45 protein-coding genes and 1 pseudogene (1 of these 46 cut by a window edge) are annotated in these 57,406 nt (G+C 73.9%); 23 read left to right on the forward strand and 23 right to left on the reverse strand.

Annotated elements, in window-relative coordinates; genetic code table 11:
* Positions 1–279 precede the first annotated feature (279 nt).
* On the reverse strand, positions 280–1,242 hold the full coding sequence (locus ACWEPX_RS24325; protein WP_451899535.1) for an AraC-like ligand-binding domain-containing protein: 963 nt from the start codon (positions 1,240–1,242) through the stop codon (positions 280–282).
* A 207-nt stretch (positions 1,243–1,449) separates the two neighbouring features.
* On the opposite strand from ACWEPX_RS24325, the gene hpaD reads away from it, so the two are divergent.
* From hpaD to ACWEPX_RS24355, 6 genes are read left to right on the forward strand one after another with little or no spacing between them, the layout of a single operon-like run.
* On the forward strand, positions 1,450–2,301 hold the full coding sequence (gene hpaD / locus ACWEPX_RS24330; protein WP_451899536.1) for a 3,4-dihydroxyphenylacetate 2,3-dioxygenase: 852 nt from the start codon (positions 1,450–1,452) through the stop codon (positions 2,299–2,301).
* Positions 2,298–3,689, forward strand: coding sequence for a fumarylacetoacetate hydrolase family protein (locus ACWEPX_RS24335; RefSeq protein ID WP_451899537.1), 1,392 nt, complete (start codon positions 2,298–2,300; stop codon positions 3,687–3,689). The genes hpaD and ACWEPX_RS24335 overlap by 4 nt, the downstream gene beginning before the upstream one ends.
* Positions 3,686–4,615, forward strand: a complete 930-nt coding sequence (gene dapA / locus ACWEPX_RS24340) for a 4-hydroxy-tetrahydrodipicolinate synthase (RefSeq protein ID WP_451899538.1) — start codon at positions 3,686–3,688, stop codon at positions 4,613–4,615. Before ACWEPX_RS24335 ends, dapA begins: the two co-directional genes overlap by 4 nt.
* A complete protein-coding gene (gene hpaE / locus ACWEPX_RS24345; protein ID WP_451899539.1) occupies positions 4,612–6,087 on the forward strand; it encodes a 5-carboxymethyl-2-hydroxymuconate semialdehyde dehydrogenase in 1,476 nt (491 codons plus the stop codon). Before dapA ends, hpaE begins: the two co-directional genes overlap by 4 nt.
* Positions 6,084–6,668, forward strand: a complete 585-nt coding sequence (locus ACWEPX_RS24350) for an SDR family NAD(P)-dependent oxidoreductase (protein WP_451899540.1) — start codon at positions 6,084–6,086, stop codon at positions 6,666–6,668. Before hpaE ends, ACWEPX_RS24350 begins: the two co-directional genes overlap by 4 nt.
* Before the next feature lie 2 nt (positions 6,669–6,670).
* Complete coding sequence (locus ACWEPX_RS24355; RefSeq protein WP_451899541.1) at positions 6,671–7,039, forward strand: nuclear transport factor 2 family protein; 369 nt, start codon at positions 6,671–6,673, stop codon at positions 7,037–7,039.
* Positions 7,040–7,658: 619 nt separating this feature from the next.
* Here the strand turns inward: ACWEPX_RS24355 and ACWEPX_RS24360 are convergent.
* Positions 7,659–8,687, reverse strand: coding sequence for a family 2 encapsulin nanocompartment cargo protein polyprenyl transferase (locus ACWEPX_RS24360; RefSeq protein ID WP_451899542.1), 1,029 nt, complete (start codon positions 8,685–8,687; stop codon positions 7,659–7,661).
* A gap of 193 nt (positions 8,688–8,880) precedes the next feature.
* On the opposite strand from ACWEPX_RS24360, the gene ACWEPX_RS24365 reads away from it, so the two are divergent.
* Positions 8,881–9,504 carry an L-threonylcarbamoyladenylate synthase gene (locus ACWEPX_RS24365; protein WP_451899543.1) on the forward strand — a complete coding sequence of 208 codons (624 nt, stop codon included), beginning with the start codon at positions 8,881–8,883 and terminating at the stop codon, positions 9,502–9,504.
* Between the two features lie 7 nt (positions 9,505–9,511).
* On the opposite strand, the gene ACWEPX_RS24370 is transcribed toward ACWEPX_RS24365, so the two are convergent.
* From ACWEPX_RS24370 to ACWEPX_RS24380, 3 genes are read right to left on the reverse strand one after another with little or no spacing between them, the layout of a single operon-like run.
* The gene (locus tag ACWEPX_RS24370; protein ID WP_451899544.1) at positions 9,512–10,093 is read right to left on the reverse strand and encodes a TetR/AcrR family transcriptional regulator; all 582 of its coding nucleotides are present in this window, start codon (positions 10,091–10,093) and stop codon (positions 9,512–9,514) included.
* A gap of 15 nt (positions 10,094–10,108) precedes the next feature.
* Positions 10,109–10,303, reverse strand: coding sequence for a ferredoxin (locus tag ACWEPX_RS24375; protein WP_451899545.1), 195 nt, complete (start codon positions 10,301–10,303; stop codon positions 10,109–10,111).
* Positions 10,300–11,553: a cytochrome P450 gene (locus tag ACWEPX_RS24380; RefSeq protein ID WP_451899546.1), complete on the reverse strand. Its 1,254-nt coding sequence runs from the start codon at positions 11,551–11,553 to the stop codon at positions 10,300–10,302. The genes ACWEPX_RS24375 and ACWEPX_RS24380 overlap by 4 nt, the downstream gene beginning before the upstream one ends.
* A 145-nt stretch (positions 11,554–11,698) precedes the next feature.
* Between ACWEPX_RS24380 and ACWEPX_RS24385 the strand changes: the two genes are divergently transcribed.
* Positions 11,699–12,232, forward strand: a complete 534-nt coding sequence (locus tag ACWEPX_RS24385; RefSeq protein WP_451899547.1) for a hypothetical protein — start codon at positions 11,699–11,701, stop codon at positions 12,230–12,232.
* Between the two features lie 129 nt (positions 12,233–12,361).
* Here ACWEPX_RS24385 and ACWEPX_RS24390 read toward each other — a convergent pair whose 3' ends face one another.
* Positions 12,362–12,952: a TetR/AcrR family transcriptional regulator gene (locus tag ACWEPX_RS24390; protein ID WP_451899548.1), complete on the reverse strand. Its 591-nt coding sequence runs from the start codon at positions 12,950–12,952 to the stop codon at positions 12,362–12,364.
* Between the two features lie 117 nt (positions 12,953–13,069).
* On the opposite strand from ACWEPX_RS24390, the gene ACWEPX_RS24395 reads away from it, so the two are divergent.
* Complete coding sequence (locus ACWEPX_RS24395; protein ID WP_451899549.1) at positions 13,070–14,458, forward strand: MFS transporter; 1,389 nt, start codon at positions 13,070–13,072, stop codon at positions 14,456–14,458.
* Between the two features lie 22 nt (positions 14,459–14,480).
* Here the strand turns inward: ACWEPX_RS24395 and ACWEPX_RS24400 are convergent, their stop codons facing one another.
* Genes ACWEPX_RS24400 through ACWEPX_RS24410 form a run of 3 tightly spaced genes read right to left on the reverse strand, consistent with a single transcriptional unit; the run spans position 14,481 to position 17,477 of the window.
* Positions 14,481–15,449 (reverse strand): LysR family transcriptional regulator, encoded by a 969-nt coding sequence (locus ACWEPX_RS24400; protein WP_451899550.1) that lies wholly within the window; start codon positions 15,447–15,449, stop codon positions 14,481–14,483.
* A complete protein-coding gene (locus ACWEPX_RS24405) occupies positions 15,439–16,788 on the reverse strand; it encodes a purine-cytosine permease family protein (protein WP_451899551.1) in 1,350 nt (449 codons plus the stop codon). Before ACWEPX_RS24405 ends, ACWEPX_RS24400 begins: the two co-directional genes overlap by 11 nt.
* A 2-nt stretch (positions 16,789–16,790) precedes the next feature.
* Complete coding sequence (locus ACWEPX_RS24410; RefSeq protein ID WP_451899552.1) at positions 16,791–17,477, reverse strand: tRNA-dependent cyclodipeptide synthase; 687 nt, start codon at positions 17,475–17,477, stop codon at positions 16,791–16,793.
* Between the two features lie 209 nt (positions 17,478–17,686).
* On the opposite strand from ACWEPX_RS24410, the gene ACWEPX_RS24415 reads away from it, so the two are divergent.
* The 3 genes from ACWEPX_RS24415 (at position 17,687) to ACWEPX_RS24425 (ending at position 19,595) form a co-directional block, all read left to right on the forward strand.
* Positions 17,687–18,643 carry a LysR family transcriptional regulator gene (locus ACWEPX_RS24415; RefSeq protein WP_451899553.1) on the forward strand — a complete coding sequence of 319 codons (957 nt, stop codon included), beginning with the start codon at positions 17,687–17,689 and terminating at the stop codon, positions 18,641–18,643.
* Between the two features lie 108 nt (positions 18,644–18,751).
* Positions 18,752–19,102 (forward strand): rhodanese-like domain-containing protein, encoded by a 351-nt coding sequence (locus tag ACWEPX_RS24420; RefSeq protein WP_451899554.1) that lies wholly within the window; start codon positions 18,752–18,754, stop codon positions 19,100–19,102.
* 61 nt (positions 19,103–19,163) lie between these two features.
* On the forward strand, positions 19,164–19,595 hold the full coding sequence (locus ACWEPX_RS24425; RefSeq protein ID WP_451899555.1) for a thioredoxin family protein: 432 nt from the start codon (positions 19,164–19,166) through the stop codon (positions 19,593–19,595).
* A 27-nt stretch (positions 19,596–19,622) separates the two neighbouring features.
* Here the strand turns inward: ACWEPX_RS24425 and ACWEPX_RS24430 are convergent, their stop codons facing one another.
* The gene (locus tag ACWEPX_RS24430; protein ID WP_451899556.1) at positions 19,623–20,774 is read right to left on the reverse strand and encodes an MFS transporter; all 1,152 of its coding nucleotides are present in this window, start codon (positions 20,772–20,774) and stop codon (positions 19,623–19,625) included.
* A 178-nt stretch (positions 20,775–20,952) separates the two neighbouring features.
* Here ACWEPX_RS24430 and ACWEPX_RS24435 point away from each other — a divergent pair, with 178 nt between their 5' ends.
* A complete protein-coding gene (locus ACWEPX_RS24435; RefSeq protein ID WP_451899557.1) occupies positions 20,953–22,401 on the forward strand; it encodes a M1 family metallopeptidase in 1,449 nt (482 codons plus the stop codon).
* 17 nt (positions 22,402–22,418) lie between these two features.
* Here the strand turns inward: ACWEPX_RS24435 and ACWEPX_RS24440 are convergent, their stop codons facing one another.
* A complete protein-coding gene (locus ACWEPX_RS24440; protein ID WP_451899558.1) occupies positions 22,419–23,630 on the reverse strand; it encodes an ROK family protein in 1,212 nt (403 codons plus the stop codon).
* Positions 23,631–23,714: 84 nt separating this feature from the next.
* Between ACWEPX_RS24440 and xylA the strand changes: the two genes are divergently transcribed.
* Both xylA and xylB read left to right on the forward strand, forming a co-directional pair.
* Positions 23,715–24,884, forward strand: coding sequence for a xylose isomerase (xylA, locus tag ACWEPX_RS24445; RefSeq protein ID WP_451899559.1), 1,170 nt, complete (start codon positions 23,715–23,717; stop codon positions 24,882–24,884).
* The gene (xylB, locus tag ACWEPX_RS24450; RefSeq protein WP_451899560.1) at positions 24,884–26,263 is read left to right on the forward strand and encodes a xylulokinase; all 1,380 of its coding nucleotides are present in this window, start codon (positions 24,884–24,886) and stop codon (positions 26,261–26,263) included. The genes xylA and xylB overlap by 1 nt, the downstream gene beginning before the upstream one ends.
* Here xylB and ACWEPX_RS24455 read toward each other — a convergent pair.
* On the reverse strand, positions 26,260–32,331 hold the full coding sequence (locus ACWEPX_RS24455) for a hypothetical protein (RefSeq protein WP_451899561.1): 6,072 nt from the start codon (positions 32,329–32,331) through the stop codon (positions 26,260–26,262). The genes xylB and ACWEPX_RS24455 overlap by 4 nt on opposite strands.
* Before the next feature lie 185 nt (positions 32,332–32,516).
* Positions 32,517–33,596, reverse strand: coding sequence for a glycoside hydrolase family 19 protein (locus ACWEPX_RS24460; protein ID WP_451899562.1), 1,080 nt, complete (start codon positions 33,594–33,596; stop codon positions 32,517–32,519).
* 133 nt (positions 33,597–33,729) lie between these two features.
* On the opposite strand from ACWEPX_RS24460, the gene ACWEPX_RS24465 reads away from it, so the two are divergent.
* A complete protein-coding gene (locus ACWEPX_RS24465) occupies positions 33,730–34,011 on the forward strand; it encodes a metal-sensitive transcriptional regulator (RefSeq protein ID WP_451899563.1) in 282 nt (93 codons plus the stop codon).
* 87 nt (positions 34,012–34,098) lie between these two features.
* On the opposite strand, the gene pulA is transcribed toward ACWEPX_RS24465, so the two are convergent.
* Positions 34,099–39,753, reverse strand: coding sequence for a pullulanase-type alpha-1,6-glucosidase (gene pulA, locus ACWEPX_RS24470; protein WP_451899564.1), 5,655 nt, complete (start codon positions 39,751–39,753; stop codon positions 34,099–34,101).
* A gap of 169 nt (positions 39,754–39,922) precedes the next feature.
* Here pulA and ACWEPX_RS24475 point away from each other — a divergent pair, with 169 nt between their 5' ends.
* Both ACWEPX_RS24475 and ACWEPX_RS24480 read left to right on the forward strand, forming a co-directional pair.
* A complete protein-coding gene (locus ACWEPX_RS24475; protein WP_451899565.1) occupies positions 39,923–41,116 on the forward strand; it encodes an aminoglycoside phosphotransferase family protein in 1,194 nt (397 codons plus the stop codon).
* 397 nt (positions 41,117–41,513) lie between these two features.
* Positions 41,514–42,341, forward strand: a complete 828-nt coding sequence (locus ACWEPX_RS24480; protein WP_451899566.1) for a winged helix-turn-helix transcriptional regulator — start codon at positions 41,514–41,516, stop codon at positions 42,339–42,341.
* 215 nt (positions 42,342–42,556) lie between these two features.
* Here the strand turns inward: ACWEPX_RS24480 and ACWEPX_RS24485 are convergent, their stop codons facing one another.
* The 3 genes from ACWEPX_RS24485 to ACWEPX_RS24495 form a co-directional block, all read right to left on the reverse strand.
* Positions 42,557–43,327, reverse strand: a complete 771-nt coding sequence (locus tag ACWEPX_RS24485; RefSeq protein ID WP_451899567.1) for an AraC family transcriptional regulator — start codon at positions 43,325–43,327, stop codon at positions 42,557–42,559.
* A gap of 198 nt (positions 43,328–43,525) precedes the next feature.
* On the reverse strand, positions 43,526–44,110 hold the full coding sequence (locus ACWEPX_RS24490) for a hypothetical protein (protein WP_451899568.1): 585 nt from the start codon (positions 44,108–44,110) through the stop codon (positions 43,526–43,528).
* Complete coding sequence (locus ACWEPX_RS24495) at positions 44,107–44,568, reverse strand: hypothetical protein (protein ID WP_451899569.1); 462 nt, start codon at positions 44,566–44,568, stop codon at positions 44,107–44,109. Before ACWEPX_RS24495 ends, ACWEPX_RS24490 begins: the two co-directional genes overlap by 4 nt.
* A gap of 445 nt (positions 44,569–45,013) precedes the next feature.
* Between ACWEPX_RS24495 and ACWEPX_RS24500 the strand changes: the two genes are divergently transcribed.
* The 5 genes and pseudogenes from ACWEPX_RS24500 to ACWEPX_RS24520 all read left to right on the forward strand — a co-directional run.
* Positions 45,014–45,214, forward strand: a complete 201-nt coding sequence (locus ACWEPX_RS24500) for a hypothetical protein (protein WP_451899570.1) — start codon at positions 45,014–45,016, stop codon at positions 45,212–45,214.
* A complete protein-coding gene (locus ACWEPX_RS24505; protein WP_451899571.1) occupies positions 45,214–47,478 on the forward strand; it encodes a TOMM precursor leader peptide-binding protein in 2,265 nt (754 codons plus the stop codon). The genes ACWEPX_RS24500 and ACWEPX_RS24505 overlap by 1 nt, the downstream gene beginning before the upstream one ends.
* 34 nt (positions 47,479–47,512) lie before the next feature.
* Complete coding sequence (locus ACWEPX_RS24510; protein ID WP_451899572.1) at positions 47,513–49,000, forward strand: SagB family peptide dehydrogenase; 1,488 nt, start codon at positions 47,513–47,515, stop codon at positions 48,998–49,000.
* Positions 49,001–49,067: 67 nt separating this feature from the next.
* Positions 49,068–51,377, forward strand: a complete 2,310-nt coding sequence (locus ACWEPX_RS24515; protein WP_451899573.1) for a sensor histidine kinase — start codon at positions 49,068–49,070, stop codon at positions 51,375–51,377.
* 268 nt (positions 51,378–51,645) lie between these two features.
* A pseudogene (locus tag ACWEPX_RS24520) lies at positions 51,646–53,013 on the forward strand (sensor histidine kinase); the annotation flags it as partial.
* A gap of 384 nt (positions 53,014–53,397) precedes the next feature.
* On the opposite strand, the gene ACWEPX_RS24525 reads toward ACWEPX_RS24520, so the two are convergent.
* The 6 genes from ACWEPX_RS24525 to ACWEPX_RS24550 all read right to left on the reverse strand — a co-directional run.
* Positions 53,398–53,976: a response regulator transcription factor gene (locus ACWEPX_RS24525; protein WP_451899660.1), complete on the reverse strand. Its 579-nt coding sequence runs from the start codon at positions 53,974–53,976 to the stop codon at positions 53,398–53,400.
* A gap of 146 nt (positions 53,977–54,122) precedes the next feature.
* Positions 54,123–55,151, reverse strand: coding sequence for a carboxymuconolactone decarboxylase family protein (locus ACWEPX_RS24530; RefSeq protein WP_451899574.1), 1,029 nt, complete (start codon positions 55,149–55,151; stop codon positions 54,123–54,125).
* 84 nt (positions 55,152–55,235) lie between these two features.
* The gene (locus tag ACWEPX_RS24535) at positions 55,236–55,958 is read right to left on the reverse strand and encodes a DUF6239 family natural product biosynthesis protein (RefSeq protein ID WP_451899575.1); all 723 of its coding nucleotides are present in this window, start codon (positions 55,956–55,958) and stop codon (positions 55,236–55,238) included.
* A 1-nt stretch (position 55,959) separates the two neighbouring features.
* Positions 55,960–56,523 carry a hypothetical protein gene (locus tag ACWEPX_RS24540; RefSeq protein ID WP_451899576.1) on the reverse strand — a complete coding sequence of 188 codons (564 nt, stop codon included), beginning with the start codon at positions 56,521–56,523 and terminating at the stop codon, positions 55,960–55,962.
* 69 nt (positions 56,524–56,592) lie between these two features.
* A complete protein-coding gene (locus ACWEPX_RS24545; protein ID WP_451899577.1) occupies positions 56,593–56,799 on the reverse strand; it encodes a hypothetical protein in 207 nt (68 codons plus the stop codon).
* A 24-nt stretch (positions 56,800–56,823) separates the two neighbouring features.
* Positions 56,824–57,406: the 3' portion of an FAD-dependent oxidoreductase gene (locus ACWEPX_RS24550; protein ID WP_451899578.1), read on the reverse strand. The gene runs 1,079 nt beyond the window's last position; the window shows 583 of its 1,662 coding nt (coding positions 1,080–1,662); its start codon lies beyond the right edge, outside the window — the gene reads right to left on this strand; the stop codon is at positions 56,824–56,826.

Below are 57,406 nucleotides of genomic sequence, written 5' to 3' on the forward strand. Positions count from 1 at the left end.
CCGCCACGAACGCCACCCCAACAACTACTGCGGCCTCCTCACCCTCGCAGCCGCCCTCACCTGCTACAAGAAACTCCCCACGTGAGACACCCTCTTAGGGGTCCCCGCGAATGCGAGTTCACCCCATCGGACCCACCACCCAAAGTTGCGCACCCCCGACCACCACAAGCCGCACCCGCCCGCACCAGCGGCCGCATTCGCCCGCCCCAGCCACCGCAGTCCCCGCACCAGCGCCCGCAGCCCCCGCGCCAGCCACCGGAGCCACCAAGTCCCAGCACCTCACCCCCGGTGCTGGCTCCCCCTCCGCCGGTACTCACTAGGCGACATCCCGTACTCCGTCTTGAACGCCCGGCTCAGGTACGAGGCGTCCGGGAGGCCCCACCGCGCCCCGATCACCCCGATCGACAACCGCTGCTTGGCCGGGTCGGCCAGATCCTGCCCGCACCGCTCCAGCCGCCGATGCCGGATATATGCCGAAACCGTAGTCCCCGCCTCGCTGAACAGCTTGTGCAGATACCGCGTCGAGATGTGGTGCGCTGCCGCGATATCCCCTGGCGAGAGGCCCGGGTCGTCCAGATGGGCCTCCACAAAGGACCGGATCTTCACCAGCAGCGCCGCCCGCGACGACTCCGCGGGCACGTCCTGGTACTCCGCGCGGTCCGCCAGCGCCGTCCCCAGCAGGTCGACCAGGTTGCGCGCCAGGCGCAGGCTTCCGTGGACCTGAGGATCGTCCAGGTTTCGGGCCAGTTGGACGAGAGTGGTGCTCACGATTCCGCTGACGCCCTGGTCGCCGGAGAAGCGGGTCGCCGTCAGGCCTGCGACGTGGCCCTCGGGCAGGCACAGCATGTCGCGCGGGAACATCAGCACCAAAGTCGAGGCGAACTCATCGAAGGCCATCGTGTACGGGCGGGTGGTGTCGTAGATGGCGAAGTCGCCCGGGTCGAGGGTGGCCTTGCGGCCGTCCTGGCCGAGCTTGGCGGTGCCGCGCAGCTGCAGGCTGAGCTTGTAGACCTCGGGGTCGTTGCGGGAGATGGTGCGGTCGGTGCGGCGGATGCTGTGCGGGTCGGCCGTGGCCTCGTAGATGCCGACGCTGCCCAGGTCCTGGCCGCGGATGCGGCCGCGGAAGGGGCCGGGGGCGGCCGGGGAGGCGGTGAGCGGTACGAAGGTCTGGGAGACGGCGGACTCCCAGACGTCGAACTGCTGGGCGGCGGGGACGCCCGCGGTGGTCAGCGCGTAGGCCATGCGCTCCTCCCTTCGCGTGTGAGGCACCTTCGCCGCCCGCGGGCCGCCGCGTCAAGCGCCGTGGCCCGCTCGTAATGGTCCGACCACGTGTGCGCCGCCCGACAACGGCCGTGCGCGCCGAGTCAACGGTGGTGGCAGACCGTCCTGTTAGACCTGTGGCATGCGGCCCGCACGGGGCCGTCCGAGTAGTCAGCCGGAGGTTCCCACATGGGCGAGCTGGTGCTGGCGGCCAAGATCACCCACGTCCCGTCGATCTGGCTGTCCATCCACCCGGGCAAGCACCACGGCATCCGCAGGCCCGCCGAGCTGGGCCTGGCCGAGGTCGGCCGCCGCGCCCGCGAGCGCGGCGCGGACACCTTCCTGGTGGCCGACTCGCACTGGATGAACAGCATGGGCTTCCACGTCAACGCCAAGGCCCGCCACCAGGGCAGCTACGCCTCCCACGAGCTGCCGCACTTCATCCGCGACCTGGAGTACGACTACCCGGGCTGCCCCGAGCTGGCCGCCTGCATCGTGGAGGAGATCGTCGCGGGCGGGCAGCGGGCGATGGCCCACGACGTGCGCGACCTCGGCCTGGAGTACGCGACGCTGGTGCCGATGCACTTCATGAACCGCGCCGAGGAGCCCCTCGCCGTGGTCCCCGTCGGCTGCAACATCTACTCGACCATCGAGGAGAACCGGCGGGTGGGGGAGGCGCTGCTCCGCGCCGTCGAGCGCAGCGACCGCAAGGTGGCGTTCCTGGCCAGCGGCTCGCTGTCGCACCAGTTCCCGCCCAACGAGGTCTCCCACCAGTTCCTCGACCGCATCAGCGACCCGTTCAACGAGCAGGCCGACCGCCTTGTGCTCGACCAGTGGCGGGAGGGCCGGATCGCGGAGTTCCTGGCCGCGCTGCCCGCCTACAACGAGCGCTGCACGGGCGAGGCCGCGATGGCCGACACCGCGATGCTGTTCGGCATGCTCGGCTGGGACGCCTACACCGGCCGCGGCGAGCAGCTGTGCGACTACTTCCCCAGCAGCGGGACCGGCCAGGTCATCGTGGATTTCCCGGTGCGCCCATGAACCACCCGCTGGGCCTGGCCCCGTCCAAGATCATCGCGGTGCACCTCAACCACCGCTCCCGCGCCGCCGAGCGCGGGCGGTACCCGGCCGAGCCGTCGTACTTCCTCAAGCCGCCGTCGTCGCTGTCCTGGTCCGGGCGCGACCTGGTGCGCCCCCGCGGCACCGAGCTGTCGGCGTTCGAGGGGGAGATCGCGCTGGTCATCGGCAAGCGGGCGCACCAGGTGCCGCGCGCCGACGCCGCCGCCTACATCGGCGCCCTGGCCGCCGCCAACGACTTCGGCGTGCACGACCTGCGCTGGTCCGACCGCGGGTCGAACCTGCGCAGCAAGGGCGCCGACGGCTACACCCCGATCGGCCCGGTGCTCATCGATCCGACCCAGGTCGACCTGGCCGACCTGCGCCTGCGCACCTGGGTCAACGGCGTGCTCGTGCAGGATGCCTCCACCGCCGACCTGCTGTTCGACTTCGCCCACCTGGTCGCCGACCTCAGCGCCACCATCACCCTGGAGCCCGGCGACATCATCCTCACCGGCACCCCGGCCGGGGCGACCGTGGTCCACCCCGGCGACGTGGTGGAGGTGGCCGTCGGCGACACCGAGCCGCTGCGCAACACCGTCCGCGAGGACGGCGAGCCGCCCGTGCCGCCGCGGGTGGGGCCCGAGGAGCGGGCCAGCGCCTTCGGCACCGCGGTCCGCCCGCTGAAGCCGGAGACCGAGGCCGCCCTGCGCCGGGTGTCCACCGCGACCCTGTCCAGCCAGCTGCGCAAGCGCGGGCTCGACCACACCTTCCTCACCGGCCTGATCCCCTCCCGCCCGGACATGCGGATGGTCGGCACCGCGCACACGCTGCGGTTCCTGCCGCTGCGCGAGGACCAGTTCGCCGAGCGCGGCGGCGGCATGAACGCCCAGAAGCGGGCCGTGGAGACCATCGGCCCCGGCCAGGTGCTGGTCATCGACGCCCGGGAGGACCCCGGCGCTGGCACCCTCGGCGACATCCTGGCCCTGCGCGCCCTGCGCCGCGGGGCCGCCGGGGTGGTCACCGACGGCTGCCTGCGCGATAGCCCCGCCTTCGCCGAGCTCGACCTGCCCGCCTACAGCCGCGGGCGCCACGCCGCGGTCTTAGGCCGCAGGCACGTGCCCTGGTCGGTCGGCGACGCCATCGCCTGCGCAGGTGTGCTGGTGCGCCCCGGCGACGTGCTCGTCGGCGACGCCGAGGGCGTGCTGCTGATCCCCGCCCACCTCGCCGACGCCGTCGCGGTGGACGCGCTCGCCCAGGAGCGCGAGGAGCAGTACATCCTCGCCCGCGTCGGCGCGGGCGAGTCCATCGACGGCCTGTACCCGCTCAGCCCGGCGCGGCGCGCGGAATACGAAGCAGGAGCCACCGAATGAAGTTCCGATCCGACCCCGCCGCCGTGCGCGGCTCGATCGCCCCGCTGGTCACCCCGTTCACCGAGTCCGGCGAGCTGGACACCGACAGCCTGCGCGCGCTGGTGCGCTGGCAGCGGGCGGCGGGCTCGCACGGCATCTCCCTCGGCGGGTCGACCGGCGAGCCGGGCGCGCAGAGCACCGCCGAGCGCGCCGCGGCCATGCGCGTGGTCGCCGAGGAGACCGCCGACGAGCTGCCGTTCCTGCCCGGGACCGGCTCGGCCGACCTCGACCAGACGCTGGAGCTGACCGGCCTGGCCCGCGACCTCGGGGCCGACATCGCGCTGGTCATCACCCCGTACTACGCCCGGCCGACCCAGGAGGCCCTGGTCAGCTGGTACGGCACCATCGCGCGGGAGTACCCGGACCTGCCGATCGTGGTCTACAACGTGCCCTCGCGCACCGCCGTGGACATCGCCCCGGAGACGGTGTTCCGGTTGCGCAAGGCGCACGACAACATCGTCGGCATCAAGGAGACCACAAAGGACTTCGAGCACTTCTCGCACGTGCTGCACCTGTGCGGGCGGGACTTCCTCATGTGGTCGGGCATCGAGCTGCTGTGCCTGCCGCTGTTGGCTATCGGCGGCTGCGGCTTCGTCAGCGCCCTGGCCAACCTCGCGCCCGCGGCCGTCGCCCGCATGTACGAGCTCTACACCGCGGGCGAGCACGAGGCCGCCATCGACCTGCACTACCGCCTGCACCCGCTGGTCGAGCTGCTGTTCGTCGAGACCAACCCCGCCCCGGCCAAGCACGTGCTCGCCGACCTCGGCGTCATCGCCTCCGGGCACGTCCGCCCGCCGCTGATCGCCCCCACCCCGGCCGGTCTTGAGCGCATCGCCGCGCTGCGCGCCCAGGCCGCCGACCTGCTCGTCCCAGGAGCCCTGTCATGACCATCCCCCACGAGCTGCTGCACCACATCGACGGCAAGGACGTCCCCAGCGTCGGCGGCGAGACCTTCGGCGTCGGCGACCCGGTCTCCGGCGCGGAGTACGCCCGCTGCGCGGCAGGCCAGGCCGCCGACGTCGACCTGGCCGTCGCCGCCGCCCGCCGGGCCTTCGACGACGGGGCGTGGACCGGCCTGTCCGCCCGGGAGCGGGCCCGGACCCTGGTCCGCATCGCCGAGGCGATCGAGGACCGCGCCGACACCCTGGCCCGGCTGGAGAGCTTCGACACCGGCCTGCCCATCACCCAGGCCAAGGGCCAGGCGCACCGGGCGGCGGAGAACTTCCGCTACTTCGCCGACGTCATCGTCGCCCAGCACGAGGACGCCTTCCTCCAGGGCACGCGCCAGGTCAACTACGCCATCCGCCAGCCTGCGGGCGTCGCCGGGCTGATCACGCCGTGGAACACCCCGTTCATGCTGGAGACGTGGAAGCTCGCGCCCAGCCTGGCCGCCGGGTGCACGGTGGTGCTCAAGCCCGCGGAGTGGTCCCCGCTGTCGGCGAGCCTGCTGCCGTCGATCATGGCCGAGGCGGGGGTGCCCGACGGGGTGTTCAACCTCGTGCACGGCATCGGCGAGGAGGCGGGCGCGGCGCTGGTCGCGCACCCGGACGTGCCGCGGCTGTCGTTCACCGGGGAGAGCGCCACCGGCCAGATCATCATGCGCGCGGCGGCCGAGCACCTCAAGGAGGTGTCGATGGAGCTGGGCGGCAAGTCCCCGTGCCTGGTCTTCGCCGACGCCGACCTCGACCGCGCCCTCGACGCCGCGGTGTTCGGGGTGTTCTCCCTCAACGGCGAGCGCTGCACCGCCAGCTCGCGGGTGCTGGTGCAGCGGGAGGTGTACGAGGAGTTCGTGCGGCGCCTGGCCGCCCGCGCCGCCGCCGTGCGGGTCGGGCCGCCGTCGGACCCCGACACCGAGGTCGGCGCGCTGATCCACGCCGAGCACCACGCGCGGGTGATGGAGTACGTCGAGATCGGCAAGCGCGAGGCGCGCCTGGTGGCCGGCGGCGGCAGGCCCGAGGGCCTGGACAGCGGCACCTACCTGGCCCCGACGGTGTTCGCCGACGTGCCGCCGGACGCGCGGATCTTCCAGGAGGAGATCTTCGGCCCGGTGGTGTGCGTGACGCCGTTCGACACCGAGGAGGAGGCCGTCGCCCTGGCCAACGCCACCCGCTACGGCCTGGCGGGCTACGTCTGGACCGGCGACCTCGCCCGCGGCCACCGGGTGGCCAGGGCGGTGCAGGCGGGCATGGTCTGGGTGAACTCCCACAACGTCCGCGACCTGCGCACCCCGTTCGGCGGCATCAAGGCCAGCGGCGTGGGCCGCGAGGGCGGCGCCCACAGCATCGACTTCTACAGCGACCTGCGGGCCGTGCACGTCGCCGTCACCGACCTCGCCGCACCCCGGTTCGGCGCGTCGTGACCGCGGTCGCCCTGGTCACCGGGGGCGGGGTGGGGGTCGGGGCGGCGGTCGCGCACCGCCTCGACGCCCTCGGTGTCCGGGTGGCCGTCCTCGACGGCGACTCCACCTCGGTGGAGCTGACCGGCAGCGCCCTCTGCCGCGGCATGGCCGTCCACGCCGACGCCGCCGACCCCGTGCAGGTCGACGACGCCGTCGCCGCGGTGGTCGAGCACTACGGCAGGCTCGACCTGCTGGTCGTCACCGCCGACGTCGGCTGCCCCGCCGTCCTGGTCGACCCCACCCAGGTCACCGACGACGAATGGCACATCGTCCTCGCCGCCCAGCTCGACAGCGCCTTCTACGGCGTCCGCGCGGGCCTGCGCGCGATGCGCGGCCGCGGCGGCCACATCGTCGCCGTCCACACCGACTGCCCGCACCTGCCCCAACGCGCCGCCGCATCAGGCGGCGTGGCCGCGATGGTCCGCGCCGCCGCATTGGCGGGGGACGGGGTGCGGGTGGACGCTGTCCCCGTCGAATGCCCACCCGATCCCGGCGCGGTGGCCACCGCCGTCGCCCGGATCGCAGTTCCGGTGAAAGGGTAGAGATGAGCTTGCTTGAGACCGTCCGCGCGCACTACGCCGCTTCCGAGCGGGGTGATCTGGCCGGGATGCTGGCCCCGCTGAGCGAGGAGTCGCGGTGGGTGGAGGCTGCCGGGTCGGAGTATGCGGGGGTGTACGTCGGTCCGGATGCCGTGCGGGCTGGGGTGTTCGAGCGGATCGGGGCTGAGTGGGAGTCGTTCGAGGCTGTGGTGGAGTCTGTTGTGGATGGTGGGGATGTGGTGGTGGCGTTGGGGGAGTACCGGGGGGTGCGGGGCGGGCGGTCGGTGGTGGCTCGGTTTGCGCATGTGTGGCGGGTGGAGGGTGGGGTTGTGTCGTTTGAGCAGGTTGCAGATACGGCTCTGCTGAACGGTTGAGCGCGCGTTCGCCTGCGGTGGGCGATGCGGGGGCGACATGGGAGGTGGGCCATGCGGGGGTGCGCGATGTGCTTGGGGGGTCCGATGGGGTGAACCCGCATTCGCGGGGCCCCTAAGCGAAGCGCCGCTGGGCGTGAAGAGCGGTGAAGCGGGCGGAGCCCGTTCACGCCCGAGCAAGTTTAGCGGCGCTTCGCTCCCCACGAATGCGGGTTCACCCCATCGGACAGACAACGCCAGGCGCGTTGCGTTCTGGTGGTGGTGACGTTGCTTCAACGGCGGCTGGCTGCCAAAGCAACCCCCAACTCAACTGGGATCCACTGTGCTGGCACTCTGCCGGGAACGCCCCCCAAGCAGGACTTGCCTGCCATCCCGTCGACCTGGCGCAGCCTTACCACACCCAGGGCGGGGGTGCGGCCCACCACCAAACCGCAGCTTGCAGGTATGGGTCCGCCAGGACCCAGACCGCGAAAACGCACGCTCCGCGCCCCCGCCCTGGGTGTGGTAACCCTCCGGGAGGTCGACGGGATGGCAGGCAAGTCCGGCCACCATCCTGGAGACCTGCCCGCCCGGCGAGGGCGCTCTTCACCACGCGCAACGCCGCAGGCGAGCCGACCCCCACTCACCGATCCCGACAAGCAATCATCTCCGCCAACACAGCCAACTCCACAGCCCCCCGCTCATCCACCGCCCCCTCCCACAACGCCACCCCAGCCCGCCCATGCAGCTCAACAACCTCCCCCCGACACCACTCCCGCCCCCCAGCCGCCTCCACGAGCTCAGCCGCCCGAGCAGCATCCGCCGCAGACAGCACCCCGCTCGCCAGGTACAGCTCCGCCAGCCGCCCGGCAGCAGCCGTCTGCCCGGCAAGCGCCGCCACCACCGGCAGCGACTTCTTCCGGCTCATCAGGTCCGAATGCACCGGCTTCCCGGTGACCGCGGCATCGCCCCAGATCCCCAGCAGATCATCCACCAGCTGGAACACCAGCCCGATCTCCTCCCCGAAGATCCGCAGCTGGGCCACCTGCTCCGCGCTCCCGCCCCCGAACAGCGCCCCCAGCTCCGTTGCGCACCCCAGCAGGGCGGCGGTCTTCTGCTGCGCCATCCGCACGCACTCGGCCAGCGTCACATCGGTCCGCGTCTCGAAGGACAGGTCGGCGGCCTGGCCCTCCTGCACTGCGAGCACGGCCTGCGACAGCGCTACCGCGGCTGAGCGGAAGGCGGGGTGGCCGCTGTCGGCGAGGACCTCGAAGGCCAGGGTGAGCAGCGCGTCGCCTGCGAGGATGGCTTGGCCGGGGCCGAAGACGCACCAGGCGGTGGGGCGGTGCCTGCGGGAGCGGTCCTGGTCCATGACGTCGTCGTGGAGGAGGGTGAAGTTGTGGACCAGTTCGATGGCCACGGCGGCGGGCACCGCGTCGGCTTCGGCGCCGCCGACGGCGGTGGCGGCGCAGAGGGTCATCGTCGGGCGGATGGCCTTGCCGTGGTCGGCGTCGAGCGGGGTGCCGTCGGCGTCCCACCAGCCGAAGTGGTAGCCCGCGACGCGGCGCATGGTGGTGGGGAGGCTGTCGACGGCGGCGCGCAGCGCCGGGTCGAACAGCGCGCGGCCGCGGTTCAGCACATCAGGGGCGCTGGGGCGCACATCGAGGGCCATTCGCCGGTCTCCGCTTCAGTCCGATTTGGCACGTCGCCGGTTGACCTTGGCGAAGCTAGCAGCGGGCAGGTCGGGCCAGTAGTCGCCGGATAGGATGTCGCGGTCCCACCCGAACCGCCTAGTTTGATCAACTCCGGGTAGTGGTCAAGACCGGGATGCGGCACGTTCGGGTAATGCTCCGTAAGCTCCGTGCATGGCCAAGTACTTCGACGTGCATCCGGACAACCCCCAGCGGCGCGCGATCGGCCAGCTGGTCGACCTGCTGCGCGCCGACGGCCTGATCGCCTACCCGACCGACTCCTGCTACGCGCTGGGCTGCGCGCTGGACAACAAGGACGGCATCGACCGCATCCGGGAGATCCGCAGGCTCGACGACCGCCACCACTTCACCCTCATGTGCCGCGACTTCGCCCAGCTCGGCCAGTTCGCCCACGTGGGCAACACCGTCTTCCGCGCGATCAAGGCCGCCACCCCGGGCAGCTACACCTTCATCCTGCCCGCCACCAAGGAGGTGCCGCGGCGGCTGCTGCACCCGAAGAAGCGCACGGTCGGCGCCCGCATCCCGCAGCACCCGGTGGCCCAGGCGCTGCTGGCCGAGCTGGGCGAGCCGATGCTCTCCAGCACCCTGCTGCTGCCCGGCGAGGCCGAGCCGATGACCCAGGGCTGGGAGATCAAGGAGGCGCTCGACCACGTGCTCGACGCCGTGGTGGACTCCGGCGACTGCGGCACCGAGCCCACCACCGTGGTCGACTTCTCCACCGACGAGCCGGAGATCCTGCGCCGCGGCGCCGGTGACCCGAGCCGGTTCGAGTCCTAACCGGACGTCAGTCGAAAGGGCCCGCCATGCGGGCGAGCACGTCGGCGACCAGCGGGGTGAGCTGGCTGCCGTCCGGGTCGTCCTCCCACAGGTGGCTGGCCACCCGCAGCGCGGCGAGGAACGCCGCGGCCAGCAGGCGCGGGGCGCGCGGGCCCGCCTCCGGCATCCGGGCGGCCACGGCGTCGGCCAGGTCCAGCTCGACGGCGGCGAACATGGCGATCCGCTCCGCCAGCAGCGCCGGGTGCTTGCCCAGGGCGCGCATCCTGGCCAGCCGCTCGGGGTCGCCGAACTCCGCGCACAGCTCCAGCGCCGCGGCGGTGAGCGCCTGCCACGGCGAGTCGGCGGCAGGCCGGTCGCGGACCATCGCCACCAGCCGGGCCATCCGGCGGCGGTCGTCGTAGAGGAGCGCCTGCTCCTTGCCGCCGAAGTAGTTGGAGAAGGTCCGCCGGGAGACCATCGCGGCGTCGGCGATGGCCTCCACGGTGACCCGGTCGAGGCCGTGCGCGAGCGTCAGGGCGACGGCGGCCTCGTGCAGCGCCTGCCTGGTCGCCGCCTTCTTCCGCTCGCGCAGGCCTCCACCGGGTTCCACGCCGGGGATCGTAGGTCAATCCCCGGCCATTTCAATGGCCCCCGAGGGGCACTGGTCCACCGCCTCCCGCACCGCGGGAAGATCGGCCTCGGCGGGCTGGCCCAGCAGCACCACCGTGCCGTCGGCCTCGTCCTGGTCGAACACCCGCGGCGCGCGCAGGGCGCACAGCCCCGCCCCGATGCACACCGAGGTGTCGGCCCGCACGGTCACGGCGCGTCCCAGGCGACCGGCAGCGAGTGCACGCCGTAGATCGCCATGTCGGTGCGCAGCGGCACCTCCTCGGCGGGCACCGCCAGCCGCAGGCCGGGCAGCCTGGCCAGCAGCTTGGTGAAGCCGATGGTCATCTCCACCCGGGCCAGCTGCTGGCCCAGGCACTGGTGCACGCCGTGGCCGAAGGCCAGGTGCGGGCCGCGCTCGCGGTCGAGCTTGAGCGCGGTCCCCTCCGCCCAGTGCCCGGCGTCGCGGTTGGCGGTCGGGACCGAGATCATCACGCTGGCCCCCTTCGGGATCAGCACGCCGCCCACCTCGATGTCCTCGGTGGCGACCCGGGACGGTCCGGCGTGGATGATCGACAGATGCCGCAGCAGCTCCTCGACCGCGCGGTCGGCCAGGCCGGGGTCGGCCCGCAGCGCGGCCAGCTGGTCGGGGTGCTCCAGCAGCGCGAACGTGCCCAGGGCGAGCATGTTCGCCGTCGTCTCGTGCCCGGCGATGAGCAGCAGGTTGGCGATGTTGACCAGCTCGTGGTCGGTCAGGTCGCCGTCGGCGATCAGCCCGGAGAGCAGGTCGTCGGCAGGCTCGCGCCGCTTGCGCCGGACCAGGTCGCGCATGAAGTCCTGCAGCCGGTCGCGGACCCGCAGCGCCTCATCGATCGGCACGTCGAGCCGCAGCAGGTCGGCGGTGGCCTCCTGGAACTCCGCCCGGTGGCCGTAGGGCACGCCGAGCAGCTCGCAGATCACCAGCGACGGCACCGGCAGGGCGAACGCGGGCACCAGGTCGGCGCTCGTGCCCGCGGCGAGCATCGCGTCGATGCGCTCGTCGACGATTTCGGCGATGCGCGGTTCGAGCATCCGCATCCTGCGGACGGTGAACTGCCCGGTGAGCAGCTTGCGGTAGCGGGTGTGGTCGGGCGGGTCCATCGAGATGAAGGAGCCCGCCGAGGACTCCTCCGACACCAGGCTGGCGCGCTGCTCCTCGGTCAGCTCTTCCATCGTGCCGACGAGCTTGCGCATGTCGGAGCTGAACCGGGTGTCGCTGAGCACCGCGCGCGCCTCGGCGTGCCCGGTGACCAGCCAGACGGATTTGCCCTTGTCGCTGAACACCTCCGCGACCCGCGCCTTCCCCGCCTGCTCGCACAGCGCGGCAGGCGGGTCGAACGGCGTGTCGCGCTGGAAGAACCGCCGCGGCAGCGGCAGGCGGAAGCTCGGCTCGGTGTGCTCGGGAGTGGTGGTTGCCCCAGTCATTGACGTCCCCAATCGTCGTGCAGGGCGGACACCACCCACTGTAGCGAGCCGAATACGATCACGGGGCAAAATTTCGCATTGGGCAAGATCATTTCTGCGCGCCGGGTGGGCAATCCGCTGTTCGGGTGGAAGTACGATGCGCACCATGCCGATGGGTGCGGACGCGCCGCTGGACCCGGGTTCGCGCCACGCGCACCTGTTGACCCGCTACGAGCTGCAGCGACGGGAAGCCGAGTCCGTCGACCACGACCGCGTCGCCCGGATCGACCGGGCGGTGCGCGAGTTCGCCGTCGCCGCCTACGCCGCCTCGGTCCTGCCTGCCCCGCTGCCGGTCGAGCACGCCGAGAAGCTGCCCCGCGCCCAGCGCCAGTCCCTCCCCGGCGGCTACGCCGTGCGCTACGAGCTGGTGGAGCGCCCGGGCGAGCTGCGCGGCTGGCTGATCGACCCCACGCTGGCGATCTCCATCCACGGCACCGCCGTGCACCCGGTCTACGAACCGGTCGGCAAGCAGGCGGCCGCCCTGCCGCCGCCGTCGCGCCGCGGCCCGGGGTCAGCGCCGGTCACCGCGCGGATCGCGGGCTGGGAGGCGTTCCCGGCGCCGCTGGCGGTCGAGGGCGCGTCCGGCCCGGTGCCGCTGGACCGCCTCCTGGCGGAGTACCTCGACGGCCGGGGCCGCTGAGCTCCAGGCGAGGTTGCCCGGGCTGTCGCTTGCTGATCGGTTGGCGGGCCTTCCGAGCGCCCGTGGACCTTGCAGCGCTCACCGGACGCCAGGCGTGTGCGCCACATGGGTGGTCGTTCGTAGTGGCCGTCAGCTCGTGATCGCGGTCGGGATGGCGGCGCGGATGACTTCGGTGGCGAAGGCGGGGGCGGCGTGGGCGGCCCCGCGGGGGCCCTGGGACATGCCGTTGGTGTAGATGCCCTCGATGATCAGCAGGATGCGGTCGGCCAGGGTCTGCGGGTCGGCGGCTCCGGCGCGCGTGGCCAGGGTGAGGAGGCGGGCGCGCAGGTCGGCGAAGTGCTCGGCGGCGACCTGGTGGGCCGGGTGGTCCGGGTCGGGGAACTCGGCGTGGGTGTTGTGGATGGGGCAGCCGCGGTAGTCCGGCTCCATGACCGTCGCCGCGGTCTCGGCGACCAGCGCGACCAGGTGGCCGGCCGGGTCGTCGGCGCGGCCCTCGCCCGCGCGCTCGTACATACACGCCCAGCTGTCCCTGCACCGCGTGAGATAAGCCACGATCAGCTCATCCTTGCTGGCGAACTCGCGGTAGAGCAGGTTCTTCCCGCAGCCGAACTCGTCGATCACCTGCTGCATCCCCACAGCGTGCACGCCGTGCGCGGTGAACAGCCGGGTGGCGACATCCAGGATGCGCTCCCGCGCGTCGGGACTCGGCTTCCTCGGCATGCGTCCCACTCTATCGGACCGCTCGGTCCGAAAGGGTTGACACGGCTTCCGGCCATCCCGAAGGATTCGGACCGATCGGTCCCGGACCGGTCGGTCCGTAATCTGAGGGGAGTTCACATGACCGTGCTCGCGGTCGCGGGGGACAGGCTCGCCGGACGTGCTCGGGGCACGTTGCTGGTGCTGTGCGGCGCGTTGTTCCTCGACGCGCTCGACGTGTCGATGAAGGGGGTGGCGCTGCCCTCCATCGGCGCCGACCTGGGGATGGGGCCCGGCGCGCTGCAGTGGGTCGTCAGCGCCTACGTGCTGGGCTTCGGCGGGTTCCTGCTGCTCGGCGGGCGCGCGGCCGACCTGTTCGGCAGGCGGCGGGTGTTCCTGCTGTCGCTGGGCTTCTTCACCGCGGCCTCCGCGCTGGGCGGCCTGGCCGACGACGGCCCGCTGCTCATCGCCGCCCGGCTGGCCACCGGGATCAGCGCGGCGTTCACCCTGCCCGCCGGGCTGTCGATCATCACGACGAGCTTCGCCGAGGGGCCCGCCCGCAACAAGGCGCTCGCGCTCTACTCCGCCACCGGCGCGACCGGCTTCTCGATGGGCCTGGTGGTCGGCGGCGTGCTGACCGAAGTGGACTGGCGCTGGGTGTTCTTCGCCCCGGTGGCCATGGCGGCGCTGACGCTGGCGCTGGGCCTCGCACTGGTGCCCGCGACCCCGGCCCCGCCGCGCACCTCGCGCTTCGACGTCCTGGGCGCGGTCACCAGCACCGGCGCGCTGCTGGCCCTGGTCCTCGCCCTGGTGCAGGCGCCGGAGTGGGGCTGGGCCACGCTGATCGCGCTGGCGGTCTCGGCGCTGCTCGCCGTCGCGTTCGTGGTCGTGGAGAAGCGCACGGAGCACCCGCTGGTGCGGCTGTCGCTGCTGCGCTCGCCTGCGCTGCTGCGGGCCAACGTCGGCGCGATGGCGCTGCTGGGCGGGTGGGTCAGCGCGCTGTTCCTGCTCACCCTCTACCTGCAGGACCTGCGCGGCTGGTCGGCGCTGGAGACCGGGCTGGCGGTGCTGCCCGGCGGCGTGGTGACCGCGCTGCTCGCCCCGCGCGTGGCCGCGCCGCTGGTCAACCGCTACGGCACCACGCCGGTGATCGGGGCGGGCCTGCTCGCCGCGGTCGCCGCCTACGTGCTGCTGCTGCCGATCGGGCTGGACTCGGACTACTGGGCGCTGCTGCCCGCGTTCCTGCTCGCGGGCGTGGCCTTCACCCTCGCCTACGGCCCGCTCAACATGGCCGCGACGCAGGGCGTGCCCGCGCACGAGCAGGGGCTCGCGGGCGGGGTGGTGAACACCGCCTTCCAGGTCGGGCCGGCGATCGCGCTGGCCGCGGCCACCGTCGTGCTCCAGCTCAACAGCGGCGACGGCTCGCAGGCCGCGCTGCTGTCGGGGTTCCGCGCCGCGCTGCTGGTGCCGCTGGCCGTCGCCGTCATCGGCACCGCGGTCACCCTGCTGGGCCTGCGCGCGCGTCGCTAGGCCCGCGTGTGGTTAGGCCCGCCTAGGCCTGCGCGTTGCCCGGCCGTGTATCGAGGTAGCGGCGGTACGCGGGGGACTTCACCGCCTCCTGCCAGTACGCCGCCGCCACCTCGGCGTGCAGCTCGCCGCCGCGTTCGGCGACGAAGGTGCTGCGCCGCCACGCCAGCACGTGGCGGCGCAGCAGCACCTCCCCGGCCAGCGGGCGCAGGACGATGCCGGGGTGGGTGTCGGGGCAGCCGGGCTGGGTCAGCCCGACCGCCCCGGCGCGCACCATCATCAGCCCGACCGCGTGGGAATGCACCTGGTGGGCGATGACAGGCACGAACCCTTGGTCGGCGCAGGTGTCGATGAAGAGCTCCCGGAACGGAGCCGATGAGCTGCGGGCGCCCATCACCATCGGCTCGCCGTCGAGGTCGGCCAGCTGCACGGCCTCCTCGGCGGCCAGCCGGTGGTGCTCGGGCAGCATCACGAAGGTCGGCTCCACGACCACGACCGCGGTGTCCACCGACGGCGGCACCGGCAGCTCGCGGCCCGGGTAGTCCTTGACCATCGCGATCTCGACGCGGAACTCGTCGAGCAGGGCCAGCAGCCGCTCGCTGCTCTCGTCGTTGACCACGGTGACCTCGGTGATCTCCGGCCACACCGTCGTCAGCGCCGACGGCAGGCGCGGCACCACCGTGCTGCACACCGCGGCGACCCTGGTCGTGGCGGGCGGCCTGGTGGCGCACGTGCGCTGCTTGATGTCGGCGAGGAGCTGGTCCATCTGCGGCAGCACCGCGGTGATCCGGCGCAGCAGCAGCTCGCCCATCGGCGTGGCGACGACCCCGTCCTGGCGGCGCTCGAAGAGCTGGTAGCCCAGCATCTTCTCCAGCCGGTTGAGCTGGGCGTGGACCGCGGGCTGGGTGATGCCGACCCGGGCGGCGGCCCCGGACAGGCTCCCGGTGTCGGCGATCGCCCGCAGCACCCGCAGGTGGTGCACGTCAAGCTGCATGGTCCCCCCGGATCGGCCCGCGCCCCGCGCCCGCGCCGACCCTGCCCAGCAGCAGGTAGAGCGCGAACGCCGCGACGACGGAGTTGATGGTGGCGATGCCCCACGGCAGCCAGGCGCCGACCGCGGCCCCGCCCGCCCAGCACAGCAGCGCGGCGGGCACCCAGTCCGGCCCGCGCGCGGGCAGCTCGCCCAGCTCCCGGGTGGCGTCGAGGTCGGCGCGCCAGCGCCGGACCACGTAGTACTCGGCGATCACCACGCCCGCCACCGGGGGCGTGATCACCCCGACCCAGGTCAGGAACGCGGTGAAGTGGTCGAGGATGCCGATGGCCGAGAGCGCCGAGCCCAGCGCGCCGAGCAGCAGCGCGGCCCGGGTGCGGTCGACCCGCTTGCCGAGGAGCACTTCGACGGTGTTCACCAGCCCCAGCGAGGACGAGTACAGGTTCCAGTCGTTGATCTTCAGGATGGCGGCGACCAGGACCAGCGTGCCCAGCACCCCCGACGACGAGGTGATCATGCCCACCACGTCGGCGCTGCGCGCCGCGTGCGCCAGCAGCACCCCGGCCAGCCCGATCAGGTACTGGCCGAGGGTGACGCTGATCAGCGTCTGCTTGACCACGTCGCCCGCGGTGCGGTTGAAGCGGGTCATGTCCGGCGTCATCACCGCGCCCATGATGAACGCCCCGGCGACCAGCGTCGTGCCCTGGGCGAGTGACATCGCCGGGCCGGGCGGGGCGGCGGCCACCAGCTCCCCGAGCGGGTGCTCGGCGAGCGCGTCCACGATGGAGTACCCGGCGAGCAGCAGGAACGCGGGCACGGTGAGGTAGGCCGTCCACGCCATCGCGTGGAAGCCGACCACCACGATGGCCGTCACCAGCGCGCCGCCGCCCAGCGCCCACACCCACACCGGCGGCCCGCCCAGCAGCGCGTGCAGGCCCTGGGCGAACACGTCGTTCTGCACCCCGAACCAGCCTGCCAGGCTCAGCGTCATCAGCAGGCCGACCAGCGCCGAGCCGCGGCGGCCGAAGCCGGTCCACCGGGTCAGCAGCGAGGTGGACAGGCCCTCGCGGGTGCCTGCGACGCCCATCAGGATCGTGATGACCTCCAGCATCACCGAGCCGATGGTGATGGCCAGGACCGCGTCCCAGAACGTCATCCCGAAGCCCAGCACCGCGCCGAGGAGGAACTGGTGGAACGAGGACACCTGGCCGAAGCGCTGCACCGCGACGGTCACCCAGGAGCAGCGGCGCTCCTGCGGGACGCGGCGCAGCGAGTAGTCGTCGCGGGTGTCATGGCTGGTGTCGCCGCTGGTGTCGCCGCGGTCGGTCGTCTCGGTCGCCACCGTCACTCCGCGGGCTCGGGGACGGCCTGCTCGACCAGGACGAAACCCTGGCCGGGCAGCGGCTTCCAGGACAGCTCGCCGCGGTAGAGCCGCTCCAGGAACCCGACGCGCTGGTGGTAGGCGAACACCGAGCTGCGCGCGCCCACGACCTCGACCGCGCCGATGAACATCGGGAGCTCGGCGAGGAAGTAGCGCACCGCGTGGCGCAGCTGGGCGCGGGTGGGCTGCTCGCCGTCGGGCAGCCGCCGCTCCATCACCCAGCCGGAGGCGGCCAGGCAGCCCTCGGCGAAGGCCGGGTCGGTGCGGAACCGGTGGTGCGCCTCGGACAGCAGGCGCTGGTAGGACGCATTGCCCGCCAGGGCAGCCGAATCCAGCACCAGGTCGCGCCGGTCGGGCGCGGGCAGCTGCTCCAGCGCCCGGCTGATCTTGTTGCGCGTGTAGTTGCCCTGCCGCTGCGCCTTGCGGGCCGCGCGGCGCGGGTCGTAGCCCAGCGCCTGGAGGGTGTGCGCCGAGGGCTCGTCCGGGACGAAGAAGTGGAACGAGCCGAACCGCGCCATCGCCCAGCGGGCGAGGTCGGCGATGCGCTCGGCGGTGAAGTAGCTGTTGAACGGGCTGATTCCGATGCAGACGTGGTCGGCGGCCGCGAGCGGGTCCGCGCACTGCGCGGTCAGCGGGGTGGGACGTAGCACGGTGGCTCCCAGTGGTTTGCCGAAACGCCGGCCCAGGGCAGGGTGCGGGCTGGCGGTGGCTCGACTATGTCCACCTCGCACTGATCGCCGGTACTGCCGCGCAGGGGTGCCACCGGCTTATGCCTGGTTGCGCCGCCGGCAATGAACTGTGAACGAATCACCGGCGGCGAAAGGTTTTCGGTGCTCGCTGGCCCGCGTTATCTTTGGTCATGGAACTCCAGGTCCGGCACCTGCGGGTGGTGTGCGCGATCGCCGCCGCTGGCAGCCTCAACCGCGCCGCCGCCCAGCTCGGCCTCGGCCAGCCCGCGCTGAGCCACCAGCTGCGGCGGATCGAGAAGCTGGTGGGCGGCGCGCTGTTCCGGCGCGGGCAGGCGGGCGTGGAGTGCACCGCGCTCGGCGTGCTGGTCCTGCGCCGCGCCAAGGCGATCGTGTCCGCCTTCGACGAGCTGGAGCGCGACTTCCACCGCCAGGAGCCGCGCGCGGCCGAGTCCATCCGCATCGGCTGGAACAACAGCGCGCTGGCCACCCCGCTGCTCGCCGCGCTGCGCGAAGTCCTGCCCGGCAAGGGGATCCGCACCCGCGCCGACGTCTCCCGCAGCAGGCTGCTGGCCCAGGTGGCCAACCGCGGCGTGGACCTGGCCCTGGTCATGATCTGCGGGCAGCGCGAGCTGGCGGCCCCGCCGCGGGTGCGCGCGCTGACCCTGGTGCGCGAGCCGTCGTTCGTGGCGCTGCCCGCCGACCACCCGCTGGCCCGCCGCGCCGAGATCGCCCTGGGCGAGCTGGCCGGGGAGAGCTGGATCGTCACCGGCTGCGGCGACGGCTGCCGGGTCGTCTTCCGCGAGCTGTGCCTGGCCCACGGCTTCGACCCGGCCATCAGCCACGACGTCGACATCGACGCCACCCGCGAGGACCTGGTGATCGCGGGTTGCGGGGTCGCGCTGGTGCAGCCGACCCGGCCGCAGCGCCCGGGCCTGGTGATCCGGCCGCTGGCGGGCACGCCGCTGCACGTGCGGCACGTGCTCGCCTGGCGCGAGGACGCGCCGCTGCGGGCGCGCGAGCTGGGCACGCGCCTGGCCGCGGACTACTGGCGCCTGGCCGACCGCACCCCGCACTACCGGGATTGGTTGGACCACAACGACTTGGCGATGACCTCGGCGGCGGGCTGATAACGGGGCGGCATGCCCACGCGGCACTAGAGGCCCGGCAGGCCCCGCGCTGACGATGGGCAGCGCCCCCGGGCCGACCCGGGGCGCGAGTGCCCCGAAGGGATCGCCATGCTGCCGTTGATCAGCCGCGAGGAGCTGCGCGCCGCGCTGGCCGACGGGTCGGTGGTCGTCGTCGACACCATGCCCGTCGCCTACTACGAGAAGCAACACCTCCCCGGCGCGCGCAACATCCCCGGTTTCCCGTACGAGCGGGCCGCGGAGTTCACCGACGAGCACGCGCCGTCCGTCCTGCCCGACAAGTCCGCCCCGGTGGTCGTCTACTGCGCCAACACCCCGTGCCGCAACAGCGAATTCGTCGGCAGGCGGCTGCTGGAGCTGGGCTACGCCGACGTGCGCAAGTACCGCGAGGGCATCGAGGACTGGGTCGCGGGCGGACTGCCGACCGAAACCTCTGCCTGACCCCATTGGACGTCCCGGTCGCCGACCGGGGCTGCTCAACCCTGCCCAGAAGGAGTCTGCTGTGTCCCCAATCAAACGGCTGATCTGCGCGCTGGCAGGCGCGCTGGTGGTCCTCACCGGATTCGGCGCGACCGCCGCCGCCGACGTGGCCGCCGAGAACGTCGTGGTGGTGACCTCGGCCAACCACGCCGAGGTGCTGGCGGTGTCGAACGAGAAGCTGGTCATCCTCGACTTCGGCGCCACCTGGTGCCCGCCGTGCCAGCGGATGAAGCCGGTGCTGGAGCGCCTGGCTGGCGAGTACGGCGGGCGCGTGCTCGTCGGCATGGTCGACGTCGACCGCAGCCGCGACCTGGCCAGCCGCTACAGCATCCGCTACCTGCCGACGCTGGTCCCGGTGCGCAACGGGGCCGAGTACCCCTCCTCCCGGCTGATCGGCTACCCGGGTGAGGCGCAGCTGCGCGCCTGGATCGACCGCCAGCTCGCCAAGGGCTGACGCCGGGCGGACCCGGGGTGGGCGCGCTCACCCCGGGTTCCGCGCGGGCGCGACCCGGGCGAGCACCCCCAGCGGCAGCGCGACCAGCAGGGCCGCCGCCCACGGCAGGGCGGCGGCCCCCGCGGTCAGCAGCAGCCCGCCCAAGGCCGCCCCGGCGGCCACCGCGCCGTTCCACGCGGCGATGGTCAGCGACTGGGCCGCGTCGGCGGTGGGACCGGCGAGCAGCGCCGTCACCGCCTGGAACGCGGTGGGCGCGCCGCCGAAGGCCAGCCCCCACAGTGCGGCGGCCACCACCACCGGGAACGCGGCACCCGAGCTGATGGCGAACAGGACGATCCCCGCAGCCGTCAGGCCCGAGCACAGCGCCAGCACGCCGCGCGGGCGGCGGTCCAGCGCCGCGCCGACCAGCAGCAGCCCGCCGACGGCCGCGCCGCCGAAGACCAGCAGCGCGGTGCTGAGCAGCCCGGCGCTGCCGAAGCGGTCCAGCAGGGGGCCGAGGTAGGTGTAGGCGGCGTTGTGGCCCAACGAGAACACCAGCACGACCACCAGCAGCGCCCGCATCCCGGGCAGCCCCGCCGCCCGCAGCGGCCGGGTTGGCGGACCGGAGTCGCCAGGCACCGGCGGCACGGCGACGGCGATCCAGAGCAGCAGCGGGGCGGTCAGCAGCGCCATCGCCGCGAACGCCCACCGCCAGTCGGCGAGCTGCCCCAGCGCGGTGCCCGCGGGCACGCCGACGGCGAAGCCGATGGGCGTGCCGGACATGGCCAGCGCCAGGCCGCGCCCGGCCAGCTCGGGCGGGCACAGCCGCAGGGCGTACCCGGCCACCAGCGACCACATGACCCCGGTGATCGCGCCGGAGGCGATCCGGGTGAGCAGGATCAGCGGGTACCAGGGCGACACCGCGACCACCGCGTTGGTCACCAGGAAGCCGACCACCAGCGCCACCAGCAGCGCCTTGCGCGGCACCCGGAGGGTGGCGGTGGTCAGCGGGATGGCGGTCACGGCGGTGGTGATGGCGTAGACGGTCACCAACTGGCCCGCGGCGGCCGGGGACACGCCCAGGTCGGCGGACATGCCCAGCAGCAGACCTGCGGGCAGCACCTCGGTCAGGCAGCCGAGGAAGACCGTCGTGGTGAGCGCGAGCAGCGCGGGGACGGGGAGGGATCGGGTGGCAGGCACGCCCCGACGATCACGGCCGGACGGCGGCGCCCGGTACTCCCGGCCGCCGATGCCACGGGGTTAGCGGCCCCGGGCGATAACCCGGCGGCATGCCGCGGCGGCACTGCCCGGGCGGGCGGCGGCGATCCGACGATGGCCGTGTCCCGCAATCCCTGCTCGACAGAGAGGTCCCCGCCCCATGGCACCCACGGCACCCCTGGCCCTGCGCAGCGCGCGGCGCGCGGTCGCCCTGCTGGCCGCCCCGGCGCTGGCCGCCGCGCTCGGCGCCGGTCCCGCCGCGGCGGACCCGGCCGCGATCGGCGGCGACGGGTACGTGCACGTCGCCCCCAACGGGGTCGTGCTCGGCGTCGACCCGTACTACCCGAAGGACGGCAACGGCGGGTACGACGTCAGCGCCTACGACCTCGCGCTGGACTACTCGCCGTATTGGGGTTCGCTGCGCGCCAAGGCGACCATCAAAGCCGTCACCACCCAGGCGTTGAGCCGCTTCAACCTCGACCTGCGCGGGATGACCGTGCGGTCGGTCGCCGTCGACGGCGTGCCAGCCGCCTTCACCAGGGCAGGCGAGCACGAGCTGGTCATCACCCCGGCGACGGCGCTGGCCGCGGGCGCGGAGTTCACCGTGGCGGTCGGCTACGACGGCGTGCCCCGGCCGATCGCCACCGCGCGCGGCTGGTCCGGGTGGGTGGCCTCCGGCGACAGCGCGGTCGCGGCAGGCGCGCCGCGGTCGGCGATGACCTGGTTCCCCGTCAACGGAACCGAGGTCGACAAGGCGACGCTGCGGGTGTCGGCCACCGTGCCCACCGGCTACGCCGTGGTCGGCAACGGCACGCGGAGCGCGGACGTCCCGGGCGCGGGCAAGCACACCGTCACGTGGGTCGAGGACACCCCGATCGCCCCGCACGCGGCCATGCTCGGCATCGGCCGCTGGCAGCTCGACACCATCACCCTGGCCGATGGGACCACGGCCGTGAACGCCTACGCGCCGTGCGCCCTGGGCCTGCGCGCGGTCGGCGACCGGCTGCCCGAGGTGCGCGAGTTCCTCGACACCCTGCTGTGGGGCTACCCGCAGTCGGCCTCCGGCGGGCTGTTCCTCGACCGCGCCACCTACCCCCACGGCGCCCAGGGCAGGCCGGTCTACGGCGCGGGGGCGACCGTGGACGACCTGGTGTACGCGACGGCCTACCAGTGGTGGGGCGCGAGCCTGACCCACAAGATGTGGAAGGACGTGCTCATGGTCGAGGCGTTCGCCCGGTACGCGGTGTGGCTGTGGGACGAGGCCAAGCACGGAACCGACCTCGACGCCCGCTACCGCGCGCTGGTCGAGCGCGGTGACGCCCGGTTCTGGGCGCCCAAGCTCGTCGACCCGGGCGCGGGCCGCGAGTACGCCCCGACCACCAAGGCCGTGCTGATGGTGCACGCGCTGCGCAAGGCGCTGGGTGACGACGTGTTCTTCCAGGTCTACGCGGGCTTCCCGATCATCAACCAGCAGGGGAACCAGAACTGGCACGACTTCGAGCTCTACGCCGCCGCGGTGGCCGACCGCGACCTCACCGGGTTCTACCAAGCATGGCTGGAGGGCACGGCGATCCCGCCCGCCGAGCACCTGTACCCGACCGCCCCCTGAGCAGGCCGGTGGTGGGCCTAGCTCGCCGGGTCCACCACCCGCCGGATGTAGGTGTCGGGGTCGGACAAGATCTCGCCCAGGGCGGCCTGGCCCGCGCCGTGCACGGCCGCCTTGCCGCCGAGGCCGGACACCAGCACCGCCGTCGGCGACCACTGCGCGGCCACCACGCGCCGGTCCAGCTCGGCGCGCAGCGGGTCGGCCAGCCACTCGGCGAGCCGGGCGTAGCCGCCGCCGAGGACGACCGCGGGCACGTCCAGCAGGTTGACCACCCCGGCCAGCGCGGTGCCCAGCCGCGCGCCCGCCCGGCCGACCGCGGCCAGCGCCGCCGGGTCGGCCGCGGCCAGGCGCCCGACCAGCTCGGCCAGCGGGCGGTCCAGCGGCGCGGAGCGGACCGGCACGCCCGCGTCGGCCAGGATCGCGGCAGGCCCGGCCACCGCCTCCAGGCAGCCCCGCGCGCCGCACGAGCACACCGGCCCGTCGGGCTCGACGCACAGGTGCCCGATCTCCCCGCTGAACCCGTGCACGCCCCGGCGCACCGCGCCGTCGAGCACCACGCCCGCGCCGACGCCGATCTCCGCCGACACCAGCACGAAGTCGCGCGTGCCCGCCAGCCCGCCGGTCGCCAGCTCGCCCACCGCGGCCAGGTTCGCCTCGTTGTCCACCAGCACGGGCAGCTCGGCGCCCAGCGCGGCGGCGACGTCCACATCGGACCAGCCGAGGTTCGGCGCGGCGCGGACCACGCCGCTGGCCCGGTCGACCAGCCCCGGCACGGCCACGCCGAGCCCACCCACGGCGACCCCGCGCCTGCGCGCGTCGGACTTGGCCGCGGCCACCGCCCGGCGCACGGCGGCCAGCACGTCGGCGGGCGGGCGACCGCGGTTGTCGCCTGCGCGCACCCGGTGGGCGTGCTCGCCGCCGGTCGGGTCGACCAGGCAGGTCGCCACGTAGTCGACCCCGATCTCCACGCCCAGCCCGTGCGGACCGCCGCGCGCCGGGACCAGCCCGGTGCCCCGGCGGCCGCGGCCGGTGGCCGACAGCGGCCCGGACTCGTCCACCAGCCGGGCGGCGACCAGGCGGTCGACCAGGCTCGACACCGTGGCCTTGGCCAGCCCGGTCGCCGCGGCCACCCCGGCCCGGGACAGCCCGGGCCGCTGGAGGACCGCGGCCAGCACCATCGCGGTGTTGTGCCTGCGCACGTCGCTGTTGCCCGCGGGCGAGGTCGGCTGCACGCCGGGAACTGTAGTGCTTGACCGCCCCGCGGCGCGCGTGTTTAAGTTCAGTGCCCGAACCAAAAGCACCTTGAGGAGGACGCCGTGGCCGCCCAGCCCACCCCAGCCGACAAGTTCAGCTTCGGCCTGTGGACGGTCGGCTGGCGCGCCGTCGACCCCTTCGGCGAGGCCACCCGGGCCGCGCTGGACCCGGTGGAGACCGTCGGGCGGCTGGCCGAGCTGGGCGCGTGGGGCGTCACCTTCCACGACGACGACCTGATCCCCTTCGGCAGCGACGACACCGCCCGCGCCGACACCATCGCCCGCTTCCGCGCCGCGCTGGACGCCGCGGGGATGGTCGTGCCGATGGCGACGACCAACCTGTTCACCCACCCGGTGTTCAAGGACGGCGGCTTCACCAACAACGACCGCGCCATCCGCCGCTACGCCCTGCGCAAGGTGCTGCGCAACGTCGACCTCGCCGCCGAGCTGGGCGCCTCGACCTACGTGCTGTGGGGCGGGCGCGAGGGCAGCGAGTCCGACGCGGCCAAGGACGTCGCCGCCGCGCTGGACCGCTACCGCGAAGGCATCGACACCGTCGCCGCCTACATCAAGGAGCGCGGCTACGACCTGCGGCTGGCCCTGGAGCCCAAGCCGAACGAGCCGCGCGGGGACATCTTCCTGCCCACCATCGGCCACGCCATCGCCTTCATCGCCGAGCTGGAGCACGGCGACATCGTGGGCGTCAACCCCGAGGTCGGGCACGAGCAGATGGCCGGGCTCAACTTCGTGCACGGGGTTGCGCAGGCCCTGTGGGCTGGCAAGCTGTTCCACATCGACCTCAACGGCCAGAAGGGCCCGCGCTACGACCAGGACATGGTCTTCGGCCACGGCGACCTGCTCTCCGCGTTCTTCCTGGTCGACCTGCTCGAAACCGGCGGCTACACCGGCCCGCGCCACTTCGACTACAAGCCCGCCCGCACCGAGGACGCCGCCGGGGTGTGGGCGAGCGCGGCGGCCAACATGCGGACCTACCTGCTGCTCAAGGAGCGCGCCGCGGCCTTCCGCGCCGACCCGCGCGTGCAGGAGGCGCTCGCGGTGTCCGGTTTGGACGAGCTGCGCACGCCCACCCGCCACGCGGGCGAGACCCTGGCCGACCTGCTCGCCGACCGCTCGGCCTACGAGGACTTCGACGTCGACGAGGCCGCCGGGCGCGGCTACGGCTTCGTCGCGCTGAACCAGCTGGCGGTCGAGCACCTGCTCGGGGCGCGCTGATGGCGCTCGTCGCCGGGGTGGACTCCTCCACCCAGTCGTGCAAGGTCGTCGTCCGCGACGCCGGGACCGGGGCGCTGGTGCGCTCCGGCTCGGCCCCGCACCCCGACGGCACCGAGGTCCACCCGGACCGCTGGGCGGCGGCGCTGACCGCGGCGCTGGACGCGGCGGGCGGGCTGGCCGACGTGGCCGCCCTGTCGATCGCGGGCCAGCAGCACGGCATGGTGTGCCTGGACGACGGCGGCGCGGTCGTGCGGCCCGCGCTGCTGTGGAACGACACCCGCTCGGCGGGAGCGGCCGCGGACCTCGTCGCCGAGCTGGGCGGACCGCGGGCGTGGGCGGATGCGGTCGGCACCGTGCCGATGGCCTCGCTGACGGTCTCGAAGCTGCGCTGGCTGGCCGCGCACGAGCCGCAGAACGCGGCCCGGACGGCCGCGGTCGCGCTGCCGCACGACTGGCTGACCTGGCGCATCGGCGGCGGCGAGCTGACCACCGACCGCAGCGACGCCAGCGGCACCGGCTACTGGTCGCCCGCGACCGGGGAGTACCGGCTCGACCTCTTCGAAGCCGCGCTCGGCCACCGGGCCGCCGTGCCCCGCGTCGCCGGTCCGGCCGAGGCCGTCGGCAGCGTCGGCGGCACCCTGCTGGCCCCGGGGGCGGGCGACAACGCCGCGGTCGCGCTGGGCGTGGGTGCGGCGCGCGGGGACGTGGTGGTCTCGATCGGCACCTCCGGCACCGCGTTCACCCCCAGCGCCGTGCCCGCCGCCGACGAGACCGGCCTGGTCGCCGGGTTCGCCGACGCCGCGGGCGGCTTCCTGCCGCTGGTCTGCACGCTCAACGCGGCGCTGGTGCTGATCACCACCGCCCGCATGCTCGGCGTCGACCTCGACCGCCTCGGCGAGCTGGCCCTGTCCGCCCCGGCCGGCGCCGACGGCGTGGTGTTCGTCCCGTACCTGCAGGGGGAGCGGACCCCGAACCGCCCGGACGCCACCGGCGCGCTGCACGGGCTCACCCTCGCCAACGCCACCCCGGCCACCATCGCCCGCGCCGCCGTCGAGGGCGTGCTGTGCGGGCTGGCCGACGGGGTGGACGCCCTCGTCGCCACCGGCGCGCGCGCCGACCGGGTCGTCCTGGTCGGCGGGGGCGCGCGCTCGCCCGCCGTCCGCCAGATCGCGCCCGTCGTGTTCGGCCGCCCGGTCCTGGTCCCCGAACCCGGCGAGTACGCGGCGGACGGGGCCGCCCGCCAGGCCGCCTGGTGCCTGGCGGGCGGCGCCGAGCCCCCGGGGTGGACCGCGGCGGGCGCGGACCGGTACGAGGCCGATCCCGTGCCCGCGGTGCGCGAGCGCTACCGGGAGGTGCGCGACCTGGTGTTCCCGGGCTAGGACATCGGCCAGGGTGCGCGCAGGTAGGCGACCGAGAACCCGGTGTCGGCGAAGCGGCCTGCCTGGTCCCGGCACTCCACGGTCACGGTCAGCCTGCGGGCGGTGGAGTAGCTGTTCCAGCTCGTCGTCGCGCAGTAGCGGGTGACCGGGCCGTAGGTGGTGGTCTGCACGGTGTCGCCGGGGTAGACCGCCGGGTTGCCGATGTCGGTGTAGGTGATCGTGTAGCGGCCCACGTCGGTCCGGGTCGCGGTCGGCTGCTCCCCGGTGGTGCTGAAGGACCGCGCCGGGTCGGGGGCGCCGTCGGCGCGCACCGCGGCGTGGGCCGCCGTGGCGCCGGGGTCGTGGTGCAGCCCGACGCCTTGGACGTGGGTGAGCTGCCAGGCGTCGCCCGTGCACTCCACGCGCAGGGTCAGCCGGGCGGCGTCCGCGTCCGTCGACGCGACGGCGCAGCGCCCGGTGTCGCCCGCGGTGATCGCGGTGTGGCCGAGCCCGGTGAAGGGGCCGTCCGCGGTGATGGTGAACCGGCCCGGGCCGTCCCGGGTGACGACGACCCCGCCGCCCGTCGTGTTGACCGCGAGGTCGGCGCCCGTGCCGTGGCGGATCGCCAGCGCGGGCGGCCCGCCCGGCTGCGCCTCGGCGAAGGACAGGGCGAAGAAGGCGTCGCGCAGGACGCCTGCGCGGTCGTGGCACACCACCTCCACGATCTGGTCCACGCCGTCGCTCGCGCTGCCCGGGACGGAGCAGGCGAGCGTGGCGTCGTAGAAGGCGCTCGCGTGGGCGATGCCGGTGCTCGACGCCAGCCCGGGCAGCCGCACCCGGTAGCGGCCGGTGGCGGGGTGCTCGACGGCGGCCTTGCGCGCCCAGCGGGCCTCGGCGCGGCTGCGCTGGTCCACCCAGGTCGACCACTGCCAGTCCGGATGGGTCTGCGTCCACACCCCGGGGGCCAGCGGCGCGTCGGTCACCCGCACGTAGCCCCACTTCGGCCCTGGCGGGTGCGGGCCGGGCACCACGTCGTGCAGCGGGCCGGTCGTCTCGCCCGGCATCCACGGCTTGCGCGCGGTGGCCAGCGCGAAGTTGAGGTCCGCGGGTACGCCCTCCGGAGTGGCGCACCGCACGTGCGCCCATAGCTCGCCGCGGGCGAACTGCCCGGAGTACCAGTACCCGCTGTGGCAGTAGCCGGGCAGCGCGTCGGCCACCGCCACCTGCACGTGGTCCGCCGACGCCGCGATCCCGCGGACGCCGACCACGTACTCACCGCGCGACCGCCGCTGGATGGTCATCGCGCCGCCGACGGGGTTATGGCTGCGCGCCCGGTCGATGACCAGGCCCGAGCCCGTCCCGGTGGTGCGCACGTACGCCCCGACCCCCGCCGGGGCCAGCGCGATCGGCGCGTTCTGCAGGTAGGTGAGGTTCCACCCGCTGTCGACCGGCCGGGCCGAGTCCGCGGCGTGGCAGCGCACGCGGACCGCGACGCCTGCGCCGCCCGACACCTCGGCCCGGCACCGCGCCCGCCCATCGCCGCGCGGGGTGACCTGGGCGTGGCCGGTGGCGTGGAAGGCGGGCCCGGCTATGTCCACTTCGTACTCGCCGACGCCCAGCCTGCGCGTGCCCACCGGGTGCCCGGTGGAGTCGAAGGCCCACTCGTCGCCGGGTTCGTAGCGCACGGCGACCGCCGCAGCGCCGCCCGCCTTGGCCTCGGCGAAGATCACGCCGAACGCCGCGTCGGCCGGAACGCCTTTCGAGGTGCGGCAGGAGATCTCCACCAGCTGGTCTGTCCCGTCAGGACGCTCGCCGCGCACGGTGCAGACCGCGGTGGTGAGCGCGGTGCTGGTCACCGTGACGTGCGCGATCCCCTGCGCCGCAGCGCTTTCCGGGAAGCGGACGACGAACTCGCCCGGGCTCGGGTGCGCCGCGGTGGCGAGCCGGTCGACCCGGGTCGGGCCGGGCCGCAGCCACGTGCCCCACTGCCCTTCCGCGGGCAGCGCCGACTCCCGGCCGAGCGCGACCCAGCCCGGGTCCACCCGGGTGTAGGCCCACCTGGCAGGCGGCTCGTCACCCCGCACGACCAGCGTCCGGGTGCCGCGCCCGGCCAGCAGCGCGTCCAGCTCCCGGGAGTAGTCGACCAGCCCGTCACCGCCCACGGTGAACGGGAGGACCGGCCCGCGCTCGGGGCGCAGCCGGTGGTCGCCGGGAAGCAGCCGAAGGTCGAGGCGGAGCGCGGCGAGGTGCACGGGCGCAACGCCGTCGACGGCCAACCCGGGGAACCGGCCGGCCGTCCCGTCGACCGCGACGGCGTGCCCGCGCAGGACGATGCCGGTGCCCGACCGGCCGCTGAGCACGGCATCGTGGGCGGGGTCGTAGTCGACGGTCCCGGTGGCGGTGACGGTGAACCGCAGGCGGGGACCGTCCGGCACGGCCAACTCGTGCTCGCCCGCCGCCAACTCCGCCGACCACCGCGACCTGGGCGCCGCCCGGCCGTCGAGGAGCAGGGAGCTGTACGACAACGCGGAGAAGTCGACCGACACCGGGAAGCCCCGCCGCGGCGGCTCGGTTTGCGGCGTGCTCGGCGGAGTGGGGCTGGGTGGAGTGGACCTGGGTGGAGTAGGGCCGGTTGGAGTGGGCCCCGGTGGAGTGGGCCCCGGTGGAGTGGGCCCCGGTGGAGTGGGGCTCGGTGGAGCCGGGGCCGTCGGTGCGGCGCCACCGGGGGGCACGTCCTCGGCGGGGGTGTGACCGGCCGCGGACAGGCCCGTCGTCGCCACCTGCGGCGGTGGCGCGGCGGGCGGTGGGGTCGCGGCGGACGGCGGTGGCGCGCTGGTGCCCCCCTCGGACACCGACGGAGGCGTCGTCGTGATGCCAGGTCCGCCCGACGCAGCCCGAGGCGGCGCACCCACCGGAGGAGGCACCGCCGCAGCCCCCGCAAGCAGCGCGACCACGGCAGCCAGCACCCCCGCCAACTTCGCCACCGCGGCCGGATTGCCCTGCACCTGCGCGACCACCGGCTCAACCGCCGATGCCACAGCCCGCCCCCGCTCGGCCACCTGCGCAGCCCAGCGCCGGGGGAGAACGGCCAGCCCAAGCCCCGGCCGCGGCACCCAGCCGCCCCCGCGATCGCCTGCGGTGCCCGCTCTGTCCCGCTGACGCGCAACGAGCCGGAAGACCGCGCCACCGCCGCGATTGGCTCCGGTGCCCATCCTTTCCCGCTGGCGCGCGGCGAAGCGGCCGACCCCGCCGCTGCGATCGGTCGCGGCGAGTAGGTCGTGGCCGGTGGTTCGGTCGCGGGGGTGGCGGGTGGCTAGGGTGGTCCACCACGGGGTGAGGATGGCGATGCCGGGGAGGGGCATCCGCACCAGGACCTCGTGCCAGCGCCTGCAGTACCGCTCCGGTGGCAGCTCGCCCGCGATGAGGTGTGCTTGGGCGGTGAGCGCGGCGCGGAAGCGGTCGTGGACCAGGTCGGCGTGGGTGGGTTCGACCTCGCCGTACAAGTCGATCGCTTCGGCGACCGGGGTTTCGGCGTGCTGGAGGCGGCCCAGGTTGAGCAGGGCGTCGGCTAGGTCGATGCGGTGTTCCACGCTTGGGCGCTCCGCCAGCAGCGCCCGGTGCAGCGCCACCGCCTCGGCCGTCGTCGCCGCGGCCTCCTCGGCCCGGTCGGCGATGAATCCGGCGTTGACCAGGGTGGCGGCCAAGGCCCGCCGGGTGCCCGGCCTGCCGTCGACCATCGACCTCGCCACCTCCACGGCGGCGCGGGCGTGCTCGCGGGCGGCCGGGAGGTCGCCGACGGCCTCGCAGAGCAGGGCGAGGTCGTTCACCGCCGCGAGCAGCCCGGCCTGGTGCGTCGCGGACTCCTCGCACAGCTCGGTCAGCACCGGCAAGGCCGCCTCGACCTGCTCGCGCCCCGCTCGGGCGCGGTTGGCCGCGGCCAGGCGGAGACCGAGGTTGACCAGGCTGTCGGCGTGCGCGGCGCGGTAGGCCGGGTCGGCCTTCGCCAGTTCGGCGAACAGGGCAGCGGCTTCGGTCGCCGCGGTGACGGCTCGACGGGCCGCCGCGGTGCGCCTGGGTTTCTCGGTGAGCGGTGCGAGGTGGCGTGACCAGGCGATCAGCGCCCGGCCCAGCGCTGGCCGGTGCCGGGGGTGGGCGGCGGCCAGCGGCCGCTGCTGCTCGACCGCGCGCCGGGCGGCCGCCGCCGCGGCCGCGGTGCGGCCGAGCCCGGCGAGCACTTGGGCCAGGCCGGTCAGGGCGGCGGCCGCCCCGGCGCGCTCGTGCTCGGCGGTGAGCACGGCGACGGCCTCGCGCGCGGGCGCCTCCGCCGCGGCCCACCGGTCGACCGCGACCAGGCACATGGCGACGTTGTGCAGGGCGTACCCCAGCTCGGTCCGGGAGCCCGAGCGCCGCAGCCCGGCCGCCTCGACCGCCGTCTCCAGCGCCTCGTCGGGCAGGCCGTGCTCGGCGCAGCGGTGGCTCAGCGCGGTCAGCGCCGCCGCCAAACCCACCGGGTCGGGCAGCGCCCGGTAGGCCGCCACCGCCTCCTCGGCCACCTCCAAGGCGGCGTCGAGGTCGCCTGCGTCGGCCAGCCTGCCGCCGAGCGTCAGCAGGTGCCCGGCCTGCTCGGCGGGGTCGTCGGCCGCTTCGAGCAGCCTGCGGGACACGCTGACGGCCAGCGCGTGCGCGCCCGCGGGGACCCCGCCCGACCGCAGCTCCCGGTCCACCGCCGCCACCGCGGCCGCAGGCAGGTCCGGCCGGGCCAGCTGGCCCGCGAGCGCCGCTCCGAACCGGCCCGGGGCCAACCGGACCAGCGGCGGCAGGTAGGCGGCGGGGTGGCGGCGCAGGAGGTCCACAATGGACTCGGTGAGCCTGCGCAGCCCGCGGGGGTAGCGCTCGCCCGGGGTCGACAGCGCGCGCACCAGGACGGTGGCGGCGTGCTCGGCCGCAGCCGGGTCGTCGGTGCCGCATACGGCGGCGACGTGCTCGCCCCAATCCGCGTCGGACGGGCACTGCTCGGCGGTATGAAGCAGATGGGTGTCGGCCAAGCGGTCCGGCCGCGGGGCCGCCCACACCCGGTCGCCCGCATCAGCCGGGTAGATGCCGATGAGCGCGTCCACCACCGCCCGCAGCGTCTCAGGGGCGAGATGACGCAAGCGGGGCGCGGACCCGAGCAGCCCGGCCGCGTCCGCGGTGCTCCGCGCAGGCCGCAGGAACACCGCCGACACCGCCAGGTCGCGGTCGAGGCTGTGCTCGGCCCCCCACGACGCGACCGCGTGGGCGAGGACGCGGTGCTCGTGCTGCAGGATGCCGCGCAGCGGGTCGTCCGCGGTCCGGCCGAGCACGGTCAACAGCGCGTGGGCGTAGAGGTCGAGGGTGGTGGCGAACCGCTCGGGCGGGTCGGCGCGCGGGGCGGGCACGTCCAGGTCGGCGGCCAGCCGGGCCACCGCGTCCCGCCACAGCCGCGCGGTGGCTGCCGCGGCGTCCCCGCCCAGCGACCCCGGCAGCGGGCCCAGCGCCGTCGGCTGGGCGGCGACCAGCCCGGGGGAGCGGTCGACCAGCGTGCGCCACCACTCCGGCACGGCCCGGGTGACCACCAGCACCCTCGCCGAGCCCGGGACCGCCGCGAGCAGCCTGCGCACGAAGCCGAAGTGCCCCTCGGCGTAGTCGACCACCAGCAGCGCCGACCGCAGCGCGCCCGCCGCGGCCAGGATGGCCTCGGCGTCGGCCGGGTCGGCGGGCAGGCGGACGAACCCGGCCTGCCTGCCCTCGCCCACCGCCGCGACGAGCTGGCGGGCCAGGGTCGTCTTGCCCTGCCCGCCCGCCCCGCACAGCAGCCGCCCGACCGGCGCGTTCGGGTCGTCGCACCAGGCGAGCAGGCCGTCCAGCTCGGCGCGCCGGTGCAGCGGCAGCACCCCGGTCATCGGGTCGAGCAGGGCGCTCGGCTCGTGCCTGCGCTGCGGGTGCGCGGGCCGGAAGAGGTCGGCAGCGCGCGGGCGCGCCCGGTGATCGTTGCGGATGCCGACCGTCTCGGCGTGCACGGTGCCGTTGACCGTGATGTGGACGGTCTGGGCGGGCGGGTTCCCGGTCATCGCCGGGCCTGGCTGCTGCGGTGAGCGACCACGGGTCGACCCCCTACTCCGGACGGGCGCGAGGGCCCCAGACTCCCGCGGGCCGCGGCGGCAAACCCGGTACGGGTACGGAATTGCCGGGCCGGAAACGCCGGACCGCCCGCGCGCCGGGTGGTGGGCGGGCGGTCCGGGGTGGGGATCCGCGGTCAGCAGGTGAGGTTGCTGCCCGGGCTGACGCCGAGGATCTGGGTGAAGCGCTGGTAGGTGTTCACCCGGCTCTGCACCTGGGCCGGGTTGCCGCCGTTGCACTCCAGCGCGCCGTTGATGCTGCGGATGGTCTCGCCGAAGCCGCGGCTGTTGACCATCGCGTCGTGCGCGGTCATGGTGCCGGGCCCGTTCTGGGTGTTCCAGTACCAGAGCGCGGTCTTCCACGCGACCGAGGCGTCCTGCTGGACCAGCCAGGGGTTGGTCAGCAGCGGCAGGCCGAGCGCGTCGCCAGCGGCCTTGTAGTTGAAGTTCCAGCTCAGCTGGATCGGCCCGCGGCCGTAGTAGGCGGCCTGGCCGGCCGGGCAGCCGTAGGGCTGGGTGGCGTCGCAGTAGTTCGGGTAGTTGGCCTGGTTCTGCTCGACGATGTGCACCAGGCCGCCGGTCTCGTGGCTGGTGTTGGCCAGGAACGCCGCGGCCTCCTGCCTGCGGATGGTGTCCGAGCCGGTCTTGGCGAAGCCGGGGTAGGCGCTCATCGCCGCGGTGAGGCCCGCGTAGGTGTAGAAGGGGTTCCGGTTCGGGAACATCTGGTTGAACTGGGCCTCGGTCACGACGAACCCGCCGGGGTTGGGCGGTTGCGACGTCGTGGTGGTGGGCTGCGTCGTGCCCGGCGTGCAGTTGTACGGCTCCCAGTACCAGGTGCTGATCGTCGGGTCGTACCCCGGGTTGTCGTGCTCGGCGATGTAGTGGCGGCCGTCGCGGTAGCGGACCACGTCGCCCGCCCGGTAGTTGCGGCCTGCGACCCAGTCGGTCGCGGAGCAGGTGCCGGGCGGCGTCGTGCCGCCCCCGCAGGAGCCCTGGTCGGCCCACACGGCGGCGGACCCGGGGGTCTCGCCCTGGGTCCACCACTTGGCCGACCAGTTCCGGCCGTTGTGCGATGCGGTCTGGCCGCCGGTGTAGACCTGGCCCGCGCTCCAGGCGGTCGCGCAGTCGGCGGCTTGGGCGGTCGAGGCCGCAAGCGGGATGGCGATGGCGGCGGCGGTCACCGCGGCCGCGCAGAGCGCGGCGAATTTTCGGGACATCGGTGTGGCTCCCGTCATGAGCAGGGACGACCACTGAACCAGCCGTGCTCGGAACCCGTCAAGGTCTAGACCAATCCGCTGATCGGGCGAACAATCCCGTATTCTCTGCCGGGATACTCCGAGGAGGACCGCAGTGGCCATCGACAGTGACAACCGGGACGCCTACCTCAAGCGGCTGCGCCGCATCGAGGGCCAGATCCGCGGTCTCCAGCGCATGGTGCAGGAGGACAAGTACTGCATCGACATCCTCACCCAGGTGTCGGCGGCCACCAAGGCCCTGCAGTCGTTCTCCCTGGAACTGCTCGACGAGCACCTGGCCACCTGCGTCGTGCACGCCGCCGCCGTGGGCGGCAAGGAGGCCGAGGTCAAGGTCAAGGAGGCCTCCGACGCGATCGCCCGGCTGGTGCGGTCCTGACGGCCCCTTCGGAGCAGCCCGGCTGAGCTGTTCGGAGCACGCCGCGACCCCTGGTCCCCGGGCGGGGGCCAGGGGTCGCGCGGTTGTTCACCGGGTCAGCACGACCACCGACCGGGCGGGCACGGTGATCGAGCCGCCGTCGATCGCGGTGCGCGCCGCGTCGGCCGACAGCGGGTGGGCGCCCCAGCCCGACGCGGGCGCGGTCACCGCCTGCGCGCCCGGGTAGGGGTTGATCACCACGAGGAGCCCGTCGCGTCCTGGGTCGGCGTCCGGCCCGGTGGTGTCGTCGAGGTGGGCGACGACGATGCCCGGGCGGGCCGCCGGGAACGACAGCTTGGCCTGCACGAGGGCGGGGTCGGCCAGGGTGAACAGCGGCGAGGACGCGCGCAGCCGCAGCAGCTCCAGCGTGTCGGCGAAGGCCGCGCGCAGGTGCTCGGGGGCCGGGCGCAGCGCCGGGTCGGCCAGCAGCGGGCGGTGGAAGTCCCACTTGTCGCGGTTGTCGCCCGCGGGCGGCAGACCGCGGCCGAAGCCGTTGTCGGTGAGCGTGGGGTCGTAGCGGTTGAACCAGTCCCCGGAGTTGTAGCTGTTGCGGTCGAAGGATTTGGACCGCAGGAACTCGCTGCCCGCGTGCGCGAACGGCTGGGCCTGTCCCAAGAGGACCGGCGCGTGGGCGATCTTCTGCATGCGCACCCGGTCGGGCATCGCGGTGCCCGCGGGCAGCTTCATGGCCAGCGCGTCGAACAGCGTCTCGTTGTCGTGGGCGTCGGAGTAGTTGATGACCTCCCCGGGCGCCGCCGAGTACCCCGCGGGCGAGCCGTTGTAGGCGACCTCGCGGCCGGTCGTCGGCGTGCCCGCGGTGCCGAGGAAGCGGAAGTCGGCCATGTTGCCCGCCATGCCCAGCTTCACCAGGTCGGTGTAGTTGACCAGGCGGGCGTCGGCGTCGCCGTTGACCGGCGCGCCGTTGGGGTCGCCTGCCAGGCCCGACGCCCAGCCCTGGACGCGGGGGTCGGCGTCGAACGGGCTGCCGCCGCGCACGGCGTCGCGCTGGCGGTCGCTGAAGGTCGCTATGCCGGTGCCCGCCATCGTCGCCTGGGTGGCCTGCACGAACCGCGCGCCGTCGGCCACCTCGCCGAAGTTCCAGCCCTCGCCGTAGATGCGGATCTTGCGCCCGTCCACGCCGTCGGCGGCCACCGTCAACTCGTCCAGCGCCGCCCGCACGGCCAGGATGTTCGCCTTCGGGTGGTGGCCCATCAGGTCGAAGCGGAAGCCGTCGACCTTGTATGTCCGCGCCCAGTGCACCACCGAATCCACGACGAGCTTGCCCATCATCGCGTTCTCCGGGGCAGTGTTGGCGCAGCACGTGGAGTTCGCCACCGCGCCGGTGCCGTCGAGCCGCTGGTAGTAGCCGGGGACGATCTTGTCCAGCACGGACGCCTTCGCGTCGCCCGCCGCGGTCGTGTGGTTGTAGACCACATCCACCACGACTTTGTTCCCGTTGGCGTGCAGCGCCTGCACCATCTCCCGGTACTGCTCCACCCGCGCGGCCCCGGATTGGGCGTCCTCGGTCGCGTAGGAGCCCTCGGGCACGTCGAAGTGCAGCGGGTCGTAGCCCCAGTTGAAGGCGTCGGCGTCGCGCACGCCGTCGACGCACTCCTGCTGCTGCGGGGAGTCCGGCGGCAGCGCGGCGAGGTCGCAGTCCGGCGCGCGCTGGTCGGCGCGGCGCTCGGGGATGCTGGCGATGTCGAACGTCGGCAGCAGGTGGACCGTGTCCATCCCGGCCTCGGCGAGCTGGCGCAGGTGCGTCATCCCCGCGGAGTCCCGGTGGGTGAACGCCCGGTAGGTGCCCCGATCGGCCTCGGGCACGGTCGGGTCGCCGATGGAGAAGTCGCGCACGTGCAGCTCGGTGATCCCGTGCTCGGTCGGGTCGTCGCCCAGCCCGCGCGCGACCTCCGCCGACCACCCGTCGGGCGCGGCCGCGGCAAGGTCGATGAACTGCGAGTGCGTCGAGTCCACCGACAGCGCCACCGAGTACGGGTTGGTGACCACGACCGTGCGCACCTCGCGCTCCGTCGGCGACCAGCCCGTCACCTCGAACTGGTAGTACCGGTCCCGCCACGGCCCCGAGCCCGACCACGACCCGGTGGCGGCGTCGCGCGCCAGCGGCACCACGGCATCCGGCGCGCTGCCCGGCGTCGAGAACAGCCGCAGCCGCACCGACGACGCCGTGGGCGCCCACAGCCGCACCGAGGCCGTCGACCCGGCGACGCGCGGCCGGTAGTCCAGCCCGGCGGCCGCTCGGTAGCGATCGTCCAGCGCGCCCGCGAGCTGCGTGCCGGTCGCGTGCCGCAGCGCGCCCCCGGAGTCGACGTGCACCGCCACCTGCTGCGCGCCTATCGCCTCATCGATGCGGTCCACGTCCCGCACGGCGAACACCGGTTTGCCCTTCAGGTGCGGGAACCGGGGGTCGTCCAGCGTGCCGTCCGGCACCAGGCGCAGGTGCTTGCCGCCGACGATCGCGCCGTCGACCAGCCGGATGCCGCCCGCCGGGTCGTAGCGCACGTGGTAGCCGTCCGACGCCGCGACCGGCACGTCCCACACCAGCCGCGTGCTGCTGACCCACACCGCCTTGGCCTGGCCGAGGTCGGCGTCCGCAGCGGGCGCGGTCGAGGGCGGCAGCACCCACGACGCCACCCCGTCCGGCCGGGCCGAGCCGGAGACGAACCACACCTCGTTGCCGGTGCTGCCGACGTCGAGGAACTGGTCTGCGCCCGGGTCCTTCGCATCGCCCTTGTGGATGATGTGGCTGAGCCCGGCCGCGCCCGGGGCCAGCTCCACCGACCACAGGATGCCGAAGCCGTCCTCGCCGTCCTTGGGCCGCGACTGCGTCCAGCCCGGGCTCGGGTGCAGCGACCCGGTCCAGTGGTAGAGCACCCAGTCCGCGTAGTCGCCATCGGGCCGGTTGTAGTGGATGACCACCCGGTTCTCCGCGGCCGCCCGGCTGGCGTGCACCCGGTCGCCGACCACCCACGCCGATCCGGCCGTCGCCCGTCCGGAGGCCAGCACGGAGCCGCCGCGCGCGATGGAGAACTCCAGCGGGAGCGCGCTGGCGGGCACCGCGGCGTGCGCCCCGAAGTCGTCGCGCCCGTCCAGCGGCACATCGGGCTGCCCGGCCACCCGCACCACCGCGCCCGCGTAGTCGCCGTCCGGGCGCTGGTAGTGCACGGTGACCCGGCCCGTCGCCGCCACCTCGGACGGGTGCGCGGCCGGGTCGCCCTGGTCTAGCCACACCTGCGGGGTGAGGTGCGGGGCGATCACCCGGTCGCCGCCGTCCTTCTCGTCGCCGCGGTGCACGACCGTGCCCACCGACCGCGCACCCGGCTTGAGCTTCACCCACGCGAACCGCCCGTACGGGGTCTCACCCGCGAACGGCAGCCCGCCCGACCACTCCGTGGGCTGCTCGACATCGCCCCACACGTGCAGCTTCCAGCCGTCGTAGTCGCCCGCGGGACGCCGGTAGTGCACGACCAGCCAGTCCGGGCTGCCGGTGGCCGGGCCGCCTGCCGGGGGAGCGGGCGCCAGGACCACCGCGGCGCCGTCCGCGCCCAGCGCGCCGTGCGCGTCCTTCACCACCACCCGGAACTCCACCCGCTTGCCCGCCTGCGCCCCGGGCAGCCCGGCCACGTCGGCGTAGACCCGGTACGGCGCGGCGTCGTCGGTGCCCAGCACGGTCCACCCGGCCGCGCCCTCGACCCGGGCGGCGAAGGTCGCCTGCGCGAACGCCGAGGTGATCCCGTCGGCGCGCACCTCCACCCGCTGGTCGAGCACCGTCCCCGCGGCCGGGGCCACCAGCGTCGGGCTGGGCGCGCCCGAGGGCACCCGGTTGACCGACTCCAGCACCAGCACCGACATCGGCGGCACGCTCACCCGGATCGCGCCACCCGCGGCCGTCGGCCCGTCACCGCGGGTCGGGTACACCGCCCGGTACCGCGCCGCCCGCACCGGCACGTCCACTTCGGACGCCTCGGTGCCCGCGTTCGCCACCACCACGAACTCCTGCAACCTGCGCTTGTCGGTGCGGCTGAACGCGATCACATCGCCGTCGGCGAGCCGCAGCTCCTGGTTCCCGGTCGCCCACACCGTGTCCCGGTCTACGAAGTCGGCCAGCGCGCTCAGCTGGCGGTAGAGCGGGTGCTGCGGGCGGAAGTTGTCCTGCGCGCCGGTGCGGCCGCTGCCGACGAAGGTCTCCCCGGCGTACTCCGGGGTCGTGCTGGCGAACATCGTCTGCCGGGCCAGCTTGTCCCCGCCCGAGCCCGCCATGCCCTGCTCGTCGCCGTAGTACACCACCGGGTTGCCGCGCCAGAGCAGCATCAGGGCGTTGCCCAGCTCCAGCCGGTCCAGCAGCTCGGCGTCGCCGATGCCCGGCCGCTCCTGCCGCAGCTGCCACGCGATGCGGCCCATGTCGTGGTTGCCCAGGAACGTCGGCAGCGAGTGGGCGTTGGAGTCGGCGTCGGTGTAGCGGTCGTCCTCCACCAGCACCTCGCCGAGCCGGTCGGCGCCCTTGCCTGCCAGGAACGCCAGCGCGCCGGACTGGAAGGGGAAGTCCAAGGTGGACTGCATGCGGCCGGTGGTGGTGTAGCTGGAGGTCAGCGCGGTGTCGGAGCTGAACACCTCGCCGAAGACGAAGAAGTCCCGCTTGCCCTTGCTGGCCGCGTACGCCTGCACGTGCGGGGCCAGCGCCTGCCAGAACTCCATGTTGACGTGCTTGACCGTGTCCACCCGGTAGCCGTCGATGTCGAGGGTGTCGATCCAGGAGGTGAAGATGTCCTTCATCCCCTCGACCACCCGCGGGTTCTCCGTCATCAGGTCGTCGAGGCCGGAGAAGTCGCCGTACTCGGTGGACTCGCCGCTGAAGGTCGAGTCGCCGCGGTTGTGGTAGAGCGCGGGGTCGTTGAGCCAGGCGGGCACCTTCACCGTCTTGTCGGCCTCGCTGCGGAAGACCGGTGTGTACGGGAAGGACGTGGCCGGGTCCAGCTCGGGGAAGCCCTCCTGGCCGGCGAGCGCGGCGATGTCGACCGGGTTGCCCGCGGCGTCGAGGTAGGGCTGGGCGCCGGTGCTGACGTACTCCCTGCGGCCCTCGGCGTAGTCGATCACGTCGGCGGTGTGGTTGGCCACGATGTCGAAGAACACCTTGATCCCGCGCCGGTGCGCGTCGGCGATCAGGGCGCGCATGTCCGCGGTGGTGCCGAAATGCGGGTCGAACCGGGTGAAGTCGGTGGTCCAGTAGCCGTGGTACCCGGCGGAGACGTCCGCGCCGCTGCCCTGCACCCACCGGTTGGCGAACATCGGCGTCATCCAGATCGCGGTGACGCCCATGCCGTCGAGGTAGTCCAGCTTCTGCCGCAGGCCCTTGAGGTCCCCGCCGTGGTAGAAGCCCTTGTCGGTCGGATCGAACCCGTGCACCAGCCGATCCCGCGACGCCGACCCGCCCCGATCGTTGCCCCGATCCCCGTTGGCGAAGCGGTCGGGCATGACGAAGTAGAACCGCTCCCCGCTCAGGTCGTCCCGCAGCGCGTCCAGCGCCAACCGGTCATCCCCCGGCCTGGTCCCCGCCCCGATGTCGACGACCTCGCCCACCGCGAGCCGCCCGACGTCCTCGACCGCGGTCGCCTGCCCGGCCGCGGGCACGACCGCCCCGGCCCCCACGAGCAGCGCTGCCACCGCAGACATCAGGCGTCGACCCATGCCGGCCTCCTCGTCGTCGCAAGTCCTTGCAGGCGGAATCCGCCAGGCTGGTGCACACAATCACGTCGTGGGGCGGCAGACAAGAGCCGTTTGTTGCAATGTCTTGCGCCGGGTTGCGAAACAGGGAGCCCATCCGTCGAGATCGGCGGCGACCCCTCATGCTGGACGGGTGAGCACCGATCTGGCGTTGCTGACCGGGCCCGCCGCGGGCGATCTCATCGCCGCCGCGCTGCGGGGGTCCGGCGCGCGGCTGTTGGACTGGTCTGCCACGCAGGTCGACCACCAACCTGGCCGGGGGACCACCGTCGGCTACGCCGCCCGGCTGCGGCTGGCCGACGGCTCGACCAGCGACGAGGTGCTGGGCGCGTCCTCGCGCGCGCTGCCCGTGCCGCTGCCCAGCGGCGTGGTGCGGGTCGGCTCGGTCGGGCTCTGGCGGTTCCCGCACGACCCCGACCTGCCCGGCCTCGCGGTCGCGGCGGATCCGGAGCGGATGCGGCGGGTGTGCTCGGACGTGGGCTGGAGCAGCGAGCCCGTCGCCGTGCGGGTGGTGGCCTACCGGCCGCGGCGGCGGGCGGTCGTGCGCGTGGACACCGCCCGGGGGCCGCTCTACGTCAAGGCGGTGCGGCCCGAGCGGGCCCGCGGGCTGCACCGGCGGCACCGGCTGGCGCTGGCCGCCGGGTGCCCGGTGCCGCCCCCGCTGGGCTGGTCGGCCGACGGGCTGGTCGTGCTGGCCGGGCTGCCCGGGCGGACCCTGCGCCGCCACATCGTCGCCCCCGGCCCGGACGACCCGCTGGCCGATCCCGCCCCGCTGGTCGCCAGCATCGTCTCGACCCTGGGCGCGCTGCCCCCGGAGCTGGCGACCGGGCCGCGCCGCCGCACCTGGGGCCAGAAGGCCCGCCACTACGCCGAGGTCATCGCCGCCGCCGACGCCGGGTTGGGCGGGCGGGCGCGGCGGGTGGCCGCCGCCGTGCACCACAGCAGGCCGCAGGCCCCCGACGCCGCCGTGCACGGCGACTTCTACGAAAGCCAGCTCCTCGTCGCGGGCGGGGTCGTCACCGGCCTGCTCGACATCGACACCGCGGGCCGCGGCGAGCGCATGGACGACGCCGCCTGCCTGCTGGCCCACCTGAGCGTGCTGGCCCAGATCCACCCGCACCGCTCCGCCGACCTCGACCGCCTCGGCATGGCCCTGCTCGACCGGTTCACCGCGGCGATGGCAGGCCCGGCGCTCGCGGCCAGGACCGCGGCCGTCGTCCTCTCCCTGGCGACCGGCCCGCACCGGGTGCAGGAGCCGCGCTGGCGGGCCACCACCGCAGCCCGGCTCGACCTCGCCGAGCGCTGGCTCGACCTCGCGGCGGGATGAGCGCGCCGTAGCACCTGCCCCGGCCTTTCGGGGTAACGGAATTGCATCGGCAGCCCGGAACTGCCGGAATCCGGCTGAGCACGAATCCGCCTGTCATGGATTTGTGCCTGGCACGCTCGGAGTTGCGGCCACCTGCGGCCCCCGCGGGCGCCCCGGGCGGCTCGCCCGATCCGTGATCGGTTCACGGTGCCCCCGGGAAATCGTCATGAATGGCGGGTGCTGAATTACCGCGCCCGGGGTGAAGAATGCGTCGGGCGTTAACTGGCAGTCGATGGCCTGAACACCTCGTACGCAAGCACAGAGATGCCGCTCGCGCCCTGGTGGCAGGACTATAGCGGGAGCATGTCGAGGCAAGTGTTCGCATCGAAATGCGCGACGAGAGGATTGGACGCGGGCGATGACTGACAGCAAATGGAAACTGGTCGTGAACCGCGAGGGCGTCACGATCACTGGGGACCGGTTCCAGCTCACCGCGGCCAACCAGCAGGCCGCGGACACCGACCTCCTCGACGCCGACGCCGACATCGCCGTGATGGACCCGGCGGCCATCGACGGCATCATCAACGAGTTGCAGTCCATCAACCGCCGCACCTACGGCCAGTTCTGCGGCCTCTCGCACGCCGCCGAGATGGTCGGCGAGCGGTGGGGCATGCTGATCATCCGCGACCTGCTGGTCGGCCCCAAGCGGTTCAGCGAGCTCAGCGAGGGCCTGCCGCTGCTGTCGCCGGACATCCTCAGCGCCCGGCTCAGGGAGATGGAGCACTTCGGGGTGGTCCGCGCCAAGGCCTCGGCCGTCGAGGAGGGCGTGGTCCGCTACGAGCTGACCGAGTACGGCCAGGAGCTCGACGGCATCGTCCGCGCCTTCGGCCGCTGGGGTGCCCGCACCCTGGACGTGCCCAGGCCCGACGAGATCGTCACCATCAACGGCCTGATCATGGCCGTGCGCTCCTGCTTCCGCGGCGCGGCGGTGGCCGACATCTCGATGAGCTACGAGCTGACCGTGGGCTCGATGGTCGTCCACGGCGTCATCGCCGACGGCGCCATCACCGCCGTCGAGGGCCCGGACCCGGCCGCCGACCTGCGCATCGAGCCCGGCCTGATGACCAAGGACCTGCTCACCGGCCAGACCACCGGCGCCGCCGTCCGCGCCTCCGACGAGGTCGCCTACACCGGCCCGGCGAAGCTGGTCGACGACTTCGCCAGGGCGTTCTCGCTGCAGCAGTAGGGCAGCCCGCGAGCGAAAGCCCGGTGACCACGCCCCAGGTCACCGGGCTTTCTGCTGTCCGCAACCCAACGGGCGTCCACCACCAGCTGGCGCAACGACCGCTGGCGCAGACGACCTCTGGCGCAGACGACCGCTGGCGCAGGATGACCGCTGGCACAACAAAAGAGCGCGGCCCCCGGGGTTCGGGGACCGCGCTCTGCTGGGTGGCCGCGTGATCAGACCGCTTCGGGCATCTGCGCGTTGCGCAGCCGGGCCAGGGCGGCGGAGCGGACGTCGAGCAGCGCGGTGAGCACCGGCGGGTCGAACGCGCGCATCGGGCGCAGCCGCAGGTCGGCGAGGCGGGCGGTGATGCCTGCGTTGATCGTGATCGGACCGTGCGTGCCGAGGTAGGGCCGGGTGGACAGCGTCTCCTCGGTGCCCGGCGGCACGGAGTGGGCCAGCACGTGCCAGGTGCCCGCGGGCACGTCGTGCAGGGTGTACGGGCCTGGGCGGTCCAGCACGGTGCAGCGGACCGGGGACCCCTGCAGCATCGCGCTGGGGAACAGGCCGATGAACACCATGCCCGAGTTGCCGTCGTCGGGACCGGTGACGTTGCCGCGCACCATCGGCCGCGGCGACGAGCCCGCCCGGCCGACGGCCGGGATCTCGGTGGTGGCGCCGCGGGTGTGCCGGTAGGTGATGGGCGAGACGCCGACGCTGCTGCGGAACCGCGAGCTGAACGTCCCGACGCTGTTGTACCCCACCTGGTGGCTGATGTCGGCGACGGTGAGCCGGGTTGTCAGCAGTAACCTCTTCGCCTCTTCCAGCCGCATCGCGGACAGGAAGCGCCCTGGGGACACCCCGGTGACCTTGCGGAACACCCGGGAGAAGTGGAACTTGCTGAACATCGCCGACCGAGCCAGGTCGTCGATGGTGACCTTGTCCGACAGGCTGTCGCGCATTGTCGTGATGGCCCGTTCGACCGCCCGCACGACCGTCTCGTCCATTGTCGGTTTCCTTTCGCCCGGTTTTGTCGTGGTCGCGCTCCACTGCGGGAACCGGTGGAGGGTGGATGTCCCCACACTCCACACCACATTCTCTTGCGTTCGTGATCGGCATTCCAGTGTTGCCGTCATCGCACTGGATGAAGTTGTGTCGGGTTCGGGTATGAGGAATTCATGGTCGGCCGGTGCCGCAAACACGGATCAGGCCGCGCCCAAGCCGATCGATTCGGCGAATCTGCGGGCGTGGGCAGGCAGATCGCGCGTGCGGGCCGCGGCGGCGGCCGCGGCGTCCAGCGGCTCGTCCGGGGCGGAGAGCAGGCACCGGATGAGCACCGGCCGCACGACGCGCACGACGTGGTCGCGCACCAGGGTCAGGAACCGGTCGGGCCGGGCGGTGCTCATCACCGACTCGTAGCCCGCGGCCCTGGCCAGGGCGCACACGTCAGCGCGCCCGGTCGGCGCGTCGGCGTCCTGGTCGGCGCCGAAGAGCCCGTCGTCGAGCACGACGTGCACCAGGCTCAGCCGGGGCAGGGTGCCCGCGGTGATCAGCCCCATCGGGTTGCGGGCGAGCGTGGCGTAGGAGTCGACCACCACGGTCGGCCTGCGCACCTGCATGGCCACGCCGATGCCCAGCGACGAGGCCAGCTCGCCGCCCGCGGTCAGGTAGAGGTGGTTGCGCCGGTCCTTGATCGAGCGCGCCGCGCGGCACGACGCCTCGCTGGTGAACACGACCGGCTCGGAGGTCGTGGCGCTGATGATCGCCCGGATCGCCGCCGTCCGGTTCATGCCCGCCGTCCCAGCGCCGCGGCCGGGATCAGCAGGGCGGTGGGCACCCGCAGGTCCCGCACCGCGTCCCGGGCCCGGCTCACCTGCTCGACGGCCGAGCGGCCCGGGTCGAAGTCGACGACCTCCAGGCCGAGCCCGTCCAGCATGGGCCGGGTGACCCGGGACAGCAGCCGGGCCTCGGCGGGCTCGGGCTGCACGGTGACCGCCAGCAGGATCGGCAGCCGGTAGGGCACCACCAGCGCGGCGATCGCGCCCAGCGACGGGCCGAGCCCGTGGTTGGGCAGCAGCACCACCGGGTTGTGGCCGGTCAGCGCCGCACCGGCGGCGATCCCGATGGCGTTGTCCTCGCGCGCCACCGTGAACACCCCCGGCCCGGCGCTCAGCGCGGCGTGCAGCGGCGACACGACCGCCCCTGGGGTGGCGTAGAACGGTCCGAATTCCGCCGCCACCAGCGCCATGGATAACTCGTCGACCGGATCGGCCTTTTGTGCTAGAGGTGTCATCTTCGGTTCCCCCGTTCGTTGAAGTCCCGACTCCGCCGCCGGGGCTAGCCCGCCCCGGGCCGGCGAATCGAATTCGGGAACGAAGCCCAGGTTTCGATCCCGATTCGGCGAAGGGTATTCTCCGCCTAACGCCATCTGCCGGTGCGGCCGCGCTCACCGCCCGGGTCGGCCCGCAGGGGCATCTGCCCTGGTGGGCGGCATAGCAGCCGACGCTTGACGACGGTCCCAGCAATGCCGTGCGCCGAACAGTGCATGCCGCATCCCTTGACCTGGGAAAACCGAGGTCAGCGGGTATGAAAAAGTCATATGCCCAGGATGCGCCCGGCACTGGCCGGGATCAGGCAGTTGATCGGAAAATTCGTCTCACCCACTGATTCACCACCACATTTGGAGACTCGCGATGAGCATTGCGGTGATGGCGAGCGTCGAGCAGCATTTAGCGTTCCTGGGTCTTGACGGCGTCGCTTTAGTCGGCCATTCGGCGGAGTTCGAGATCGACCGTTTCGACCACTGGGGCGACGAGTCCGCCCCGTCGGTGCGCTTCACCGCCTGCATGGGCGGCTCGTTCAAGACCGACGACCCGAGCCTCCAGGCTGCCTGATGTCCACCGCGGGCGCCGGGGACCTCCCTCGCATCGGGTTCAAGCAGCACATCAGGGCCGTGGTGGGCGGGTCGGCAGGCGCCTACCTGTTCACCGAACACGACACGACCGTGCTCCACGGCGCGCAGGTCGGGTCGGTCGTTCCCCTGCTGGATGGCACCCGGGACGTGGCAACCGTCCTGGAGTCCGTGCCGGTTGACATCCCGAAGGAGCAGGTCGCCGGGGTGCTCGCGAAGCTGTCGCAGGCGGGCCTGGTCTCCCTGCGGTCCGGGGCGGGCAGCGGCGACGCCAGCGCGGCGTACTGGGAGGCCGCCGGGCTCGACGGCGAAGCGGCGGCGGTCCAGACCGTCTGCTCCGCCGTCCACCTGGCGACCCTGGGCACGGTATGCGGCGCTGCGGCCGAGTCCGCGCTCCGGGCCGCGGGGCTCGTCGTGCACACCGACGGTGGGGTCGGGGACACCGACCTCACCGTCGTGCTGTGCAGCGACTACCTCGACCCGGGCTTCGCCGCCATCGACGCCGAGCAGCGCGCCGCGGGTCGGCCCTGGCTGCCCGCCAAGGTCGTGGGCACCAAGGTGTGGATCGGCCCGATCTTCGACCCCAGCAGGCCCGGCTGCTGGCACTGCCTGTCCACCCGGCTGTGGGAGAACCGGGTGGCCGAGAAGCACGCGCTGGCCGCGCTCGGCCGCACCGGCCCGGCGCCCAGCCCCAAGGGCGCGATCGCGCCCAGCACCGGGGCCGCGATCCAGCTGATGGCCCTGGAGGCCGCCAAGTTCCTCGCCGGGCACCGCCACGAGAACCAGCGCGCGGTCTGGGTCCTGGACACCCTCGACCTCACCGGCAGGCACCACGCCCTGCCCGTGCGGCCGCAGTGCCCCACCTGCGGCGACCCCGACCTGCTGCGCAAGCGCGGGCACGACCCGGTGCGGCTGTCCCCGCGCCCCCGGATGGCGTTCGCGGGCGGCTACCGCTCGGCCTCGGCGGAGCAGACCATGGCCGCCTACGAGCACCTGGTCAGCCCGGTCACCGGCATCATCAAGGAGATCGTCCGCGAGACCCGCGGCCCGGACTTCTTCACCTCGTTCCGCTCGGGGGCCAACGCCGCGGCCACCCGCGACCTCGGGATCCTGCGCCGGTCGCTGCGGATGTCCAACGGCGGCAAGGGGACCACCGCCGCCGAGGCCAGGGTGGGCGCGCTGTGCGAGGCGATCGAGCGCTACTCCGGCACCTTCCACGGCGACGAGGCGCGCGTGCGCGGGCGCCTCAGCGACCTGGGCGAGCAGGCCATCCACCCCAACGACGTGCTGCTCTACGACGAGCGCCAGTACCGCCAGCGGGCCGAGTGGAACCGCGTCCACGCCAGCTTCCAGTGGGTCTGCGCCCCCTTCGACCCGCACGCCGAGCTCGACTGGTCGCCGGTCTGGTCGCTGACCGAGCAGCGCCACCGCCTGCTGCCGACGGCCCTTCTCTACCACGGCGCGCCCGGCATGGGCATGGTGTGCGCGGACTCCAACGGGAGCGCGGCCGGGTCGAGCCTGGAGGACGCGGTGCTGCAGGGCCTGCTCGAACTGGTCGAGCGTGACGCCGTGGCGCTGTGGTGGTACAACCGCACCCGCATGCCCGGCGTCGATCTCGACGCCTTCGCCGACCCCTGGATCGATCGGATGCGCGAAGTGCACGCCGAACTCGGCCGCCAGGTCTGGGTGCTGGACATCACCGCCGACACCGGCATCCCGACCATGGTCGCGCTGTCGCGGCGGACCGACCGCCGCACGGAGGACATCGCGATGGGCTTCGGCGCGCACCTGGACGCGGGCATCGCCCTGCGCCGCGCCCTGACCGAGCTCAACCAGATGATGCCCGCGGTGGTCACCGCGGCGGGCGACGGGGAGTACGACATCGATGACCCCGACGCCGTCGCGTGGTGGCGCACCGCGACGATCGCCAACCAGCCGTACCTGCGCGCGGACCTCGCGCAGCCGCAGCGGACGCCCCGGGACTACCCCCGGCACCACTCGGCCGACCTGCTCGACGACGTCACGCTGGTGCGGCGCAGGCTGGAGGCCCTGGGGCTGGAGGTGCTGGTCCTGGACCAGACCCGGCCCGACATCGGCCTCCCCGTGGTGAAGACCGTGGTGCCCGGCCTGCGTCACTTCTGGGCGCGGTTCGCGCCCGGACGGCTCTACGACGTCCCGGTTCGGCTCGGGCACCGCGCCGTTCCCGCCGACTACACGGAGCTGAACCCCATGCCCATGTTCCTGTGACGGCGTGCGCAGGCCGAGTGAGCGGAGCGAAGCAGTGTCAACGGAGTCCGGCCGGTCCGCGCGGCGGATCCGGTTGTGGTCGTTGTCCGAGGACGTCCTGGTGGAGGGCGATCCCGGCGACGACCACGTCGTCGTCATCACCCGCTGGGGCGAGACGAAGATCGACGACCCGGACGGCACCGCCCGCGCGTCGCTGCGCCGGATGAGCTTGGGGCCGATCGCCCTGGGCAACGTGCTGCCGGGGGAGGACGGGGGCGTCGAGTGGCACCGGGTCACCGAGATCCTGGGCAAGCTCGGCGGCTCGGTGGTGCACTCGCTGGGCGCGCCGAGCGGCGGGGCGCCGCTGCTGTCGGTGGTCCCGGTGGCCAGGGACGCGGTGTTCGAGGTCGTCGACGTCGACCCCGGGCTGCCGGTGCGCCTGTCGCGCTTCGCCGCCCTGCGCAGCAGCGACGGCGAGCTGCTGGTGGAGTCGCCGCTGGCGCGGTTCCAGGTGGTGCTGCACCGGCGGATGGTCTCGCGCGTCGTGGTGGCGATGTGCGCGGCGACCTCGATCGCCGAGCTGGCCCAGGGCCTGGACATCGAGCAGGACGTCGTCGCCGACATCGTCGCGTTCATGGTGGCCTCGGGCATCGTCCTGCTGGGCGCCTGGCTGGACCGCGAGCCCGCCCGCGAGCCGCGCTTCGCCGAGGACGCCGACCCCGCGCTGGTCCGCTGGTCCCACCACGACCTGCTGTTCCACGCACGCACGAGGATGGGCCGCCACGGCGGGCTGACCGGGGTGACCTTCCCGCACGCGGAGACCTCGCCGCCGCCCGCGGTGGTCAAGGTCGGCCGGACCGGGCCGCGCTACGCGCTGCACCGCCCGTCCGCGCGCGACCTGGCCGCAGGCGACCCGCCGCTGATCGCCGTCGTGGAGAACACCCGGCTGTGCCAGGAGATGCGCGGGCCGGTGACCGCCGAGCAGATCGGCGAGCTGCTCTTCCGCGCCGCCCGGGTCCGCTCGGTCTCCCCGGCCTCGGCGGGCGGCGACCACGTGTACGAAGTGTCCGATCGGCCGTACCTGAGCATCAACGGGCTCTACGAGCTGGAGCTGTACCTGTGCGTCAACGAGGCCGAGGGCCTGCCGCGCGGGATCTTCCACTACGACCCGAAGGACCACGCGCTGACGCTGGTGCGCGACGGGGAAGCGGCGATGTCGGAGGTGCTCGACAGCGCGATGATCGGCACGGGGGCGGCGTGCTGGCCCCCTGCTATGCTCACGATAACCGCTCGGGTAGCACGGTCGTCGTGGATGTATGGGGGAATCGCCTACTCCCTGACACTGACGCACGTCGGGGCGCTGCAGCAGATGCTGTGCATCTCGGCGACGGCGATGGGCCTCGCGGCGTGCGTGCCCGCGATCGACCCGGGGGACGCCGTGGACTCCGCGTTGGGGTTGGAATGGCCTGCGGAAGTGGGTGTCGGCGAGTTCGTCTTCGGGAACAGGCAAGATGCGCCTGCTGGCCCGATTGCCCCCCTATAATCCCGAACGACCACAGACGGTGAGTACAGCTCGACTTTCTGCGGTCGTCACGGGAGGGGAGGCAGCGGTGACCGAACGCCCAGGAGCATCGGCAGGCGACGTGCTGGACGAGTCGGGCCCGTCGGGGGAGGCGTGGCGGACGCCGTCGCTGGCCCCGTTGGTCGCCTGGGTGATCGTGCTGGTGGCGTACGCGGCCTTCTGCGTCATCGCGCTGATCTGGATCGTGCGGGCGGGCACCCCGTTCTGGGAGTGCGTGCTGGCGGGCGGGTACCTCGCCGCCATCTTCGGCCTGCAGGTCTACCTGGGCCGACCGGAAACCCTCATCCGCGCCCCCGTCACCTACGCCGTGCTGCTCGCGCAGGCGTTCCTGGTCACCGTCCCGCACACCCAGTTCGGCATCCTCTGGGGCGGGATGCCGGTGCTCTTCGCCGCCAACCTGGTCCTCGTGCTGCCGCCGCGCGTGCGGTGGTGGGCGATGGGCGGGTTCCTCGCCATCATGGCGCTGATCCACGGGATGCTCGGCGCGACATCGCGGGATCTGGTCGTGCTGGTCCTCAACAGCCTGGTGGGAGCGCTGGAGTTCTACGGCCTGACGAGGCTGGCGCGCCTGGTCGCGGCGGTGCACGCCGCCCGCGCGGAGTTGGGGGAGGCCGCGGTCGCGCGGGAGCGATTACGGTTCGCGAGCGACCTGCACGACCTGCTGGGGCTGAGCTTGTCCACGGTCGGGCCGAAGGCGCTGGCCGCCCAGGAGGCGATGGCGTCCGATCCGGACCGGGCGCGGGCCGAGCTGGGCGAGGTGCTCACCGTCGCCCGGCACGCGCTGGCCGACGTCCGGCTGGTCGCGGGCAGCTACCGGGACACCTCCATCAGCGAGGAATCCCGCACGGTCGGGGCGATGCTCGCCGATTCCGACATCGATGTCCGCATCGACGTCAACCACGGCGAGCTGCCCGTCCACGTGCGCACCGTGGCAGGCGCGGTGCTGCGCGCGGGCGCGGCCGAGGTGCTGCACCGCGACGCCACGTCCTGTGTGATCAGCATGCAGCAGGTCGGCGACGCGGTCGAACTGGACATTGTCGACGATGGCGAGGTCGACCCCGATTCGGCCGCCTTGGCTGAAACCGAACCGGACACGGCCGCCTCCCTGCTGGACCGCGTGCGCGCGGTCGGCGGGACGCTGGGTCGCGAATCGCTGCCGGACGGCCGCAACCGCCTGCGGCTGCGCGTGCCCCACGAGGTCGGCGCGGAGGCCGACCCGGTGCGCACCTCGGCGGATGAGCAGACCGCGGTGGAGTCGGGCAGGCTGACCAACTGGGTCACCCGCACGGTGTTCATCATCTTCGTCGTCGGCATCCTCCAGCGCAGCTGGGCCAACGGCGCGCCCCTCGGCACGCTCATCACCATCGCGCTGTTCGGCTTCGCCTCCCTCGGCGTCCAGCTGTGGGTGAGCAAGCCCGACGCCGCCGTCCAACCGCGCCACCGCTACCTGGTGCTCGGCCTGCTGGCCGCGTTCATCTACCTGCCGCTGCTGGTGCTGGGCCCGGCGTGGGAGAGCGTGCCCGGCTTCCTCGCGGGCTCGGCGCTGCTGCTGCTGCGCCCCGCGGCCGGATGGCTGGTGTTCCTGGCCGTCCTGGTCAGCGTCCCCGCGGTCAAGGCGGCGAGCCTCGTCGACCCGCTCCAGGTGGTGAACATCGCGGGCAGCACGCTCATCACCGGCCTGGTGGTGTTCGGCCTGACGTGGATGGGCCGCTCGGTGCACCAGCTGCGCACCGCGCGCTACGAGCTGGCCCGCATCGCCGTCGCCGAGGAGCGGATGCGCTTCGCCCGCGATCTGCACGACCTGCTGGGGCTGAGCCTGTCGGCGATCGCCCTGAAGACCGAGCTGGCCCAGCGGCTGATGGTGGTGGACCAGGACCGCGCCCGCCACGAGCTCGGCGAGATCGTCGACATCGCCCAGCTCGCCCTGGCCGACGTGCGGCTGGTGGCCAACGGCTACCGCGACCTCTCGCTGAACGAGGAGTCCCGCTCCGCGGAATCGGTCCTGGTGGCCGCGGATGTCGATGTGCGGCTGGAGATGCACTACGGCGAGCTGAGCCCCGAGGTCCGCACGGTGCTGGCGACCGTGCTGCGCGAAGGGGTGAACAACGTGCTGCGCCACAGCGTCAAGGGCGCCCGCTGCGAGATCACCGTCCGCCAGGTGGACCGCATGGTGGTGCTGGAGATCGTGAACAACGGCGTGGCAGGCCAGCCCAGGCTGTCCCCGGGCGGCAGCGGCCTGCGCAACCTCTCCGCCCGCGTCGCGCGCCTGGGCGGCGAGCTGACCGCGGGCCTCGCGCCGGACGGGACCTTCCGGCTCAGCGCCCGCGTCCCCGCCTGAGCCGGGCCATCCTAACTCGACCGTCGATCCGCCATTCGGCGGCAGTTCACCCTGCGGCAACCGGGAATCAGCGGCGGCGTACCCTTGCCGGGAGCGCGGAAGCTCCACTGTGAGCGGTCCCGGCGCAACCGGCGGCCCGGCGTTCGCCTGGGTGGGCCACGCCGGGTCGCACCGGCCGAACACCGCAGCGCGGCAGCCGCCACCGGCACCCGCGCGGATCTGCTTGTTGCCCGGGTGAATCCGGCGGTTCTGCGTCTATGGTGCTGGTATGGGGGAAGATCTCGCTCGGGCGCCCTCGCTGGCCAGAACCGTCGTCCTCACCTCGTGCCTGGTGCTGTGCCTGGTCGCGTTCATCCACGTGGTCCACGCGGGCAGCTCGACCCTGGACGGCCTGCTGGCCACCGCCTACCTGCTGTGCCTGCTGGGCGCGCAGGTCGCGTTCCTGCGGACGCAGACCCGCGCCGCGGTCGCCTGCTCCCTGCTGCTGGCCCAGGTGATCCTGGTCTTCGTGCCGCTGACGCAGTTCGGCGAGGCGTGGGCGGGCCTGCCGGTCCTGCTGGCCGCCAACGCCGTCATCGTGCTGCCCACCCGGATCGGCTGGCCGGTCTGCGCCGGGGCGGTCGCCCTGATCTGCCTGGCCCGCTGGTTCATCGGCGGGTCGTGGCCGCAGCTGGGCGAGGCGGCCGTCGCAGCCGTCGCCGGGACATTGGGCTTCTACGGCCTGGTGCGGCTCTCGCGGTCCATCGCCAGCGTGCGCGCCGCCCGCGCCGAGCTGGCCGAGGCCGCGGTGGCGGGGGAGCGGGCCCGGTTCAGCCGGGACCTGCGCGAGCTGCTGGGCGCCAGCCTGGCCGGGATCAGCCGGGCGGCGGCGGCCGACCCGGGCGACCTCGGCGCGATCGCCGAGCGCGCCCGCGCGGCGCTGGCCGCGGTGCGCCGGGCGGCCTCGGGCTACCGGGCCAGCGCCCGGCTGGCCGACCCGCGCACCCGGGTCAGCTGGCTGCTGCCCGCGGTCTTCTGCGGCTTCGCCGCCGCCGCCGTGGTGCAGAACGCGCGGGCGGGGACGGGCGCGCTGCTGGTCACCGCGGGCTTCGCGGTCCTGTCGCTGGTGGTGCAGCTGCGCTGGGTGCGGGTCGGCGGCCCGCCGCTCGTGCTCGTGGTGCAGGCCGTGCTGGTGTACCTGCCGGTGGTGTTCCTCGGCGCGCAGTGGTCGGCGGTGGTGGCCTTCGTCGGCGGGTCGGCGCTGGTGCTGCTGCGGCCCGCCGCGGGCTGGCCGGTCTTCGCCGCCGTGGCGGCCAGCGTCCCGGCCATCCACGCCGCGCACGGGGTCGCCTCGCTGGCCGTCGTCGACGCCGCCGCGGGCGCGGTGGTCACCGGGCTGGTCGTCTACGGCCTCACCTGGCTGACCCGGGTCGACCGCGAGCTGCGGGTGGTGCGGTTCGAGCTGGCCCGGGTCGCGGTGGCCGAGGAGCGGCTGCGCTTCGCCCGCGACCTGCACGACCTGCTCGGGCTGAGCCTGTCGGCCATCGCGCTCAAGGCCGACCTGGCCAGGCGGCTGGCCCAGCACGACGGCGAGCGCGCCCGCCGCGAGGTCGTCGAGATCGCCGACCTGGCCAGGACCGCGCTGGCCGACGTGCGGCTGGTCGCGGGCGGCTACTGCGAGCTGTCCTTCGCCGACGAGGTGGCCTCGGCCCGCTCGGTGCTGGCCGCCGCCGAGGTCCAGACCAGCTTCGAGCTGCCGGGCGCCGAGCTGCCCCGGCCGGTCCAGGCGGTGCTGGCCACCGTGCTGCGCGAAGGCGTCACGAACGTGTTGCGCCACGGACAACGGGGCTCGACCTGCTCGGTGGTCGTGCGCCGCTGCGGCGGGGACGCGCTGCTGGAGATCGTCAACGCCGCCGCGGCTGGACCCGGGTCCGGCGGCAGCGGCCTGGCCAACCTGGCCGCCCGGGTGGGCGCGGTCGGCGGCGCGCTGGTCGCCGGGCCGACCGGGGACGGGCGCTTCCGGCTCAGCGCCCGCGTCCCGCTACAGCCAGCCCGCCTCCCGGGCGATGCGGATGGCGTCCACCCGGTTGCGGGCGTTGAGCTTGCTGACGATGGTCGTCAGGTAGTTGCGCACCGTCCCGGCCGACAGGTAGAGGCGGGCGGCGATGTCCACCGCGTTGAGCCCGGCGGCGGCCAGCTGCAGCACCTCGATCTCGCGCCCGGTCAGCGGGCAGTCGGCGCCGTCCCACGCGGCGAGGGCCAGGTCCCCGTCCACGACCCGGCGGCCTGCGGCGACCCCGCGGATGGCGTTGGCCAGCTTGTCGGCGGGCGCGTCCTTGAGCAGGAAACCACCGACCCTGGCCGCCAGCGCCCTGCGTAGCGTGCCCGGCCTGCCCAGGCTGGTCAGGATCAGCGTTCGGCACTGGGGGAGCTGCTCGTGCAGCTCGGTGGCGGCGGTGAGCCCGTCCTTGCCGGGGAGGTCGATGTCGATGACGGCCACGTCGGCGTTGGCGGTGCGGGCGGTGTGCAGGATGTCGTCCCCGGAGGCCACCTCGGCGACGACGTCGACGTCCGGTTCGAGGTTGAGCAGCGCGACCAGCGCACCCCGGACCATGTGCATGTCCTCGGCTATCAACACCCTGATCACACTGTGCGCCTCTCCCGAGCCCGTCTTCTCTTGTTCTACCACCGATGCACGTGCGCGCCGCCCGCCGACCGGCGTCACCCGGAGGTGGTTCGGGTACCGGCGAATGGCGGTTGCCAACACTACAGAGGTTGGTGCGCCGGGCAGGCGCATTCCGCTGACGCGGCGTGCGGGACCGGGGCCCGGCCCGGTCCCAGCCTGCGCGCGGCGCCCAGGGCCGCCCACGCGGTCAGGGCGACGAGGTCGGCGTCGGTGTGCCCGCGCCGGAAGTCGTTCACGATCGTGTCATCCACCTGGTAGGGCGCCTTGGCGGTGAGCAGGGCGAGCACGCAGGCGGCGAAGCTGCTGTGCGGCAGGCCCGCGGCCAGGTCGTACGCCCAGGCCCGGCTCATGCCCACCGGCGTGCCGTCCCAGCTGTCCAGGGCGTCGGTGACGACGGCGCGCACGTCGGCGGGGACCGTCCGCGCGGCCAGCTCGTCGATGGCGTGGTAGGCGCGGGCGAAGGCGTCGGCCAGCACCGGGTTCGGCGCGGCCCAGGCCAGGTCCGGCGCGGGTTCGGCGGCGGGCAGGAACACCAGCGCGCGGCCCGGCCGGTGCGGCTTGGCCGCGTGCGGGCGCATGGCCCGGCCGAGCACCTGCCGGGCGCCGTCGTGCAGGCCGGGCGGCAGCGGGGAGTCGGTGAGGAAGACGCTGGCCATCCGGGTCAGGTAGTGCGCGGCGACCGCGGTGCCGATGTGCTCGGGGGCCTCGGCGCAGCTGAACGGCGCGGTCCCGGACCCGCCGGTGCGCGCCCACTCGGCGACCGGGTCCAGTTCGGACCGCACGTCGGTGAGCGCGGCCAGGGTGGCGGCGTGGACCTCGTGGCAGTAGGGGCAGCGGTTGCGCTCGGCGACGCCCGCGGCGATCGCCTCCTTCACCGACCGGGCCACCAGCCCGGCCGCGACCAGCGATTCGCGCAGCAGCAGCCACGACGCGGCCAGCGCGCGGGGGGCCGCGGTGTGCAGCGCGATGGGGGCGAGCAGGCCGAAGTAGGCCTCCACCTGCCGGTGGACGCCGACGACGAGGTCGCCGCCGCGGCCCGGCCGCACCCGGGCGACGTGGCGGATCTGGTTGCGGGTCCGACGCAGCGCGAGCCGGATGAAGGTCCCCATCTCAACGCCCTTTCCTCGAATTCACCGAGGGTCGGTGCGAACGTAACCCCGTCACCCGTTCGTGTGTTCTCGCATCGTGCGCACTTATCCGAGCACGGCCACCTGCGTCCCCGCGCCCACCAGCGCGACGCCCAGGCAGGCGGAGACGACCAGCAGGGCCCCGCGCAGCGCCCGGTTGCTGGGCAGCCCCAGCGTCAGCCAGGCCAGCCCGGCGAACGCGACGATCATCCCGGTGTGCAGGCTGTCGCCCCGCTCGGCGCCCGGCGGCGCCCCCAGCCACCCGGTGGCGAAGGCCCACCCGGCCACCGCGGCGGCGACCACCACGACCACCGGGGCCGACCACTGGACGAACCGGGGGACCTCCCGGTTGGCGAAGGCCAGGTAGACCGGCCCGCCCGCCGCGGCCAGGGAGAGCGGCACCGCGATGGGCGGCAGGGCGAACCCGCCGGCCAGCAGCAGCTCCAGGCTCACCGCCACCGCCGCGCACACCGCGACGAAGCACGAGGTCATCCGCTCCGGCCTGCCGAGGAACCCGCGCAGCATGGCGAACCCGCCCACCGCGGGCAGCGCCACCAGCACGGCGATCTTCAGCGCCAGCGGCCCGATGTCGAACGGCACGTCGATGACGTGGTTGCCGTGCAGCTGGGCGGCCGCAGGCGCGGCGGTGCCCACCATGAGCACCCCGACCGCGCAGAGCACCCCGACCGCGCCGAGCACCCCCGCGGCCGCGGCGGCCCCGCGGCGGCGGGACCGGGCCGCCGCGGGGGCGGCGGCCCGGTTCGGGGACGGGGAGGCGCTGGCGGGCATGTCAGCCGACGGCGGCGGGGGTCCGGCGCGGGGCGCAGTCGCACTGGATGAGGTCGTCGATGCGGGGGCGCCGGTGCAGGACCATCGCCACCACCATCGGGATGAAGACCACGGCGTTGTAGAACAGGTGCAGCTCGACGCGCGGCAGGACCAGCTGCAGGATGCTGGTCGGCACCGGCTCGCCGAGGATGTTCTCGCCGGTGAGCGCCTGCAGGAACAGCAGCAGGTGCTCGAAGTGGTGCCACACCTGGATCCACAGCGCCAGCATCCACCAGGTGCGCGCCCGGCCGTGGAAGCCGTGCCGCAGGATGACGAAGCCGACGAGCATGACCAGCGCGTAGCCGTAGTGCATCAGCTCCGACTTCACCAGCCACGGGAACCACAGGCCGAGCACGCCGCCCGCCTGCGGCCGCGGCCAGTCCAGCGCGTAGATCTGCACGGCCTGCACGATGTGCTCGGCCCAGTGCGCCACCACGATGAACAGGAACAGGTAGAGCCCCAAGCGGTGGTACTTGGTGTTGAGCGCCGCGATCGCATTGCTGCGGACACGGGGTGTCGCCGCCATCACGCCTCCATTCCCGATCAAGCCGAGCACCGCCCCCCGGGGCGGGGGGCGGTCCGGACGATCATCCAGTCACGCGGCGGGCGGCCACAAGGCGCGGGCGTGCTCTCTGGCGGCCCGCGCCTGGGCCCTGGTCCACTCGGCCTCGGGCCCGCCGTCCTCGGCCAGCTGGTCGAGCAGCGCGGCCTTGCGCTCGTACCACGCGGCCACGACGGAGGGCGGGGCGTGCGGTCCCGGTTGGGACAGCATCACCTCGGTGATCTCCCGGAGTCCGGACATCCACACCACCCCGCCCTCGTCAGCTCATGCGCGCGCCGGCGACAGGGCGGGGAACGCGCCCTTGGTCGGCACCGGGGCGCCGTAGGAGACATCCACGCCGCGCTGGCGCGCGGTGGCCACGATCCCGGGCATGGCCCGCTCCGCGAGCGCGGAGATGGTCAGCGCGGGGTTGACGGTCAGCCCGCACGGCACGGCCGAGCCGTCGGTGACGAAGATGCCCGGGTGCCCGCGCAGCTCGTGCCGGTCGTCGAGCGCGGAGGTCGCCGGGTCGTCGCCGATGCGGCAGGACGACAGCGGGTGCACCGTGTACGCGCCGACCAGGTCGTTGGTCCACGGCAGCACGGTGGCCAGGCCGTCGCGCTCCAGGATGTCGCGCACCTCGGCGTCGGCCTCGGCCCACCCGCGGCGGGTGTTCTCCGTCGGGTCGTACTTCAGCGGCCCGGTGCCCAGCATCTGCTGCGAGATGCGGATGGAGTTGCCGGTGGGCGGCGGCGGGCCGAAGACGCCCTCGTTGTCGTCCTCGGTCATCTGGAAGATGGTCATCCAGGACGACCACTTGCTCAGCAGCTCGCGCTTGGCCGGGCCGTACCAGGTCGGGCCGTCCGGG

The organism is Actinokineospora sp. NPDC004072 (assembly GCF_053604195.1).

Coding starts and splice junctions, on each gene's coding strand:
- ACWEPX_RS24525 (WP_451899660.1), bottom strand. CDS start 53,976: ATGCACATGGTCCGGGGTGCGCTGGTCGCGCTGCTCAACCTCGAACCG.
- ACWEPX_RS24380 (WP_451899546.1), bottom strand. CDS start 11,553: ATGACTGGGGCAACCACCACTCCCGAGCACACCGAGCCGAGCTTCCGC.
- ACWEPX_RS24360 (WP_451899542.1), bottom strand. CDS start 8,687: ATGGCCCTCGATGTGCGCCCCAGCGCCCCTGATGTGCTGAACCGCGGC.
- xylB (WP_451899560.1), top strand. CDS start 24,884: ATGGCGCTCGTCGCCGGGGTGGACTCCTCCACCCAGTCGTGCAAGGTC.
- hpaE (WP_451899539.1), top strand. CDS start 4,612: ATGACCATCCCCCACGAGCTGCTGCACCACATCGACGGCAAGGACGTC.
- ACWEPX_RS24545 (WP_451899577.1), bottom strand. CDS start 56,799: ATGTCCGGACTCCGGGAGATCACCGAGGTGATGCTGTCCCAACCGGGA.
- ACWEPX_RS24480 (WP_451899566.1), top strand. CDS start 41,514: ATGACTGACAGCAAATGGAAACTGGTCGTGAACCGCGAGGGCGTCACG.
- ACWEPX_RS24335 (WP_451899537.1), top strand. CDS start 2,298: ATGAACCACCCGCTGGGCCTGGCCCCGTCCAAGATCATCGCGGTGCAC.
- ACWEPX_RS24365 (WP_451899543.1), top strand. CDS start 8,881: ATGGCCAAGTACTTCGACGTGCATCCGGACAACCCCCAGCGGCGCGCG.
- ACWEPX_RS24390 (WP_451899548.1), bottom strand. CDS start 12,952: ATGCCGAGGAAGCCGAGTCCCGACGCGCGGGAGCGCATCCTGGATGTC.
- ACWEPX_RS24505 (WP_451899571.1), top strand. CDS start 45,214: ATGTCCACCGCGGGCGCCGGGGACCTCCCTCGCATCGGGTTCAAGCAG.
- ACWEPX_RS24395 (WP_451899549.1), top strand. CDS start 13,070: ATGACCGTGCTCGCGGTCGCGGGGGACAGGCTCGCCGGACGTGCTCGG.
- ACWEPX_RS24355 (WP_451899541.1), top strand. CDS start 6,671: ATGAGCTTGCTTGAGACCGTCCGCGCGCACTACGCCGCTTCCGAGCGG.
- ACWEPX_RS24420 (WP_451899554.1), top strand. CDS start 18,752: ATGCTGCCGTTGATCAGCCGCGAGGAGCTGCGCGCCGCGCTGGCCGAC.
- ACWEPX_RS24535 (WP_451899575.1), bottom strand. CDS start 55,958: ATGCCCGCCAGCGCCTCCCCGTCCCCGAACCGGGCCGCCGCCCCCGCG.
- ACWEPX_RS24485 (WP_451899567.1), bottom strand. CDS start 43,327: ATGGACGAGACGGTCGTGCGGGCGGTCGAACGGGCCATCACGACAATG.
- hpaD (WP_451899536.1), top strand. CDS start 1,450: ATGGGCGAGCTGGTGCTGGCGGCCAAGATCACCCACGTCCCGTCGATC.
- ACWEPX_RS24530 (WP_451899574.1), bottom strand. CDS start 55,151: ATGGGGACCTTCATCCGGCTCGCGCTGCGTCGGACCCGCAACCAGATC.
- ACWEPX_RS24495 (WP_451899569.1), bottom strand. CDS start 44,568: ATGGCGCTGGTGGCGGCGGAATTCGGACCGTTCTACGCCACCCCAGGG.
- ACWEPX_RS24490 (WP_451899568.1), bottom strand. CDS start 44,110: ATGAACCGGACGGCGGCGATCCGGGCGATCATCAGCGCCACGACCTCC.
- ACWEPX_RS24540 (WP_451899576.1), bottom strand. CDS start 56,523: ATGGCGGCGACACCCCGTGTCCGCAGCAATGCGATCGCGGCGCTCAAC.
- pulA (WP_451899564.1), bottom strand. CDS start 39,753: ATGGGTCGACGCCTGATGTCTGCGGTGGCAGCGCTGCTCGTGGGGGCC.
- ACWEPX_RS24460 (WP_451899562.1), bottom strand. CDS start 33,596: ATGTCCCGAAAATTCGCCGCGCTCTGCGCGGCCGCGGTGACCGCCGCC.
- dapA (WP_451899538.1), top strand. CDS start 3,686: ATGAAGTTCCGATCCGACCCCGCCGCCGTGCGCGGCTCGATCGCCCCG.
- ACWEPX_RS24435 (WP_451899557.1), top strand. CDS start 20,953: ATGGCACCCACGGCACCCCTGGCCCTGCGCAGCGCGCGGCGCGCGGTC.
- ACWEPX_RS24455 (WP_451899561.1), bottom strand. CDS start 32,331: ATGACCGGGAACCCGCCCGCCCAGACCGTCCACATCACGGTCAACGGC.
- ACWEPX_RS24500 (WP_451899570.1), top strand. CDS start 45,014: ATGAGCATTGCGGTGATGGCGAGCGTCGAGCAGCATTTAGCGTTCCTG.
- ACWEPX_RS24385 (WP_451899547.1), top strand. CDS start 11,699: ATGCCGATGGGTGCGGACGCGCCGCTGGACCCGGGTTCGCGCCACGCG.
- ACWEPX_RS24325 (WP_451899535.1), bottom strand. CDS start 1,242: ATGGCCTACGCGCTGACCACCGCGGGCGTCCCCGCCGCCCAGCAGTTC.
- ACWEPX_RS24400 (WP_451899550.1), bottom strand. CDS start 15,449: ATGCAGCTTGACGTGCACCACCTGCGGGTGCTGCGGGCGATCGCCGAC.
- ACWEPX_RS24415 (WP_451899553.1), top strand. CDS start 17,687: ATGGAACTCCAGGTCCGGCACCTGCGGGTGGTGTGCGCGATCGCCGCC.